Below are 57,671 nucleotides of genomic sequence, written 5' to 3' on the forward strand. Positions count from 1 at the left end.
CAAGGTTCGCATGAAGATCACGCATAAAAATACGAGTACCACTTGCCCACCTTAAGGTCAGAAATCCGGCTTTGCTCGCGGCATCTCGTGGTAACCAAAGATAAATACCACTGACAAGTAGAACCACACTCAAACTCGCAGCAATTTCGATCAAGTAATCTCCCCAATCTCCTATTAATAAGGTGCCATGAATATCATTGGCAAGCTGATACCAGCTATCACTTCGATCTATACTTCCTAAAAGTTGCCCATTGAATGGATCAACCGTAATAAATCGTGTCTCTCCTGAATCAAATTTAATAGAGAAACGGTTAGCGAGATCAGGCGTTGGGGCGGGAATAAATTGCGTGACGACGGCCTCTGGATAGGCCGAAACCACCTTGTCTAACTGGGCCGATACCTTCAATCTTGTCTCTTGCGGTGTCACTTCAAGTTGTGTTTGATAACGATTAAATTCTATTTCATCATCAAAAAGCATGACTAAGCCAGTCAGGCTCAAAATCAACATAAATGGGATCACAAAAAGGCCAGCGTAAAAATGCCAACGCCAAGTTAAAAAGTAACGGGATTTTGAATCATTTTTCGCACGTGATGCATCCATGGGCGCAGCCGAAGCTTTATCGCTTTGCATTGTTTTTCCTTTCTTCCAAGCAAAGAAACCCGTCCACATCAATGGCGAGTTCATTCCTTGCTTACTTTGACTTTACTTCATACCAATTCAAACATAAGGCTTGATTGGTTCATTATTTTTATAGTGTTCAACAAATTTTCTAAGAAAGTATCGTCGGAGGGGCGCGAGGAACTTGCCATTGATAACGAACACTTAGAGCCAAAAAAGTGTATCGACTTTCAATAGCGAAACTCAATCGTTGGAGTAAAGGTGTGGTTGAAAGATCAATTTGATGGAAAGGGGAAAAATGACTAAATGGGCATGGTTTGCCGTTGTGAGTGTCCGCGGTTCCCTCTTCAATTTGTACTAACTCAAAACCATTGAGTGTACACAATGTTGCCCACACGCCAGCACTATTACCGTGAGCATTGATAACAGGCATCAGCGCAACTAAAACCCAACTCAGGGCAGTCGCTAGCAACATTGATCGATTAAAGATGGATAAGCGTTTCATTGGTTCACTCTATAGTTTCAGGGCAAGAGTATACAATCAAACAAAACTTATCAAAAAATCATAACACTATTTTAACCCAGTTCACGAAGTTGTATCTTTGTGAACCACATACAAAAACACTCTGCTGTAGAAGCAGAGTGCTTTAAATCGGCAAAGGCTTAGGATATCGAGAGGTGAGTAAAGCGGTACATTGCTTACTTGCTTGCTTGCTTACTCAATTACCCCTAGCTCAATTTAACCAAACAATCGGCTCCAAATGCTTGGGTTTCGCTTATCATGGTATTCAATTCTTAACTCATCAATCTGGCGTAGCGTTTTTTTAGCTTCTTCAAACTGACCTTGCTCGACTTGTAACTCCACATCACTCACCACGGAAGACAATTTATTGAAGCCACTCATATAGAGCGCCTCTTTCTCTTTTGGATAACTGCCATTTTGGGAGATTTGAACCAACTCATCTAACCTTGCAAGGGGCGCTTTCATCTCTTCAATGCTTTCCGCTTCTGCTGCTTGATTAAACGCTAGACGCATCTTTTTCATTGTAGCGGTTAGATCGATACTTTCTGCCGCAACATTTCCCGCAAACAATAAGCAAGCCAATAGCAAAGACAATTGCTTCATTTTTATCTCCGATTCATTAATAGACAATTTCAAATTCATTTCTGTGCCGCGAGTGTATAGCAATTTGAGCCTAAATAGACACTCTTTATCCGTGACAATTTATGTCGACCTCTCAAAATAAAAAAGAGGCCAACCTATTCGTTGACCTCTTTCCACTGTGGTTCTGTTGGCTTTCAATCTCTAATCAAAACTCGCCAAAGAGGCGTACTCTTCAATCTGGCTGCGACCACGTAATGCTAAAAATGAAAGGAATTGCTGAGGCGTATGAGTGATCACTTTTTGGCTATCCACACCGACTCGATCCAAAAGCTCGCTGGCTAAATCTAACCGCCCCACGTCTTGACAGAAATGCGCATCACTTCCGCTGGTAATATAAGCACCGACATCTTTCGCCACTGTCGCAATGTCAAAGCAGCGATCCACACTGCCAACACGGCTATTACCTTTCAGCGTGGTGTTATTGATTTCTATCGCCACATTGTACTCTTTGGCACATTGGATGACGGCTTCAAAGTCAAAATCAAAATTAGGGTTTCCTAAGTGGCCTAAAGCATCGACTCTGCCGCCCTTGATGACATTGAGCAAGGCTTCGGTATGCGTCGCTTTATCTGCTGGTCGGAATACTGGTTCATGAAAACTGGCTATCGCCCAATCTAAATTCGAATCAACTGAGGGATGAACATCGATCTCGCCCTGAGTGTTCATAATGTTCGACTCTACACCACGAATAATAGCAACGTCTTCAATAAAGCGTGGCAACACTCTCTGATTGCTGAAAAACCAATAGTGTGGCGCTCCAGGCATCGATTCTGAATGGTCGGTGGTGCAAAACATCTTAAGTCCATGTTCACTTGCCGACTTAGCATTTCCAATCAGTGTGCTGTATGCGTGACCGCTTGCATAGGTATGAGTGTGTGTGTCAACTTGTAAGATCATTGCCCTGCCGTTCTAAGTAAGTAGAAGTGATAGTTAAAACTAGTTTAACAGCGAAGCCATAAATTGACAGTATTCAAACTTAGCTTTCACCTTTTTGTCACAAGTTCAGAATAGTTTTTCAGGCTGTAAAAACGTCAGCGCCTCACAATAATCCATTTTCAAGACTCTAAATTGGAAGCTTTTTTTGCATCATTCGTATATTGGTCAATAATTAAAATTGTCATTAGATACGGATTTCTTATGAAAAAACATCGCTACCCTTTGAGCATCCATATTACTAGTCTGTTTTTGGTGCTGACGACAATTGTAGGCATAGTCTTAATATCAATGAGTTACCGACACTCTCAAGAGCTTTTGTCAGGTACCGCTCATGATGTTAGCCAAGAGCATAGTCAAAAACTACGTTCGATATTCAAACAGAATATCGCACCAGTGCTCACCACTATGAATTTTATGGCACTGACTTCGTTTATAAGCCATCAAGATGATACTGAAGAACAAAAACCGTGGTTGGAGTCGATTGATCTAGTATTCAAACAAAATAAAGGGCTAGTGGCTCTGTTTTATACCCATGAGAATGGCGATTTCACCCTCTTTCGCCCTTTGCCTACCCATAAAATTCGTACCCAATTCAACGCGCCTGCAAAAGCAACCATGTTAATTAATAACGCCTCACTTTCAGGTAAAAATGAATTTATTTATCTAGACGGGAACCATAATCAGATTGGTTACAGCAACACCGAAGACAATACCTTTGACCCTCGGATAAGACCTTGGTTTACCAATGCTCATATCGATGGAGAAATCAGACTCTCACAGCCCTACTCTTTTTATTTCTTAAAAACGAATGGCATCACACTTTCTAGACGCTCATCAAATGGTGTAAATGTCGTTGGTGCTGATTTCACTTTAGACTCTATCTCCGAACAGATAAGTGATTTGGCCTATTCTGATAATTCCAAATTGGCACTATTTGATGATCAATTTAACCTACTTGCTAGCCATCAACTGAATATTGATCACGAAACGGGTATGACCAATCAGCAGCAAAGCTTAAGTCGTAGTGTTTTCTCGTCAATATTAGGAGAGCCTACAGAGGCATCTATCATTAAAACCGTCACTTACAATGTTAATAAATGGTCTTTAACCGTCACCCCGGTAAAACTAACCGATCATGTCACTTTACTGCTTGCCGAAGCGACACCGCAAGACGATCTCTTAGCTGATCTACTCTCAATGCGAGACAAACAGGTCACCGTTGCCATTTCAATGCTCATCGTCTGTTTCTGCATTGTCTGGTTAGTTGCCAACCGTCTGGCGCGTCCATTGCAGAACTTGGTATTACTCACCGATAACATTGCCCGTTTTAATTTTAAGAAAACCCGTTACCCGAAAAGTATGATCAAAGAGGTCGCCAACCTCACTCAATCAATCGAACTCATGGAGCATACCCTGCATGATCTCCTGAACTTGTTACGTGATACTGCCAGTAACCAAGATTTTGGTCTGCTCGCAAAAACCATCGCTCACCAAAGTTACTTAGTCACCAAAGCAGAAACGATCGTTCTATTTATTCAATCGGATGAAGAGGATCAATTTTTAACCGCTGCGAACCATGCCATTATTCCTTTTAAAGCGGATATCAACGAATTTATTAAGGAGACACCATGGCTACATGCAAAACTCAAAGAGGGGGAAATCATCCATATCAATCGTGAGGACAACGCTCTGAAACAACACCAAGACACCATATTCAATAGTGACCTTTATCTTTTCCCATTATTGAATCGTGAAAAGCAACTTGTTGGCATTCTTGTTCTTGGTTACGAACGTTCAATCACCACTAGCCAGGCAGATAAACACGCGTTTCTACGCGAGTTGCTGAGTTTTGCTGAAATAGCCAAAGACAATATCGACCAAATGCAGCAGCAAAAGGACATGCTAAATGCGTTTATCGAACTCATTGCCTCTGCGATTGATACTAAGTCCCCTTATACTGGCGGGCACTGCCAAAGAGTGCCTGAGCTGACTAAATGGTTGACGGAAGCTGCGGAAAAAGATAACCAATATTTCCCTCATTTTTCGATGGATGCCAAAGAGTGGGAAGAGCTGAACCTTGCCGCATGGCTACATGACTGCGGCAAAGTCACGACCCCAGAATACATTGTTGATAAAGCGACAAAACTTGAGACCATTTACGACCGAATACATGAAGTGCGCATGCGTTTCGAGCTGATCAAAATGCAGGCTGAAATTGAGTATTGGCAAGGCATAAGTCGCGGTGAGAATGCTGACCAACTCAAGTTAAAATTGCATCAGAAGCATAGAGAACTTGATGATGAATTCCTCTTTGTTGCCGAGTGCAATGTAGGCGGTGAGTTTATGGAAGACAGCAGTATTGAGCGTCTGCATAAGATAGCTCAACGCCAATGGAAGCGAACGCTTGACGATCAAGTCGGTATTTCGTGGATCGAAAGAGAGCGATGTGGAAATAGCGCGCCTCTTCCAACCATGGAGAACTTACTCGACGATAAGGTTACCCACAAAATCCCATGGCAAGAAGGCAATCGCCCACAAGACATTTGGCAAGAAGACTTCGTTCTTGAGCCGCCAGAGCTACGTTATGATCGTGGTGAACTGCATAATTTAACCATTCGTCGCGGCACTCTGACAGATGAAGAACGCTTCATGATCAATGACCATATTGTGCAAACACTCTCGATGCTTAAGCGATTGCCATACCCTGATAATCTAAAAAATATTCCTGATATCGCCAGCGGACACCACGAAAGAATGGATGGTAAAGGCTATCCGAGAGGCTTAAACGAAGAGCAACTTCCGCTCCAAGCACGAGTGATGGCAATCGCCGATGTGTTTGAAGCCTTAACGTCTAGTGACCGACCTTATAAGAAATCAAAAACACTGTCGGATTCCTTATCCATCATGACGGAGATGGCAACCTCCGGGCATATCGACCCTAAATTGTATGTCATCTTTCTAGAGCAAGAAATTGATCAGCAATATGCCGACGACTTCCTTGACCCGAAACAGCACTCTAAGGTAGACAGAGAACACCATTTAAAATTGGTCAAAGAGTACATTCGCTCACAGTTTTAAAAGCGGTGAGCCACCTTCTGGTGACAAGCTCACAACCTTAGCTGCCTTATAACGAATGTAATGAGCCTGCACTCTAGGCATAAATGTATTGATAATACTTGCGGTGATAATGAGTCCAATACCTTGCAATTGGTCAGTGCTAAATGTGTGTTCCAAAAATTGCCACTGCCAAACAGAAGTGAAAAGTAAATTAGTGAAGATCAATGGTGCCAATTGCGAGCCGGAGTCCACCAGCTTGTAAGCTTTTGCTCTAAACACTTGGGTATTAATCACGAGCAGAGCCAAACTAACAATCACCAGCCAATGAAATACATGAGTATCGGCACTCGTCAATGACAGAACATCCTGAGCTAACACCCCTTGCCCTTGCATCATCATTGCTGGAATCAAACAAAGGCTCGCAATCAAGAATGTCCAAGCGTTTAACTCGATTGGTGTCATGTTACCTTTTGTCGCTCGATACAGACTTAGCTGTGAACCAGAGTTAAACACACCAGCCATAAGCCCAAGCAAAAGCTCTGGTTTAAAGTGAATACCCGACACATCTCCTGCCAACAGCAACACGCCACTAAATGTGATCGTTAAGCCAAAAACAGTTACGATCGAAACTTTCACACTAAATATTAACTTTTCTAACAAAGGAATAAACAAGGGACCCGTGCTAAATAACACCACACTCTCAACGAGTGACAGAGACTGTAATGAGATAAGAAAACAGATCTGACACGCTGCAATACACAGCGCTCGAATCACGATAGGAAAGTGCATCGATTTGGGAGGAAGCCACTGTTTAGAGCCTGATCGTTGATGCTCTTTTGAGTGTTGAGCTAGTGCATTCACACCCAAAAGATTCGTCACTATGACAAATATAAACAGCAAGATACATGGAATGGAAAAACGTAAAAAACTGAGCACTGCTGGGCTAATTTGTTCAGATAAGTGCTTAGCTAATAACCCTGTAATAGATAAGCTAAATGTGGACAACAACATGAATATTACGGGCTTAAATTGATTCGGCATACAACTCTCCTCTACCTGCCGCTAGTTTAGCGATCTGACAAGCAAAGAAATAACGAGTATTATTAACCAATCTTGTAAGAAAAACTTACCAATACCTTAGCCGATTGTATGGTTTTTAATTAATAACTCAGGCGATATTTATTATGCGCAAACTTGTCCCACTTAAATCCATTTACGCGTTTGTCGCGGTAGCAGAAACCGGAAGCATGACAGACGCTGCGCGAATGCTAAATGTCAGCCACTCTGCAATCAGCCAATCGGTGAAATCTCTTGAGTCATTAATCAACACTCCCCTGTTTCACCGTGTTGGTCGCAGAGTCGAACTCAATTCAGCGGGTAAGAAATATTATAAACAAGTGGCTCCGGCGCTGGAGTTAATTGTCGAGGCCACCGAGTCAATGATTAGCCAACCTCAAGATAACCGAATCACTCTAAATATGGTGAATTCGCTTGCTTTGCATTGGTGGATCCCAAGAGTGCAAAGCTTGCAAGATTTTGCGCCACAACTGGATGTTCGGATCTCCAATCGCGTTGGCAGTTTCAACCTCAACCAAGAAGGCGTTGATGTGGCTCTGATCCACGGAAAAACAGATGAATGGCAAGACTATTACTGTGAAAAACTCTCAGATGATGAACTGGTTATGGTCTGTAGCCCTGAGCTGATCAAGTCCATCCCTGACGCAACCCCTGCTCAACTAATGGCCAAATATCCTGCAATTCTTGTTGCCAATGAAAGACGAAAAGAGGATTGGCACATATGGTGCGATGCAACAGATAATAAACTGCCGACCTACCGTAATAACTTAACGTTTAATGCCTCTGTTCAAGCCGTACACGCCACTATTCGTAAACTTGGAGTGCTTGTGACGCATCGTCTATTTGTCCGAGATGACATTAAACACGGCTTACTGACTGAAATAGAAAAACCGGTTCCAAATCCAAAGCAAGACTTCTATTTCACTTGCTCGCCAGAAAAACTGAAGCATGAGAGTGTATTAACTCTTAGAACTTGGCTACGTGAGGAGTTCACCCGCTAATGGTTCAGCGGACCTATTTTAGGCAATGACCAGCAGCGGTAATTCATTTATCAAAATGTGGCTCACAGATTGCTCGTTCATACAAATAAATGATTGAAGCGAGCACCGCGACGACTTATAACTAAAGCTAACGTTTGAAATGTAAAAATAGGACAGTGCAATGATAGTCACCACCACTCAAAGTGTTGAAGGAAAACGAATCGTTGATTACAAAGGCGTAATTGCTGGCGAAGCGATTTTGGGCGCGAACCTCTTTAAGGATATGTTTGCTGGTATTCGAGATTTAGTCGGCGGTCGTTCAGGCACTTACGAACGTGAGCTTGAAAAAGCGCGTACCATCGCATTTCAAGAATTAGAGCAGAAAGCCCGTGATTTAGGCGCAAATGCCGTCGTCGGTGTTGATATTGATTATGAAGTGTTAGGGCAAAACAATGGCATGTTGATGGTATCAGCAAGTGGTACTGCGGTTGTCGTCGCTTAACGCCTAATCACTAGTTACTTAATAACTAATACTTAATAGTGAGTACTTAATAATTAGTGCTTAATGCCTAGTTGGCTCATATCGAAAAGAAGTTGTGGATTTAACTCTCGCTGTGTTTCGGAGGTTTAATTCCCCTAACTGTAATGAAATAGAAAGCTCAACCTTGAGTTAAGCTTTCTATTTTTTAATGCATCATTACGAAAAAATCACAACATCTCTTTCGCTACTAAATGCAGAAGAAACGTTTCCCGCTCAATACTCATGCCCTTCTTCGAGCTCTCAGCCATGGTCTTCTCATTGTGGGCAATCGCGTCATGGATGTTGATCCACACCGGCTTCATTCCATTCTTGATTTCGTAATCTTCAAATGAGGTCTCCCCCAATTCTCGATCAATTTTACAGGTATAGCAGTAAGAGATCATATGCATGATGTCCGCATCATCTTTATACCAAGGGCGGAACTCTTCAAAAATGCCAAATGGCTTAATGCTGTGAATATTCTGTGCGCCTGTCTCTTCTTCTAACTCACGAACCATTCCTGCAATAACATCTTCACCTTCATCTAAACCGCCACCAGGAATGGTGTAATCATGATAACGAGCGGTATAAAGCATTAGGATATTTTCACCATCAATAACAATGGCACGCGCAGCATTGCGCTGATAGATGACTTTCCCATCCAGATGATCGATATCAGGATGCGTTGTCGTTTTTAAGTGTCTCATAATGATCTTGGAACTAAGGAATTTGGCGCGAATATACCACACCTTGATGTAAATACTAAAAAGCCCCGCAACGGCGAGGCTTCTGAATCTTAATTGTTAACCATCACGACGGCTAATGAGAAATTAACCATCAGCAGTGATCGCATTAATCAGTTCTTGTTGAACAGATTCCGCTTTATCAGCGTCTATCTGACACGTGCCTGCTGCGATATGACCACCACCGCCATACTTAAGCATTAGCTCACCCACATTGGTTTTTGATCCACGATCAAAAATAGACTTACCGGTTGCAAACACAATATTTTGCTTCTGGAAGCCCCACATTTTATGAATCGAAATATTACATTGTGGAAATAACGCGTAAATAATGAATCGGTTACCCGCGTAAATGGTCTCTTCATTGGTTAAATCAAGCACCACAAGATTTTGGTGTACGGTTGCACAGCGTTGAATTTGTTCTTTGAACATCGTCTCATGCTCACGGTACAAATCGATTCGTTCCTGTACATCAGGCAGAGCCAAGATCTCAGTTATCGTATGATTTTTACAGTAGTCGATAAGGTCCATCATCAGTGCATAGTTGGAGATTCGGAACTCACGAAAACGACCTAGCCCTGTTCGAGCATCCATCAAGAAATTCAGTAGGTTCCAATCTTGAGAGTCCAACACTTCATCACGATTAAACTGCGCCGAATCGCCTTTATCTACCGCTTCCATCATTTCTAGCCAATCAGCTGGGAACGTCTCTAGACCGCCATAATAGTCCCATACAACACGAGCGGCTGAAGGCGCATCAGGATCGATAATGTGATTAGGCTTTTCACCTGTATTACGGATGGTTTCTGATAAATGGTGATCGAATGTGAGGTGAGAGTCTTTCACATAAGGAAGGTTAGTCACGATGTCATTGCTAGTGATCGCTACTTTGCCATCTTGCATATCTTTAGGGTGCACAAATTTAATATCATCAATGAGGTCTTGCTGTTTTAGCAATACAGCACACACCAGCCCATCAAAATCACTTCGAGTTACTAATCTAAATTTTTGTTCTGACATCTGTCTTCCTTTTGCTACTGCGTGCTATCTACAATATCGAGATTTTATATTGGTACAAAATACCAATTATCTCGCTCAAGTGCATAGTCTTAAAGAATAATTTTGAGCTCGGTTGCTTATTTAGTGATAATTATAGTTCGGTTTTAATAATAGAAGCCCTATTTAAACTTTTGAACCAGCCTCACACTTAAACGTAACCTAAACTCACACTGATAACTTGTACGTTTACAGCCCCCAATCAACCCTCTATTTATCCACGATATTGAACCCGCCTGATATTGAAACCTATCTTCTTTTTTACATTTATCTGAAGTTACATGCAGCTAACTTGATATACTCATTTTTCCACCTAATTCCAAGCTAGCTTTTATGAAAATTGATGATCTAAAATTGTTTATTCGCATCGTTGAACTCGGGAGCTTTACCGCTGCCGCCAATGCACTTGAACTCCCTAGAGCGAATGTTAGCCGCAGGATCAGTGAATTAGAATCCACGCTTAACGTACAACTTTTCTTTCGTACCACACGCAAAATTTCCCTCACACAACATGGCGAGGCATACTACTCCGAACTGTTGAAAGCACTTGAAGCACTTGAAAAAGCCAACCAAATTGCCATTGATTCCACTGTATCTCCAAAGGGTGTCATCAAAATTGGTTTATTGCCTGAATCCGATGAAACCCTTCAGCCGTTGCTGCTCTCATTCCAAGATAAATATCAAGATATTGAGTTGGATATCAGAAGTATCAACAATGGCTTCATTGATCTTCAGCAGCAAGGTTTGGATGTCGCCATACACGGCGGTAAAATTCACGATGCCAATATTGTTGCTCGTAAAGTTCTGGAATTAGAACGACATCTTGTAGCGAGCCCTGAATATCTTACTAAATATGGCTCACCCACTGATCTTCCTGATGTAATGAACCACCAAACGATCTGCTTTCGTTGGCCTGGTGGTGAGCTTGATAATCGATGGCAGATCGCTGAGCATGAACTGGTCGTTAAATCAAAACTCAGCAGCAACAACATTGGTTTTGTTAAACGCTCCGTTATTTTAGGACGTGGCATTGGTTTTCTTCCAACAATTCTAATATCTAAAGAACTTGAAGATGGCTCACTGATGAAGATTTTACCGGGTTATAAATCAGAGACTGAAGACGTTTGGTTACTTTACCCTCAGCGAAAAACCATCAGTCACGCCACTCATCTATTGATCGATTTTCTTCTAGATGAAATGCCAAAACTTGTTTGATTGTCATGTTTATCGTGACAAAGTGTTTCGACAACGCCTGATTATTTGAACACTGTTCGATTGTAGAATACTCGCATATCAAAGGAGTATTCTATGAAAGACACATTCAAATTATCTTTACTTGCTAGCTGCATTTTTCTACTAGTCGGCTGTAACCAGACAGACACCAACAGCGCAGAAGATGACCAAACTGCATCTTCACCATTCACATTTGAATCAAGACCTGTAAAGCACACTCGTCCTATTCAGGTGATTGAATTAAGCCCGAATCAGTCTATCAATGCTAAGCATTTCACCGGCGAATTACAATCGGTAGAAACGGCAGAGATAGCCTTCCGAGTCCCTGGAACCATTGATGCGATCCTTGTAAAAACGGGGGAACTAGTGAAGAAAGGACAAGTTATTGCAGAGCTTGATCCTCACGATTACCAAGTGGCTCTCCAAGAGCTAGAGGCCCGACTGCTTGAAGCTCAATCAGCACATAAACTTGCACAATCAGAATTAAAACGTATAACCCAAGCGACGAAAGACAACGCAATCGCCGATGTTAATTTAGATAGAGCAATTAGTGGCTATGAGCGCAGTGCCGCTATGGTAAAAGTGGTTGAGAAAAACATTCAACGCTCACAAGACTCACTACGTTATACAAAGCTAGTCGCTCCTTTTGATGGCGTTATTGGCGCGACTAAAATCGACCAATATGAGCAAGTATTGCCCGGAATCCCTGTGGTGACCCTGCATAAACCCGATCAATTGGAAGTCACAATTGATGTCCCTGAAAATCTCATCCATGAGTTTAAGATTGGACAAAAAGCACAAGTAAAATGGTATGGCTCTCATGAAGCCATCTCGGCAGAAGCATCAGAAATCAGCTCAGTTCCTCACCTCATAAAACAGACCTATAGCGTAACGTTTTATCTCAATGGCTTCGATGAACAGTTGCTGCCGGGGAAAACCGTCACAGTAACGACCCACTCTTCAGATAAAAAACAAGAATATTGTGTTCCATATTCTTCTCTTGTCGGGATAAAAGAGACACAACATATTCTAAAAGTGAACACTCAACAGATCACAACGATTCCCGTTGAGCTCATTTCAGTGGATGCAGAACAAGCCTGCGTTTCTGGAGATTTGAATACCGGTGATCAGATTGTTATCAGTGGAGCCGCATATCTAACAAAAGGTGACATCGTCACTTCAATTCAAGTAAAAGCGTTATAGGGCCCAAAAATGAATCTAGCTGAATTTGCCATACGCCAACGTACCTTCATTATCTTTTTTACGATAATTAGTATCATTGCGGGCTTAGTCTCTTACTTTGATCTAGGCAAACTAGAAGACCCGAGTTTCACCGTAAAAACGGCAGTTGTCGTTACGTTATACCCCGGAGCTTCAGCTGAAGAAGTGGAAAAACAAGTGACAGATACCGTCGAAACAAAGTTGCAAGAGATGGCTTCACTTAACCGCTTACGCTCACTCTCAAAACCCGGCGTATCCATGGTATTCGTTGATCTTAAAGAGTCGTTGAATTCAAAAGCATTGCCGCAAGAGTGGGATCTAGTACGCCGAAAAGTGGATGATATGAAGCTACTGCTCCCAAGCACGGCTCAAATCAGTATCGTTCAAGATGAATTCTCTGAGGTCTATGGCATGCTATTTTCAGTCCATAGCCAAGATGCCCAACCTGTTGAATTAAAGCAATATGCAGAAGAGTTACAAAGAAGAATAAAAACCGTTGATGGTATTAAGAAAATCGAGCTACACGGAGTGCAACATCGCACTGTTTATATTGATATGCCAGATGAAAGGCTCGCTCAATATGGCCTTTCTGTAGCCCAAGTTTGGAATCAACTCACCACTCAAAATACGACTTTTGAAGCAGGAAAATTCGTTGCCGGTCAAGAGCGCATTCGAGTAGAGCAGAGCAGTGATCTTCAATCTTTGGATGACATTAAAAATTTAGTCATTAAAGGTGGCATCAGTAAGTTTGGAACCAGTTTGATTCGATTAGGGGATATTGCCGATGTGACGATGGGCTACCAACAGCCTTCAATGTCAGAAAATCGCTATAACGGCATTCCAGCAGTCACACTTGCTGTTAGCCCAGTCAGTGGTATTAATGTTGTTTCCTTAGGGGATGACATTCGTCGAGTTATTGACGAGTTTGAAGCTTCGCTACCTTTAGGCGTCAAGGTATCCACTGTTGCTTATCAACCTGAAGAAGTTCAAAAATCGATTGATAATTTCGTTAGTAACCTTTTAGAAAGTGTGGCTATCGTATTCGTCGTGCTTCTTGTGTTTATGGGCTTTAAAAGTGCCAGCATTGTTGGCAGCAGCCTTCTCATTACGATTCTTCTTACGCTAATTTACATGAATATTGCAGACATTGATTTGCACCGTGTGTCTCTAGGCACCTTTATTCTCGCATTAGGAATGCTAGTCGATAACGCCATTGTTATTACCGATATGATGATCGTAAAACTCAATAAAGGCGTTGAACGAACACAAGCCGCAATCGAATCCGTAAAAGAGACGGGGTTACCTTTATTTGGAGCGACGGTCATTGCCATTATGGGGGCAAGTCCGGTTATCTTCTCAAAAACAGATGCGGCTGAATTTGCCAGCTCTGTATTTTTAATTATCGCGGCCTCCCTGCTTTTATCTTGGTTAGTTGCCGTAACGTTAACCGCATTGATGTGCTGGTTATTCATTAAACCAAACAAAACAAAAGCCGAAGAAAAAATTTCATTATACAAGAAAGCAGTTTGTTGGACGGTGGACAATCCAATCAAAGCGCTTTTGTGTTTGATCCCATTAATTTTGGCGACCTCGTTTGCCGTACCTAAAGTCGCGATTAACTTTATCCCACAAGCGGATAGACCTATTTTCTTCCTAGATTACTGGCTACCAAATGGGGCGGCCATCGAGCAAACCTCGCAAGATATGAAGAAAATTGAGGCTTGGCTACTCAAACAGCCTGAAGTGAAGAATATTTCATCTTACGTTGGAAACAGTGCACCTCGATTTTCTGTCACTGTTGAACCTGAACCGATTGATCCTGCATATGGTCAGATTCTGATTAACGCTATCGATTACCCTTCAATAACGACACTTATCGCCCGAGGCGACGAATGGTTAGCAAAAGAGTTTCCAAATGCAGAGCCTCGTTTCAGAGCTTTGAAACTCGCAACATCGGATAAATACAGCGTCGAAGCTCGTTTTTCAGGGCCAGATGAAGCAGTACTTCATGATTTAGCAAACCAAGCAAAAGCCATATTCAAAGATCACCCTGATGCAAAATACGTACGTGATGATTGGCGTCAACAAAGCAAAGCTCTGGTACCGATGATCAATCAAGAGAAAGCAAGACAAGCAGGAATTAACCGCGCAGACATCGCTTTTGCAATGAAGAGAGCATCAGAAGGTATGCCATTAGGTCAAATGAACCTGAATGATGAGCTGATTCCAATTCAATTACGTGGCACCGAACGCTCAATGGCTTCATTAGAGACGCTTTCAGTTCGCTCTTTGCTTGGCGCACATAGCGTACCTTTAGGACAAGTTGTAGATGGGTTTGATCTCAAATCTGAAGAGAGCATGATCTGGCGACGCGATCGAGTCAAAACCATCACAGCGCAAGCAGGCGTAGGCCGATATACCACTCCAGCAGCAGTAAGAAACGCAACCCTACAAGACATTGAAGCCATTCAATTACCTGCAGGTTATTCCTTGGAATGGGGAGGTGAATACTATGACGAACATAAAGCCGTGTCAGATATATTCAAACAACTTCCAAAAGCCATGCTACTGATGCTTATTATTTTAGTTGGCATGTTCAACGGCTTTAAACAGCCAGTCATCATTTTCACTATCCTGCCGTTAGCCGCTACTGGCGCAACATTCAGCTTGCTGGCTTTCGATAAACCATTTGGGTTCATGGCACTGATAGGTGCGATCACCTTAACTGGGATGATCATTAAAAATGGCATTGTACTTATGGATCAAATTGAGCTTGAACGCAAAAATGGTCGCGAGCTATCGGATGCGATAAAAGAAGCAACCGTTAACCGCACGATGGCGATTTCTATGGGGGCCCTAACAACAGCATTAGGAATGATTCCACTTCTAACCGATCTCCTATTTGACCAAATGGCCGCCACTATTATTGGCGGGTTAGCTGCCGCAACCGTTTTATCTCTATTCGTCATGCCAGCACTCTATCGTTTGTTCTATCGCGAGAAAGGCATTAGCAAGTGCGAAAATCATTCACTAGCAGAACAAGGTGTCTAAAATGAACGTTTTCAATCTATCTACGTCATTCACTCCAATTGTATTAGCTACCACGATGCTGCTAGGAGGCTGTGCTATTGGCCCAGATTACAATGAACCACAAACCGCCATGGCCGATGTTTATTTGAATGCTGTCGATCACGACACAGAAATCAGCATGACTCAAACGCCTTACTGGTGGCTTCAACTGAATGATGAAACACTCAATCAATTAGTCCATGATGCTCAGAAGCAAAATATACCGCTAAAACTCGCTTCTGAACGAATAAAGATGGCACAATCTTATCAAGATATGGTTGAGTCATTCAAAGTGCCAACGGTTAATCTTGGGGCTGGTTATTTCAACTATCAGATCAGCCAGAATGACCCACTCCTTGGCACTGCAGTGTCTCCCATCGGAGTACCCGTTGGCGCACAACCCATGTTAGGTCAAAGCGTCACTATCGCCGACAAGCAACAAAGCGGTGGATTCTTAGGCGCAACAATAGCGTGGGAAGTTGATCTTTTTGGACGTATCGACAAACAAACAAACGCTGCACAAATTCGCAAAACTCAAGCTGAGATCTATCAAAGCGGTTTGAATACTCTGATCACTGCAGATGTCATTCATAACTACCTTCAATATCGAGGCGCTCAAGAGAGAACTCAGTTAGCCCTCGACAACATTGCAGATCAAAGAGAGACATTAAATTTAGTCGAAAAGATGGTCAGCAGCGGTTATGGTTCAGAATTAGATCTTGCCCAAGCAGAAGCAATGCTTGCGGCCACCGAATCTGTCATCCCACAACTGGACATTGCAAAGCAGGTCCATAAACACCGACTCGCCATTTTACTTGGCGAACCACTCACCAAGGTGGATATACGCTTATCAGGTGAAGGCGGTTTGCCAAAGGTTGAAGGCATCATTCCTGTCGGATTACCTTCTGATTTGCTCACTCGTCGCCCTGATATTCGTATCGCAGAGCGTGAAATGGCGGCCATTAACCAAGAATTAGGGGTAAGCATTGCCAACCGCTACCCTAAGTTTTTCTTGACGGGCTCGCCGGGTCTCGTTGCAGGTGACTTTAGTGATCTATTTAGCAGTGATTCCTTCTCTTGGGTAGGGAGTGCAGGCATCAGTTGGAATGTGTTTGACGGGGGGCGTGAAGAAGCGATGGTCGACATCAATGAATCTCGCTTTAAATCCGCAGCTTTGCGCTACCAGCATACTGTTGATGGTGCTTTTGCCGAAGTTGACTCAATGCTATTCACTTATGGTCGCAGCCAAGAGAACCAACGGCGTATTGATGAAGCGAACCGCTCTACTGACAATGCAGTCATGAAAGCAAAATCACTCTATCGAGCGGGGCTCATCAATCATTTAGCTGTACTGGATGCTCAAAGGCAACAGAAGCTGATGCAAGATCGTCAAATAGCAGCCAAGCTCCAAACGGCACAAGTCACTGTTGGATTATATAAAGCACTAGGTGGAGATTGGGACTTGACCTCTCGCTCTGAAGAAATCTCTCAGTAAACGTTCAATAGAAAGCTTAAAGGTTAATTGAAAGATATTTGGTTGGCCTTTAAGCTTCCCTCTCAATCGAACAGTGTTCATTATTGCATTTCCCTGACATGAAATATGGGTTTGAATGTCACATTGTGAGGGTATACATCGAACTAAACCTTAACTTCAAATAAGTCAGCATTGTATGAAAACATCAACTCACCACAACTCAAAAAGCACGGTATCCATCGAAAGACCAGAATTCACACTGTCTAATTCCACGGCAACCGTTCTGTTCAAAAAATGTCAGACCGCTCTCATCGTGCTTGCTATTAGCATTGTCGTCAATTTAGCATTACGGGTTGATTTCGTACTATTAAATATCACGCTGGCTGAGTTTTCAGTTACTGAAGCTCTTCAGCAGATTTTACTTCTAGTTAGCTTGCTAAGCTTTGCACATTTAGCACAGAAACAACCAAGCCTTAAACATGCAGCACTGCTAATTAGCGCCTTCTTTTCCGTGTTATTTATAAGGGAATTGGATTTCTTATTTGACTATATTACGCATGGTTTTTGGGCGGTTCCTGCAATAATCATCGCGAGCAGCGTGCTTCTATATGCAATTAATAATGGAAAGCGCACACTTGATCAGCTTGCTGCTATCTTATCCTCTCCTCACATGAATCTATTGATTACAGGCGTCATGCTGCTCATTGTTTTCTCACGTTTATATGGAATGGGAGGTTTCTGGAAAAATATTATGGCTGAGAATTATATTCGAGACGTGAAAATTATTGCCGAAGAAGGCACAGAGCTTTTATGTTATTCACTCATAGCCTTCGCTTCTCTTAAAACGGTGTCAGGATTCACGAAGAAACACGCTAGCGCCACCAGCGAAACGTGAGTTCTTGCTCTGGGTCTAAATAGCGATTAAGTAAGGTAAGATTGGTATCTAGCAACGCTAAATACGATCTTACCTGTTCTACACTCGAATCAACGACCGTATTCTGCACACTTGACTCTAAAACCCCTAACAGCTCACTCACCAATTGTACATTGACCGATGACTCTTCCGTCTGAATCGCTAATAACTGCTTAATTTCGACCAAGGCATTAGCGGCAATGCGGTAGGGTTCTTTTCGAACTTGTTTCAAGTCTCTCAAAAAAACACCACTGACTACCCCCTCTAAATACACCCGATAAGTCGTCAACTCATCCATGAGCAAAAACAATTGGCTTCGAATATTACGGTGCGGATAAGGGATCGCAAGATGATCGTCAAGCTCATATGAAATATCTAATTCAGCCCCAAATTCAGAACAGTGTCGCTTTAGGACTCTGAGTAAGCCTTGCTCATCCATCAATTGTTGAATTTCGAAAATCCGCTTTAAGTGGTAGTCATTGGAAACAAACGTTACTTTTATGCACTCATCAGAGGATAGAATGTTCTCATCAACCATCTTCTTTGCCACATTTTGAATATTTTCGATGGTATTCACTGACTCTTTTTCAAGCAAAATATCTAGCCCTGATAAATCTATGCTCCCATTACTTTGCAGCGCAGCAAAATACTCATGCATGGCTTCCGCCTCAGAACGCGTCTGCCCAGAAGTGATTCCCCCACAGAAAGCAACCACAATGTTTTGGCGGCTGGATGTCTCCAAATGTTCCACCAAACCTTCAACTCGGCTTTTACCTTCAGCAGTCAATGTATTTTTATTTAGCCGCTTTCCTAGCACAATCACTACGCGTTTATTGTTCATTTATTGCTCAAGTCTCGTTTTTGAAATGGGATATAGTGAATTCTGTATACAATCATATCGGTTACCCGTAGCTTTACTAAACCTCACTGGCTACATGCGTCGCATTTATGCTCACAAATGCAAAGAAGCGTATGAGACAGTGTGAGCTATATTTATAGCATCCATTTTAAAATTGGAATGACATTCAATACACTGAAATGATCTACACGACAAGAGCTTGTTTTATCAAGCCAAAGCCTCACAGGAAGTTTCTATGCTGTCTATCTTTGACATATATAAAATTGGAGTGGGCCCTTCTAGCTCACATACGAATGGACCTATGATTGCCGGGTACAATTTTACCCAGATAATCGCCCCCTACCTAGAGAATGTCACACGGGTACAGATTGATCTCTACGGATCTTTATCTTTGACTGGTAAAGGCCACCACACTGACCGCGCTACGATTTTAGGCTTGCTTGGCAATAAACCTGACACGATTAAAATCTCCAGCGCTAATGCTGCGATGAAAAAAGCAGTGGATGATAAGCGTTTAAGCCTATCTGGTAGCCACGAGATTAGCTTCGATACTGAAACGGATATGCTTTTCCACACCTCCAATTTACCCCTGCATGAAAATGGCATGACGATCTCCGCGTTTGATGCAACGGGAACACAGCTCGTCATTGAAACCTACTACTCTATTGGCGGAGGCTTTATTGCTACGGCGGCACAATTAGAGAATGGTATTGCCGAGAGCGATACTCAGGTCGAGTTTCCTTTTAAATCGGCAGAAGAGTTACTCAACCTTGCCGACAAAAATGGCCTCAGTTTGGGTGGGCTTGTCCTCAGAAATGAGCAAGCATTCCAATCGATGGAAACCATTGATAGCCGAGCGGACCAAATCTGGAAAGTGATGTCGCTGTGCATGCAAAGAGGTTTTGAAACCGAAGGGATTTTAGAAGGGGGACTTGAAGTGACTCGCCGCGCCCCTGCTTTGCTCAAAAAGCTCGAAGCCAATGCATCCATTGAAAACGATCCTATGGAGATCATGGATTGGATTAACCTATTTGCTTTTGCGGTGAGTGAAGAAAATGCCGCAGGAGGCCAAGTGGTGACTTCTCCTACAAACGGAGCGGCAGGCGTGATTCCAGGAGTGCTGATGTATTACCACCGCTTCATTAAAGAGCTCGACACTAAGCAGTTAAAAGACTTTTTAGCTGTCTCTGGCGCCATTGGCATTTTATATAAAACAAACGCATCCATTTCAGGTGCCGAAGTAGGTTGCCAAGGAGAAGTTGGCGTCTCCTCCTCCATGGCGGCGGCAGGCTTAACCGCCCTTCGAGGTGGAAGTAACGAGCAGATCTGCATGGCAGCAGAAATTGCGATGGAGCACTCTTTAGGTATGACTTGTGATCCGATTGGCGGCTTAGTTCAAGTCCCTTGTATTGAGCGAAATGCGATGGGCTCCATGAAAGCAATTAATGCTTCAAGAATGGCGCTCAAACGAACCAGCAAATGCCTCATTTCTTTAGATAAGGTTATCGATACCATGTATCAAACCGGCAAAGATATGAACCGCAAATATCGCGAAACCTCTCTTGGCGGGCTTGCGCTGATACACATGGCACCACCTTGCGAATAATCTAAAACTAACGATTAGCAACTTACCTCTCGATAAAAAGTGATCGCATGTAGTGCGATCACTTTTAGTTTGTTCTTTACCTAACATATCGCCCACTAAGCTCATTACCACATAAGAAGCAGAAGCATTTACTGGTTGCCCCACTCATGTCGGTAAGATAAATAGATGACCTGCCACCTTTCATTTCGTAGTTCTAGAAAACACTCGTTAAATTATTATTCATTTTATGCTACGCACCTGTTAAAAACCAAAATAAAGCACTGATATAAATAGGCATATTTGGACGAAATACATGCACAATCAGAACCATAACACCCTACAAATGAGTGAATTTTTCTAATGCAATATTTAATCATTACGCAATCAACTGCATATCGATAGATTTATAAACTGCACATCTACCAGCTCTAAAATCCCCTCTAACATGGCGAATCCATGTAGTTAACTTGTTAACAGAAGGACTGCAGAGACTGACAACCCTCACTATTTACACCTAATGAACCATAGCCAGTAAAAAACACTGCATACTATTTAACCACGCAATCATTTGCATTGGCTACATTTTATACCCATTAGAATTACCATCCCGATACATTAGAAAATGTATTGCTTTAAGATTTATTTTTGCGATAAATGTTTCAATTTATGTCCATCTAAAAATGATAGTATAATCGCGTTTTTAAACTACACCTCACCCACAACTATGAGATTAATATAATGTGGAATAAACTGAATAAATCGATGATGTTCTGCCAAATGATGTTTGGCTTGTCATTTTACGGCGTAATGGTAATTCTGACTCGTTTCTTCTTAGAAGATCTGGGTTATAGCGAAGCTGACACTATGATGGTTGTTGGTGCTTTCTCTTCAATTGGTCCACTGTTTGCTATTGCAGGTGGTTTCATTGCAGACAAATTTTTAGGTGCATACCGTTCACTCACTATTGCATACGGCACTTTTGCAACGGGTTACGCACTTCTTGTACTTGGCGCATCTGCAACTAACGTTCCGATGGCACTGGTTGGTATCGCGTTAGCAAGTTACGCTCGTGGTCTAATGTCTCCTTCTTACCCAAGTTTATATAAACGTACTTTTGCTACTGAAGAAGATTTTGAGAACGGCTACCCTGTAAACTACTCAGTGAACAACGTTGGCGCACTATTAGGTCAATACCTATTCCCAATGTTCGTACTAGCAATCGGCTTCAATGGTAGTTTCGGTCTATCTGCTGCTCTTGCTGCACTGGCTTTCGTTACACTGATCATTTTCCACAAACCACTTCTATCTGTTGGTGCAGAAATTGACCAGAAGCCAGTAAGTGCTAAAAACTGGGCTGCGTTCTTCGCGCTTTCTCTAGGTATGGTTGGCTTAGTATTCTTCATGTTCTCAAACATGGATATCGGCCAAAACATCGTTTACGCAATTGGTGCTGCAGCAATCTTATACTTCATCTCTTTGATGATTAAGTCTAAGAAATCTGACGCTCTAAAAATGGGTACGATCCTTATCATGACACTGCTGACGACTTGTTTCTTCGTTTACTACGGTCAAATGATGACTTCAATGACTATGGTTACGATCAACACAATGCGTGGCGATCTATTCGGTCTTATCCCAATTGCTCCTGAAGCATCTATGGCGATGAACCCACTATGGTGTATCGTTGCTGGTCCTGTTATTGCGATGACGTTCTCTTCTCTTGAAAAACGTGGCATTAACTTCTCTACTGCAACTAAAGTTGGTTTCTCATTCGTTTGTACAGCAATCGCATTTGGTATCCTTACTCTAGCAGTGATGAACATTGGCGAAGACGTTATCATCCGTCCGGAAATCTTCCTCGCTATCCACTTCTTCCAAGCATTTGCTGAAGTAATCGTAGGTAGCCTAGTAGTGGCATTCATCCTTTCAGTAGCGCCTAAGCACATTGAGAACTTCTCTGTAAGTCTATTCTCTGTTGCTATCGCTCTAAGTGGTATTGTTGGTGCAGTATTCTCTACTTCTATCGCGCTAGAGAAAGGCCAAGAGATCACTCAAGAAATCGTTAAAACAGTTTACGGTGACTACTTCCAACTTCTGACTATCCTAGCGGTAGTTATGGTTGTGATTGCACTTGGTGCATCTGTTGTTGTTCGTAAGATGCTTGAAGCGGCAAAAGCGGAAGATGAAGCTGAACTAGTTGAAGCAAAAACTGAAGCTTAAACCTCACTCTAAGTTTTCGCTTAGAACAAGGTTCAATACAATAGTTTTTAAACATCGATAAAACAAAGCCCTTACTGAGTTAATCAATAAGGGCTTTTTATTATCTCTAGCACCGACGGCCAATAAAAAAGCTCCCATTATGGAAGCCTCAATGAAACCGTTTGATACAAGTCAGGAAGTTTTACCCTTCACTAGCTTCAAGCTCTACGATGGATTCAATGCTGATTGCATCGTGTCGCCAATGCTCAATACTGCAATCGATCAATTCACCGTTCTGGTTATAATTAACCTTTTCAACCACCATTGTAGGTGTTCCTGAAGTCGCACGTAACGTTTGAGCAGACTCCCCCAACAAAGACGATGTACTCACGCGGAGTTTCGTTTTTTGGTATACCACACCAAAATGCTCCCGATAAATATCCGTTAATGATGACGACAGATCAAAATCTAAAAGATTAGGAAATAACTCAGGGCGAATAAAGTGCGTCACATACACAACAGGCCTATCTTCTAAGTATCTGACTCTATCAACTCGATAAATATCTGAGAATGGTGCAAGGTTGAGTAGTGCTGTCGCTCTTTTCGCTGCAAGTATACTTTTGGCTGCTAACAGTTCGGTTTTCGGTTTTCGCCCTTGAGCTTGAGCTATACTGGTGAAGTTTGATGTTTGAACTGGGTCGTAACGAAGCGGCGCAGGCGAGATAAACCAACCACGGCGATCTTCTCGAAAAATTTTGCCTTCTGATTCCAGTAAAGAAAGGGCTTCACGTAGAGTGACACGAGTGGTATCAAAAGATTCCGCAAGCTTACGCTCTGATGGCAATTTTTGACGAGCCGCCAGCATTCCAGAGTCGATCTGTTCTGCTATTGCCTCTTTAATTTTCACATATTGCACGACAATTCCTTTCGCTTAACTCATTAAGCCATGGCAAGTAACTTAGCAATAATTGCCAAGTTACTCTCATGCAATATTTATACGATTTCCCAAGAGTGGGTCATCTTAACGCCCTCACCTAACATCAGGCAGACAGAGCAGTACTTCTCAAGCGAGTTTGCAGCGACTTTAGCGACAATATCACCGTCAAGATCTTCACCTGACACTTCAAAGTGAATGTTAACCGCTGTAAAAATACGTGGGGCAGTATCACGACGTTCTGTAGTCAGTTTTGCATTACAAGCCGACACTTTTTGCTTTGCTTCTTTTAAGCCATCGACTACATCAACCGAGCTACAGCCACCAGCCGCCATCAGTACCATTTCCATTGGACTTGGTGCTGTTTCTCCACCATTACCATCCATTGCCACGGCATGGCCAGATTGCGATTGACCAAGGAATTTAAAGTCTTCAACCCACTTAACTTCAGCTTGCATTTTACTACCTATGATTTAATCAATTTCGATGCTCACAAGGTACTACTGTGGCTATTTTTGCGCAATAAAAATTGATCGAAGAGACCTCTGTAACACACGTATTATAGCTTTCAATACCTTCAGCTCCCCGCCCCGAAGTCACTTTCCTTAAGGTGCTTCGGAAATTATTATCTCTATTTTTGAAATTTTTTTTGGGGCAATCCTGTCTTTATATCAACATTAAACAACATATCCACACGACAACACGTTCATTAACTATGTTGATCCCACATAAAGAGGTGTTTATGAAAAAGTTATCTAAGATATTGGTTTCTATAGCGGTTGCACTGCCGCTGTTTTCACTATTTATTAGCCAATCCGGTTCTGCTGATACCATGGACAAAATCGCAAAAAATGGCCAATTTGAAGTCATCACTTTAGCGGGTGGTTGTTTCTGGTGTACTGAGTCAGATTTAGAAAAACTTGATGGCGTGGTTGATGTTGTTTCTGGTTACTCTGGAGGCTCTCTAGAAAACCCAACGTATAAGCAAGTATCGTCAGGAAAGTCAGGTCACATTGAAGTCATCGAAGTGACATATGACCCTAAATCAGTCGGTTATGAGCAAGTATTGGATTATTTTTTCCGCCATATTGACCCAACGGATGCTAAGGGATCATTCGTAGATCGTGGGGCACATTATCGTCCAGCTATTTTCTATACTAACCAACAGCAGTTCAATACCGCCAAAAGATTTATTGCCGAAATCGATGAAGCTAAGATATACGACAAACCACTCGCCACTGAGCTGATTAAATTCGAAAAATTTTGGCCTGCAGAAGAGTACCACCAAGATTACTATAAGAAGAGTAAAGTTCGTTATAACTACTACCGTTACGCATCTGGCCGAGATCAATATCTAGATGGTGTATTCGGTGATGATAGAAAAGAGAACCCAAAAACGCTCAGACAGCTGATTGATAGTAAAAATATCGCCTCAAGCGTAAAGGCATATACAAAGCCATCAGATGCAGAGATCAAAGAAAAACTTACGAACCTTCAATACGATGTGACACAGAATGATGCAACTGAACGCTCATTCAGCAATGAGTATTGGAACAACAAAGCTCAAGGTATTTATGTAGATATTGTCACAGGCGAACCTCTATTCTCATCAACAGACAAATACAAATCAGGTACAGGATGGCCGAGTTTTACTAAACCGATTAACGAAGCTTACATTGTCACTAAACCTGACCATAAACTGTTTTCTACCCGAACAGAAGTGCGCAGCCGTTTTGCTGACTCTCATTTAGGGCATGTGTTTAAAGATGGCCCAGCGCCAACGGGCTTACGTTACTGTATGAACTCTGCAGCAATGCGATTTATCCCAAAAGAGCAGCTAGTTGAAGAAGGGTATGCCGAATATGTCAGTTTGTTTGACAGCTAATAGATAGCACTAATTAATAGCAAGGCAGTCTACAGGATCCATCCATTCTGCTAGCAAGTACAAGCCACCTCCTCTTATTGGTCGTGGCTTTTTTCTTTCAACTTTTGTCCTGAATATGATGACATTAATGCTGAAATAGGCACTCCGATAAGGTGTACCTCTCATTTAGCCCACTAACCTACTGCATGATGGATGTTCATTTACGACATAAGCACCTATAATTCAGCTAATTAAAATTAACTATATTGACCTAAGTCGTCGTAATGAATGAACTTTTAGCACAGATACAGACTCAGCTCTCCGCTTATCATCAAGATTGGAGTAACAGTGTTTTACTCATCACTGCCGCCAGTTTTTTCCTCTGGATCACTTGGCGTATTTTGTACAGTCGGTTAGCAACCCTTGTAGAGAAAACCGCCTTTCATTGGGACGACCTTTTACTGCATGCTCTCAAGACACCCATCAGCACTTTGATTTGGTGCTGGCCAGCCACCGTTTCTACAGGGTTAATTCTTGCACAGCAGTTCGGTAATAAGATCAATTGGTTAAGCAATCTTAAGCTTATTTTGCTCATTGTTGTTTTTGTATGGGTCACGCTGCGTCTTATCAGTAATGTAGAAGAGTATATTTTGTCACAAAAGAAGCGTGACGAAACGACGGTTCAAGCCATTGCTAAAGTAGCGCGTCTATTCTTTATTACCATTGGTCTACTGACGGTAATGCAAACCTTTGGCTTAAGTTTATCTGGCCTGCTTACTTTTGGTGGCGTCGGTGGCTTGATTGTCGGTTTGGCTGCCAAAGATTTACTGTCTAACTTCTTCGGCGGAATGATGATTTATTTCGATCGCCCGTTTAAAGTTGGCGATTGGATCCGCTCCCCCGATCGTACGATTGAAGGCACCGTAGAGAGAATTGGTTGGAGAATGACCATTATCCGCACCTTCGATAAAAGGCCGCTTTATGTACCAAACTCTGTCTTCAGTAATATTGTTGTGGAAAACCCTTCTCGGATGCTCAATCGACGCATTAAAGAGACTATCGGCATTCGATATGATGATGCCAGTAAACTTGAAGTTATTATTACTGATATTCAGACCATGCTAGAGAGCCATCCTGATATTGATACCAAGCAGACATTGTTTGTCAATTTCAATGCCTTTGGCCCATCATCATTAGACTTTATTATCTATACATTTACTAAAACAGTGAACTGGGTACGTTACCAACAAGTCAAACAAGATGTGTTACTGAAAGTTCTGAATATAATCCACCAGCATGGCGGTGATGTCGCGTTCCCAACACAAACGCTTAAGATGGAAGGTACCTGTCAAGATAGCCGCCTACCGAGAGTAGAAGCCGACTTATAAAAAAAATGCCCAGTTAATCCTGGGCATTTTTCTAGCCGCCTATAACAGAAAGTCTTCCTATTTTACGCTTGACGCCTTGCAGTCACAGCATCCGCTAATTGGCGCAGAACGGTTTCGGTGTCTTCCCAACCGATACAAGCATCAGTGATAGATTGACCGTATGTCGCAACATTGCCATCAACAAGATCTTGGCGACCTTCGACTAAATGAGATTCAATCATTACACCAAAAATAGATTGTTCACCCGCTGCAAGTTGAGCACTGATATCATCTGAAACAACCATTTGGCGTTTAAATTGCTTAGAACTATTCGCATGACTGAAATCAATCATGATTTTTTTCGATAAGCCTGATGCTTCTAGCTCTTCTTTAATCGCACCAACATGTTCAGCGCTGTAGTTTGGCTCTTTACCACCACGCAAAATTATATGACAGTCAGGGTTACCACTTGTTTCAATAATCGCAGAATGTCCATACTTAGTTACAGACAAGAAATGGTGCGGCGCGCTTGCTGAGCGAATCGCATCCGTTGCAATTTTGATATTGCCATCGGTGCCATTTTTGAAACCAACTGGGCATGAAAGACCTGAAGATAACTCACGGTGAACTTGAGATTCAGTTGTACGCGCTCCAATTGCGCCCCAACTAATTAAATCAGCAACATACTGAGGCGTGATCATATCTAAAAATTCACTCGCCGTTGGCATTCCCATATCGGTAAGATCAAGAAGTAACTTACGACCGATACGCAAACCGTCATTCAACTTGTAAGTATCGTTCAGGTACGGGTCATTAATAAGACCTTTCCAACCAACCGTAGTACGTGGTTTTTCAAAGTAAACTCGCATGACAATTTCTAGACGATCACCAAGCTCATCACGCAGAACTTTTAAACGTTTGCCGTATTCAACGGCTGCTTCTGGATCATGAATTGAACATGGCCCAACAATAACAAGTAGGCGATCATCCTTATCTTCCAAAATATTGTGGATCGCTTTACGACTTTGAAATGTGGTAGAAGAAGCAATTTCAGTCGCTGGAAACTTCTCTAAAACCGCAACTGGCGGTAATAATTCTTTTACTTTATTAATTCTTACATCATCAGTTTGATACATTGCTTACATCTTCCTTATTCTTATCCCTGTGCTGTGCTTATCCGTTGCTGATTACTATTTATACAGCACACTAATTTCTGCTTCCTTGTAACTTATCGACTAAAAAGTAGAACTTCAATCACTATTTAAGATAAAAGGCAATTAATTTGCACATTTACACTTTACAGCTGGTGTAATAAAAAATTTACAACAATGCTGTCCTATACTTTCTAGACGTGAATAAACTCTCAAAACTCACTTTATGTTTCTCAATTGTAAGACTATTCTTTAATCAGTTGTAAAAAATCTGTCTGGGACCAATTTCATCAATGATAATTACTTAAGGAAAGATACACATGGCAAGTAACATGAGTCTCAGCAGTGGTGCTTGAACTCATAGAATGGAGTTAATGCTATCAGCCCATCATTAGCTTCATGACCTACTAAAGATATTAAATAAAAAGGAATGACTATGAAAAAGCTCGCTTTACTTGTTTCGGCCGCACTACTATCTGGTGGCATGGCTTCGAACGCAATCGCTCAGCAAACCTACGTTGGCTCTAAAGTTGGTACCACTTGGATCGATGATGGCTGTGACCAAAGCTCTCCTTGTGATGACGATACTTACGGTGTTGGTTTGTACCTCGGATACGATTTCTCTGATTATGTTGCTCTAGAGCTTGGTTATGACTATTTAGGTGAATTCAAAACCAACATCAACAAAGGAGGAGCTAATTACTTCTCCGAACAAAAACTTACGGCACTTTCACTTGCTCCTAAGTTCTCATTACCACTCAATGAAAAGTTTGATCTGTTCGCCAAAATCGGTGGCGCTTACATGGATTTTGGTGACGATAATGACACCGTTTTAACCGGAGGTGTGGGAGCTGAATATAGCTACACGGATAACTTTGCTGTTCGCATTGAATATCAACGCTTCCAAAATATGACCGACTATTATGTGAAAGATCTGGATGCAAATTTCTTAAGTCTCGGTCTTACCTATCGATTTGGTCAATCTGCTCCAGCAGTATATCAAGAACCAGTAGTTGCAGAGCCTAAAGCTGTTGAACCTGAGCCAGTGAAAGAGATGGAACCCGCACCGCAGCCCGTTACGACCACTCAGATGATCAGCGAGAGCTTTAACGCTGAATTATTTTCTAACAATAGCTCGACGCTCACTCCAGCAGCCGCAGATTCATTTAAACCTCTTCTGAATTTGCTTCTCACCTACCCGCAAGCGAAAGCGGAGATCGTAGGATATACTGACTCTTCAGGTGCAGCCTCTTACAACCAGAAACTGTCAGAAAAACGTGCTGAATCTGTTGCTGACTACTTAATTTCTGAAGGTGTTGACCCTCAACAAGTAACCGCGAGCGGTAAAGGCGAAAATAATCCTATTGCTTCAAATGCAACGGCTGAAGGACGTAGTGAAAACCGTCGTGTTGAAGTGACAATCCCAAGCTTTGAGCATACGGAAACTAAGTAATATTTCGACTTAAAGGCCGTCGAATAATCGCCTATATCGAGGTTCATTAAGAGTAAATCAGAAATATAAGAAAGAGCATGCTAACTGGCATGCTCTTTGTATTGGCAGTAAATAAATTCGGCGAAGTTATAGAGCCGTCGCTGTTTAGAAAGTCATCGCTTTATAAGAACCATTGTTTTATAAGAACCATAAATCCAGAAAACTATAAGTTTAGAGCATCATCGTTTTGGAAAATCATCGCTTTGGATAATCAAAGCTTCGGGGTATAACTACCAAGGATTGAGTCAACCTCCCCACGGTTCTGCATATCCATAAGTACACGATCAAACTCTGCAACAAAATCATCTTTAAATGGATACGATTCAAGTTGCTGATTCGTATATCCGATATACCCACGCTCAGAGCTCACCTCTACCGCCAGAGTAAAAGCGTCTTTTGATATTTTTACTCCCTCCTCTCTGAGTTTTGCGAATTCCCACTGAATAGACAATCTGTCATTAATGTAACAATCTATTCTTTTCGCACGTAACTTAAGTATATTTTCGCGATTATTGCTCGCGGTTTCAACTCGCAGTTTGCCTCTCTCTTTTGCTTGCCAAAATGCCGCACCACCAATCGAAAAGGCTTCATTTATACCAATAGTTAAACCATAAAAATCATCAGGCCAATTTGGACGTGAGCGATCTTTTATGACATCAGAATGGCAGTACACCACCACATCTTCGTCCAAAATAGGCATAGAGTAAGGAGAAATATAAGGTCGGCGATTGGCATAATAATATGGAGGGAATATAGCAAAACCACGTCCAGCTTCAATCAGACGCAAACCACGCTTAAACGGGACTGGTTTAATGGTCACGTGATAATGTTCCATTCGTTTAAATACAATATTTAGAACATCAACATACACCCCCCTTGCCATTCCTTCTTCAACATAGCTATATGGAGGGTAAGCATTATCAGCGTATATTGTCACTTCAATTAAGTGAGCATAGCTACGCTGTGAAAAAGTTAAAAGGAAAACAACAGACAAAACAGCCAGAAATCTACGCATTTATGTACTCTTATTGTTAGTACCCTTTTAACTATAGCTCCCTATTTCAAACACTCAGGCTCAAACACCAGTTTATTCCTATCCAAGATGTTCCATGTCGCAAATCGACATCATTACGACAAATAGTGGTCTAGAAGCAAGGCGACAAACAACAGCATCAAGTGGTAAATAGAAAATTTGAATGTGTCGATGGCAGACTTATCATTCGCTCTAAATTTCAACTGCCATGCATGGTAGATAAATGCGCCACTCAAGAGAGACGAACTCGCAAAGTAAATCAAGCCACTCATCCCAACAAGCACAGGAAGAACACATACTAGCGCCAGCAAAATGGTATACAACAATATTGATGTTTTGGTGTATTCAACCCCATGAGTCACAGGAAGCATAGGTATATCAGCTTTGGCGTAATCCTCTTTTCTGTGAATCGCCAACGCCCAAAAGTGCGGAGGTGTCCAAATGAATATAATCATGACCAACAACCAAGCGTGAGAGTGCAGTTCATTCGTAACCGCAGTCCAACCTAGCAAGGGAGGCATTGCTCCGGCGATCCCCGCAATAACAATATTTTGTGGTGTGGCTCGCTTTAGATACATGGTGTACACCACTGCATATCCAAGCAAACTTGCAAAGGTGAGCCAAGCCGTCAGTACATTCACGCCAGCAAATAGGATCGCAAAGCCAAGGCAGCCAATTCCCAATGCAAAAAAGAACACCTTCCCGACTCCGAGCTCCCCTGATGGTAATGGGCGCTTATGTGTCCGCGCCATAATGGCATCAATACGGCGATCAATCAGGTGATTAAAAGCCGCCGCAGAGCCCGCCATTAGCCCGATCCCTAACAACCCTAGAATCGTCTCTTTAAGCGGCAAACTCCCCGGAACAGCAAGGCACATCCCCACCAGTGCAGTTAACAACATAAGAGCGACGACTTTCGGTTTGGTTAGGGTCAAGTAGAGCTTCCAATTCGATTTTTCGGCCATATTACCTGTGGCTAACATCACTGATTTATTCATTTGAAATACTCCCTGACAAATCCACCACCGAATGCGGCTTCCAAAGCAAATAGTTGATACTTACGACACCGACTAATAACAATGCAGCCACGATGTTATGTGCGACAGCAATGGGTAAAGGTAAATGAAGCACGACATTACTTATCCCTAATGCGAGTTGTAATGCCAAAACCAAACCGAGCCGGCGGCCTGCTAAGTTCAAAACAGAATCAGACTGACTGGCCAGTTTAAAAGCCAAAGTAAACACAACGAGTGCAGTGATCATCGCGCCGATACGGTGAGTAACATGAATCGTCATCCTTGCTGAATAGTCGAGAACACCATATTCGTAGCTTTCAAAACCAGGTTGATAGAGCTGGAATGCGCGCTCAAAATTCAATAATTCTGGCCAATTTCCTTCACAAATAGGCAGAGAGGTACACATAAGAGCGGCGTAATTAGATGAGGTCCAGCCTCCAAGCATGATTTGAAGAATAACCACAATAAGCGCGACGATTGCGATTGGGCGCAGTGCTGGATTCACATTATAGTGATCGATCAAGCGCTCTCTTTTTCGCAGTCGACAATAAAGAAGAGTAAGAAGACTGAAAAGAGCGAAGCCCCCTAACAGATGCCCCATCACCACAATTGGCATGAGTTTCATCGTCACCGTCCACATTCCCAGCAGCGCCTGAAATATGACAACACCACACAGCATCATTGGCAAACTAGGTGGAATCTCTTTGCTACGAATAGATAGAAATGCGATGGCAAAAATAACCAGCCCTAATGTGCCAGCGAAATAGCGATGGATCATTTCAAGCCAAGCTTTGTGAGAGTCGACAACTTCATTAGGGTACAAATTTTTAGCATCAAGCAGCTGAGATTCACTTGATGGTGCACCTATTTGTCCATAACAACCGGGCCAATCAGGGCAACCTAATCCGGCATCCGATAACCGCGTATATGCCCCCAACATGATCACAACCGCAGTCAGTATCAGGCTAAATTTCACTAACACAATCAACTTCATGTTCTTACTCCTTGAACACTCACCATTGAATCTTGCTACGTCTCAACTTTAGGTTGTCACTACCCAACTCGAGAAAGCTTCAATAGTTTCCTTAAATCCGCAAGCAGTCCTTTACTTTGAGAAGCAAGCGCCTCTTCAGACTCCGCTTTCGGGTATCGCATCACCAACTGACCAAGTGGATCAACAATCATATAATCAAAGGCTTTCGCTGTAGCGTCTAGTGCTTGTCCCACTTTAACCACTTGGAAATCCGATAGTGCAGAAACTCGATCGAAGTCCTCATCAGAGCGCACATAAAACACAGGAACTACTCGCTCTTTATACTTTCCAAGAGCGGTATGGCTTTGAGTCAGAAGATGGATTTGACGTTGGCAAAATAGATCACAACGTGCAGGCACGACATATCCCAAATGCCAAGCTTGGGACTCAAACGGATTATCGATTCCCAGAGAAACCAAAGAGGTAGCAGGCTCAATCAACACCCCTTGATTTGTCACTCCTGACTGATACCAATGATTATCCAGCACCGTTTTTGCCATTATGGCGGGTAAGGTAAATACAAACACTAACCCAATCAGCATTAATCGACCTCTTAGCTTCGTACTCATTTACCCCTCCTTGGATTAAGCATTTTTATCCATAACCAAATACATAAACTTAAAAACACAGCCGCCATAACAAACCACTGAACCGCATAACCAAAATGTTTCTGCGATGTCATGGGGAGCGGTTTCCATGGTTGAGGATAAGCCCACGATTTCGCATCTAACGGTTGAATTGGTTGGATAATCAATTTAATTAGGTCTAATTCAGTATATGCACTCAATTGTGAAAAACTCCAATTTTGAATGCGATAAGGAAATGTATCTTCAAGATAAAGCTGATCACTTAATGGATTGATTGATGGGGAATACAGCCTCCCCTCAAGCGTTTTTATCGTATCTGGCAACACCCGAACCGAAGGAAGTTTATCTCGCGATGATGTGCCGGCGATAAAACCTAATTCAATAGCAATCCACTTTCCATTTAACGAGGCATCCTTTGATTGGATCTGAGCAAGTTGATACCCCAAGTACCCCACTCTGTTTTGATACGTTTGATTATCAAGTAGGAAAACTTGATCACTATTGGGGATCACCGTTACCACCACTTTTGTACCAACTATATTTTTCGCATCTGAACGCTTATGTATGTCTAAATCGTTTCTTGCAGCTAATTCATTTGCTGTACTTAACTCATTTCTTGTACCTAAATCTCGTCTTGTAGCTAAAAAAGTGGTGCCATCATCCGAAACGAGAATAGATTCCAAAGGCACGTAATCTCGGTTAGCGCGATCAGCAATTGCTCTTTCAAGCTGTTGTTTTTCTTCCCCACGAGATTGCTGCCATAAACCCAATTTGACCAATACAGTAAATACGACCACAGTTATTAGCAGTGCCAACCAAAAATAATAAGATTCAGCTAGACGTTTATTAGGAGAAGCTATGTTGCTCCCACTGCTGTTTAAAATTGCTTTAGTGCTACTGTTATTCTTCATCATATTTAATCTTATGCGTGCCCTACTTCATATTTCAAAAACACCACTTGAATCGAGCTCTCAAAAGAAACCAGTTAGCCATTTTTTAGGCCGTCGAGTTTTCTTTTCCGCCTTGGTGGTCGTGCTCCTTTTAATTGCATTGCTGTCCGGGTGGATCGAGCCCAACCCCCGCCCTTATTAGGTTACAAGACATAAACAAAAACAAACAAACCTAACCAAACCACATCAACAAAGTGCCAGTACCAACTTCCGGCTTGAAAGGCGAAATGATCGTGAGGGGTAAAGTGATCAAAGGCGACCCTCGCCAGCAATACGATCAAGAAAGTCGTTCCCAGAAAAACATGGAGACCATGAAAACCCGTGAGCATAAAAAAGGTATTACCATAAATTCCAGACTGAAGCGTTAAGCCCATCTCTTGGTAAGCATGTACGTATTCAACCACTTGAAAATAGAGGAAAAAAGCAGCTAGCACGATCGTCAGCTCTAACCATACAATCAGAGCCATACGCTTATTCTTCTCTAAACTGATATGCGCCAAGTGCAAGGTAACCGAAGAGAGTAATAGCAATATGGTGTTTTTAAGTGGAATCCCTTGCCAAGACATCGCCTCCGTTTGTTCACCACTTGGCGTTTGAGTCAAAGGCCAAATAGCTTCAAATGAAGGCCACAATACTTCATGAGTCATCGCGTTATTATCAGCGCCACCGAGCCAAGGTATGGATAGCATCCGAGCGTAAAAAAGAGCGCCAAAGAATGCACCAAAGAACATGACTTCAGAAAAAATAAACCAACTCATCCCCTGCCGAAATGAGCGAGATATTTGCTCAGAATAGAGACCTGATAATGATTCGGAAATGACATTACTGAACCACCCAGCGAGCATATAGAGCAACACCCCAAAGCCAATGAACAGCACTATTTTTCCGCCAATACCACTTGAATCAGTATCAAGGCTTTGCACCGTTAGACCAGCCCCGACAGCGACCAAGAACAGAGCAATCGCACCAACAATCGGCCAGTGACTCTGGGCAGGAACGTAATAAGTTTGATGTTTTGAACTCATGGTGAGACTCCTTGAGCAGCGAGGCTGCCGATATTACTCAGCTCTATTTGGGCTGGTAATGAAAGCTTTGCCAACTCGCTGGCGTTACGCGTATCTGTGCGCTCTTTAATTGCATCGACATTTACATCGTCATTGCTACTTTCTAAATCTGAACTTTCTTTCGTGGTGATGTTGAAAAGGGTGTATGACAAGGTCAATGTGTGGATTGAATCGGGAATATCCGGTTCAATGTAAAATATCAATGGCATCTCAGCTTGCGCATTCGCTTCTAACGGTTGTTGATTAAAGCAAAAACACTCTATTTTATTAAAATAACTGGCCCCAAGGCCCGGAGATACCGACGGTACAGCCTGTCCAACTAAAGGAGAATGTGATTGATTTGATGCCAAATATGCAGTTTGAATGACTTGCCCCGGGTGAACATCAATCACTCGACTTTGCGGAACAAACGTCCATGGCATGTCTGGTGAGATATGCGCCATCAGTTCGACTCGTATGGTTCGAGAAACGTCAGGTTGCATCCCTTGAGGTTGAATAGCTGAAACGGTATTGGTCTTTCCGTTGATACCTAAAACGTCACACATCACGTCGTACAAAGGGACAAGTGCGAAACCAAAGCCAAACATTCCAATCACGCTTGCACACAGAATCACAACCAACTTTCGGTTAGACTGCTTAAGGTTTGAAATGTCACTCTTCTTCTCCATCACATCACCTTAATCATCAATTTTCGGAGGTGTGGTAAAGGTATGATGAGGCGCGGGACTTGGCACCGTCCACTCTAACCCTTCAGCCCTATCCCAAGGTTTTGCGCTCGCTTTTTCACCGCCCCGAGTGCATTTGATCACCAACCACAAGAAAATCAATTGTGATAAACCAAATACAAAACCACCGATTGAGACGACCTGATTAATATCGGCAAATTGAATCGCATAGTCAGGGATCCGTCTTGGCATGCCAGCTAAACCAAGGAAATGCATTGGGAAAAATAGAACGTTAACCGAAATGACCGAACACCAGAAATGCCACAAACTTAATCTTTGGTCATACATATTTCCTGTCCACTTCGGTAGCCAATAATAAGCTGCCGCCATAATGGAGAATACCGCCCCCGTCACCAGCACATAATGGAAATGAGCCACCACAAAATAGGTGTCATGATATTGGAAATCCGCAGGCACAATGGCCAGCATCAGTCCTGAAAATCCACCAATGGTAAAGAGCACAATAAACGCAATAGCAAACAACATCGGAGTTTCAAACGTCAGAGCACCTCGCCACATTGTCGCCACCCAATTGAACACTTTCACTCCGGTGGGCACCGCAATTAACATGGTGCAATACATAAAAAAGAGTTCGGCAAAAACGGGCATTCCAGTGGTAAACATGTGGTGTGCCCAAACTAAGAAAGAGAGCAGTGCAATACTGCAAGTGGCATACACCATCGAGTGATACCCAAACAAACGCTTACCGCTAAAGGCTGGTACTATCGCTGAAATAATCCCAAAAGATGGCAAAATCATGATGTAAACTTCGGGGTGACCAAAGAACCAGAATATATGCTGAAACATCACCGGATCCCCACCACCAGCAGCATCAAAGAAGCTGGTTCCAAAATATTTATCGGTGAGAACCATGGTGACCGCCCCGGCTAAAACAGGCATCACCGCAATCAAAAGAAACGCAGTAATCAGCCAAGTCCAAACGAACATTGGCATTTTCATCAGTGTCATCCCCGGCGCTCGCATATTGAATATGGTGACGATGACATTAATTGCCCCCATGATTGAGCTTATTCCCATGATATGAACGGAAAATACAAATAAAGCGGTACTGTCAGGGCCGTAAGTTGTCGATAGTGGCGCATAAAATGTCCAACCGAAATTAGGTCCACCACCTTCTGTAAATAGGGAAGCAATCAAGATCAAAAAGGCAAAAGGTAAGATCCAAAAACTCAAATTATTCATCCTTGGTAGCGCCATATCAGGCGCACCAATCATCATCGGAATCATCCAGTTCGCTAACCCAGTAAAGGCTGGCATTACGGCACCGAACACCATGATAAGCCCGTGAACTGTAGTCATTTGATTGAAAAAATCCGGCTCAATCAGCTGCAAACCCGGTTGGAATAGCTCCGCTCGGATCACCATCGCCATGGCTCCACCTGTCAAAAACATAATGAAGCTGAACCATAAATAGAGAGTGCCGATGTCTTTATGATTAGTAGAGAAAACCCATCGCGCTATACCACTTGGAGCGTGATGCTCGGAATGATCATCACTTATGTTTCCACTCGCAGAATGGTTCAACTCATCATCAACAGCGGCAGATTGTTTCTGTTTCGACTCTATTGACGTTTTCATAAATCACCCTTCGCTGTCTGCTGTTTAAACGAATTCACATCCGAAGCTTGAACCAAATCACCGGTATCATTTCCCCATGCATTACGTTGGTAAGTCACGACGGCTGCGATCTCTTCTTCCGTTAACTGATTTACAAACGCCTGCATAGCGGTACCACTTCGACCGTTCACAATCACATCGATATGGGCAGATCGATCTCCCGTTGCAACAGCGCTGCCTTTAATCGCTGGAAAAGCGCCAGGAATACCCGCGCCCGAAACTTGGTGGCAGACAGAACATCGGGCCAAGTAGACCGCTTCGCCTGTCGCCATTAACTGCTCCATTGAAAGGGATTGGTCTAAAGCACTTAAGGCCGCCTGTTTTGCCTTAACTAATGCCTCTTTTTTCTCTGCCAACCATGCTTCATAGTTATCCTCTTCCATTGCATGCACCACAATCGGCATAAACCCATGAGCTCGTCCACACAGTTCGGCACACTGGCCTCGGTACACGCCTGGCTTATCTATTTTTGTCCATGCTTCGTTGATAAAGCCCGGGATCGTATCCTTTTTGACTGCAAAGTCAGGGACCCACCATGAGTGAATAACATCATCAGAAGTCAGTAAAAATCGGATTTTACGGTTAATAGGCACAACAAGTGGGTTATCGACTTCGAGTAAGTAGTGCGCTCCTTTCTCCTCTACGCCTTCAATCTGCTTTGAACTGGTCGCCAACAAACTAAAAAATTCGACATCTTGTCCAAAATAGCTGTAATGCCACTTCCACTGTGATCCCGTGATCTTAATCGTCAAATCTGACTGCGACGTATCTTCCATCGCGATCAATGTTTTGGTTGCAGGGATCGCCATTGCGATAAGAATGATGATGGGAATAACGGTCCAGAGAATTTCGACCTTAGTGCTTTCATGAAAATGCGCAGCAACCGCACCTTTTGACTTTCGGTGATGAAATATTGAATAGAACATCACACCAAAAACAATCAAAGCGATCGCACAACAGATATAAAAAATCAGCATATGTAAGTCATAGACTTTGCCACTAATGTCAGTGACCCCTTTCGTCATATTCAATGAAGAATCACCTGAAAATGCGAGCGCGGAGTGAGACCCAATAAAGATAAGGACTAGTCGCTTTGCTATCATCAATAGTTCTTTCAAAGGCCCCTCCTGGGTCATCTCTCGCCATAGTTGGTCGATGCCGATCATCCGTGCAATCTGTTTCCTAGTAACATGACTAAAAATCAATTTGTTATATTTATGTTAATAAAGGCTAGTTAGAGATCTATAATTGTTCAAGGGACAGAATATAAAACTCATCCAGTAAATGAGAATCGATAACAAATCTAGGTTTAGCGATTGCGCTCAACTAATTGATAATGAATATCGTTTACATTAAGCTTATTAATGATGATTAAGAACAAGTACAGGGTTCAGACTATGATGCAAGCAATCACTCACTGGTTAGAAAGAGATCCAGATCCTAAAACTCGCGAAGAACTTCAATACCTCATCGATACGCACGAACACGACAAACTAGAGAATCGCTTCCATTCTAGACTTCAGTTTGGAACCGCTGGATTAAGGGGAATGGTCGGGGCAGGCCCCAACAGGATGAATCGCTTAGTGATCCAAGAAACGGCGACAGGTCTTGGCCATTATCTTATTGATCACACCAATGACACTTGCAAGCGCGGGGTTGTCATTGGCTATGATGGGCGAACCGATTCCAAGCAGTTTGCTCACGATACCGCCAGCGTATTAACCTCTCTCGGAATTAAGGTCTACCTAACCAGTAAAGTGGCCGCAACACCGATTGTCGCTTATGGCATTGAACACTTTAATGCCGCCGCGGCTGTGGTCGTTACAGCAAGCCACAATCCTCCTGAATACAACGGGTTTAAAGTTTACTGGGAAAACGGGGCTCAAATCATTCCTCCTCATGATTCAGGGATCGCCGCAGAGATCGACATTGCTGCGACAAAACCTATTCCGCAAATGTCACTAAGTGACGCCCATGCAAAAGGCTTACTCGTTTGGCTAGAGGATGATTACTACCAAAGCTATCGCGAAACCATGAATTCTAACGAGCTGCTCTCTAATCATACTGACCCGCTCTCGATTTCTGTTGCGTATACGGCAATGCATGGCGTAGGCGCTGAAATGGCGGAAACTCTGCTGCATGATGCCGGGTTTAAAAAGGTCCTCAGCGTGTCAGAACAACGGGAACCCGATGGCACATTCCCAACCGTGAACTTCCCTAACCCTGAAGAAGCAGGAGCCATGGACATGGTAATTGCCCTAGCGGATTCAGTGGGTGCTGAACTCGCCTGTGCGAATGATCCTGACGCCGATCGTTTTGCCCTCGCGGTTCGAACGCCTGAGGGAGATTATAAAATGTTAACAGGCGATCAGGTTGGGATTCTATTTGGTGAGTATCTGCTCCGCCATACTGACGCCACCAAGCAACTGGTAGGGAATACCATTGTATCGTCAAGACTGCTGCAAAAAATAGCTCAGGACAAAGGCGCTGAATATTTCCAAACTCTAACGGGTTTCAAATGGCTCACGAATGTCGCCATGCAAAGACAGAGTGAAGAGAAACAGTTCCTTTTTGCTTATGAGGAGGCGCTAGGCTACACAGTTGGCAGCAAGGTATGGGACAAAGATGGTCTTTCTGCCTTGGTCGCTTTCGCGCAACTTGCAGCTGAGCTATACAGCCAAGGGAAAACGATATGGGATCAACTTGAAAGTATCTATCGTCAACATGGTGTCTATGTGAATGCTCAGCGCAGCATTGCTCTTGCGCCAAACTCTCCATCAATGGGAGATAAATTACGCGAGACTCCACCAAAAGAGATCGCGGGCTTTAAAGTACTGATCACTGAAGATCTTAAAGCATCATTGAGATTTACAGCAGATGGAAAGACAGAAGAGATCAACCTACCCGCGAGTGATGTACTCATTTACCACTTAGACAATGACGCGCGGATCATTGTGCGCCCATCAGGAACAGAGCCAAAATTGAAGTGCTATTACGAAGTCATCGAGCAGTTTAAAGAAGGCGATGACTATCAGTTTGTACAAGAGAAAGCCAATAATGCAATGGCGCAGTTGATCGCCCTACACCAATCAAGCCTTAGCATTTAAATAGGTACAAAAAAGCCAGCAATCCAATGCTGGCTTTCACATTTCTTTTCCAATGATCACTCAAAGCTTGAAAATAATGTCGAATCTAACGACTTACAGCGATGTCACGAATGAGCTCAATAACCAGATGCCGAGGAAGACAAAAATCGCGCCCATGAATTTGTTCTGATAAGTGCGAAATTGAACATTATTCACCAACGTCTTACCCAGAGTCCCCACTAACGCGACAATAATAAAGTTGAACAACAACCCCAGAACGTTTAGCAGTAAACCTAATGCCAGCATTTGCTCACCAGAAGAAGCGGCAATGTTCGTTGATACAAACTGAGGCAAGAACATAACAAAGAACAGTAATGCTTTTGGGTTTAGCAAGTTACTGACAAGAGCACGCTGATAGTAAGTCGTCGCCATTTTTGATGTTTGATCCAGTTCAGGAGCAACATCAGCTTGAGCACGAACATTATCCCACCCCATTTTCAGCAAGTACGCACCGCCAAGAAGGGTTAAACCTTTCAATGCGATTGGGCTCATTGCGATAAGAGCTGAAACCCCTAACGATGCGAGTAAGGTTAAAATAATCCCCGATGTCGCATTTCCCAAACTTGCAAAAACGCCCACTTTACGGCCGTAACTGATACTTGAGCTTGCAATCAAAAGCATGTCTGGCCCAGGCAGCAGTAGCAACGCAACGACAGCGGTTAAATAAACCGGAAGAATTGAAATATCTATCATTATTATATTTTGCCTTATAAATTCAGCGGCGAATTTTATACCAACATAAGGACCATTACCATGACTGATAGACTGCAAATTAAGCAAACGGCGATAGATTAAAATACAAGCACATCAGGCAGCGATATTTTTAACAGTTCAAGAACATAGCATGCGCAATTTTGTACAAAATTCTTCCTGTTAATTGCGTTACACTGATAAAACTCATTCAAGTCTCAAATGGAACTCATGTGGCTCAGGCGAAAACCAAAAAAGAGATTGCTCACTACCAAGTAGCGGAAGAGCTCGGTGGGCTGGAAATTTTGGATGCTCAATACGAGAAACAAAACTTCTCTCGTCACAGCCATGAGGGTTACACGGTAGGTGTCATTGAGAGAGGAGCTCAGAGTTTTTATCGAACTGGAGGCAATCATATTGCACCACAAGATAGCATTATCTTAATTAATGCAGATGAGGTGCATAGTGGCCACTCAGCAACAGAAGGTGGATGGGCATATAAAGCCATGTATCCTCTTCCTCAACAGTTAGAAGAGATTAGCCGAGAGCTGAATCAAGCCCATGCTGGTGCTCCATATTTTCCCGAACCTGTCGTCTATGATCCAGAACTAGCCAACCAATTTAGACTCGTATTCAACACTCTCGAACACTCAGATAATCGCTTATTAAGAGAAACCTTGATTTATGCCTCTCTCGTCAAATTGATGGGAAAGCATGGCACGTCTAGGCACTCAATAAACCATGAAGGTAAAGCGCAAAAGCCACTTTTGCTGATCAAAGAGTTTCTCGATGATTTTCCACAAGCGGATGTATCTCTTAGTGATCTCTCACAATTAAGTGGCCTTAGCCCATACCACTTAGTCCGATCATTCCAAAAAACGTTTGGTTTGCCTCCCCATGCATATCAAATTCAGTCTCGATTACGCATGGCTAGAAAGCTAATGAGGCAAGGGCACTCGTTATCTGATACGGCGCAAGAGACAGGGTTTCACGATCAAAGCCATTTGCATCGACACTTTAAAAAAGCCATGGGAATAACCCCGGGGCAATATCTAAAGCTCTATTGAGCAATTTTATACAATCACCATCATTTCAACAGTGGCTAAATAAATAGACCGAATACTCATTGAAGAAAAATGATGCATACAAAGACAATGACCGACACCATGACAGATTCTAACACTCGACTTTTTTTACAGGGCATGGTTGCCATGATCCCATTAAGCATTGCCGTCTTACCGTGGGGGTTACTAGCAGGATCATTTGCGATTGATATTGGATTACACCCTTTAGAAGGGCAAGCGCTGTCAGCCATTCTATTTGCTGGTTCGGCACAATTGGTCGCAATGGGAATGATTAAGGCGGGAGCAGGGTTAACGACGATGCTGTTGACCACCTTCTTCATTACTTCACGCCACTTTCTTTATAGCGTGTCGATGCGAAGTAAAATCAGTCCTCTTCCCTTACGGTGGCGGTTATCACTAGGTTTTCTATTAACCGACGAGCTATTTGCTGTATGCGGGCACCAGACAGATAAACAGTTTAACCGTTGGTATGCCCTTGGCGCAGGGTTGAGTTTCTATCTGTTTTGGAACCTTGCCACCTTTGCTGGTATTGTCGCAGGAAGCTACATTCCTGCACTGAATGAACTCGGGTTAGAGTTTGCGGTTGCCGCAACGTTCATCGCAATCGTGATCCCGACCATCAAGAACATCCCCATATTAGTCTCTGTACTAGGTGCACTCGTGCTATCCGTTGGCCTCACTTATTGGGAAATTGAAGGCAGTCTCATGTTCGCAAGTGTGGGTGGCATGCTGCTCGGTTATCTAACGGAAAAATATTGGGGGGAACAGTCATGGTAATCCTCTCTATTTTCGCAATGACCGCTTTAGTCTTTCTTAGCCGGTATCTATTTTTAGAGCCCAAATTACCATTAAGACTCAACGCGCAAGCGCAAAAGTTGCTCAGTTATTCAAGCCCTGCGGTTCTGACTGCGATTTGGGGGCCAATTGTATTTATGCCCGACAGCACCTTGTCCCTTTCCGTTCAGAACCCTTATTTATGGGGCGCTGTGATTGCGGTTTTTATTGCATGGAAGACGAAAAATGTTCTCCTCACAACAATAGTGAGCATGCTGCTGTTCTTAGTGCTTAACGTATTCGTACTAAACTAGTCTTCGTTTAGCACTGGTTCCGTTATCTATTACAAGTAGACTTAAATGAAATGGCAACTAAGCAACTAAAAGCTTTACTTTGCTTGCCATTCAATTTCTATCAGCGTTTTGTCTCCACTCTTTAAACGCCCAAGAAAAACGTCTCCAGCATGAACTTCTCCAACGCCTTTGGGGGTACCGCTCATGATGATGTCGCCATCGTAAAGTGTCGTGTAGGTTTCAAGCTCAGCTAAAATAGCGAGTGGTGGATAGAGCATCTGTTCGACTTGCCCGCACTGTACGCGAACACAATTAATATAGAGTTCGATCTGCAATGTTTTCACATCAATGTAATCAAGGCTAATAAAACGACTCATCACCGCCGAGCCATCAAATGCTTTGGCCCTTTCCCAAGGTAAACCTTTGTTTTTGAGATAAGACTGCAAATTACGCTTGGTCAGATCAAGACCAATTCCTACCGCTGATAATCGTCCCTGTTCAACAAGAAAGCAGATTTCAGCCTCGTAATGTAATGGCTCTTGATGGAACGAAGAGAGCGTCGACGTTACGCAGTTATTAGGCTTATTGAACACGACCATCTGTTCTGGTATCGGATTATTTAACTCTTTTATGTGATCGACATAGTTTCGCCCAATGCACACTATTTTAGTGGGTATAATTTCCCTTTCTCCGACTCGAACCGCGTTCATGTCCCTTTCCTTGGTTTAAATATGAGCGCAGAGTCTAACCTATCATTCCAGGTGGAGATAAGAATCACGCTGACTTTTCTATCAAAAATCAGATCTCTAGCTCAACTATTCTGAACTAAACCGCCCTTAAATTCCTAACTTTGAATGTGCAGAGCCCTGCTCGAATGAGAGCACACTACGCAAATATGCCGAGGCAATAACATCGATATGAAAGAAAAACGCTAGAATACAGGTCAATATAGATGGAAGTGAATTTAATGGCGTTGAAAAAATGAAAATAGATAAAAGCAAACACGATTCAGAACCAGATAAGAAACCCAAGAAAATCAAAAAATGGGCAAAAGAGCTGATCTCTATTCTGTTGATTGTCAGCCTATTTTCGTTCGCATTAGATTACTACTACAGTGCCAACATGCCATCAGGATCGGCTCCGCACATTGTTGGAACAGGGCTAAATGGTGAAATCTTAGATGTTAACGAACTCAGTAAAAATCAACCCGTTGTGGTTTATTTTTGGGCGACTTGGTGTGGCGCATGCAGCCTTGTGAGCCCAACGATCGAACGTTTTTCGCAAGATAACCCTGTCGTCAGCGTTGCTCTCTCGTCTGGAGATGACGCTCAGATCCGCCAATACATGCAAGAAAATGAGTATCAATTCTCTGTTTTAAATGATGTCACTGGCACACAGAGTCAGAATTGGGGAGTACGAGTCACTCCCACAGTTGTGATTATTCGAGATGGCGAAATTAAAAATATTACCACCGGTGTTTTGTCACCGATGGGACTGTGGTTTCGAGTTTTTATGAGCTAAAGCCAATCCCGGCTCAAGTTCACGAGAAGCATATTTACCAGAAGCATGTTCACCAAAAAACAAATACACCAAAAGCAAGCTATCCAGAATATAGATAGTTAGTTACGATAACAACCGCACCACTAGCCCACCCGGTTCGCGCATCGCATCAGTATTATGACTCAACACGACACCGTGTGATGGTGAAAGGTATCGCATCGATTCTTGCCCAAACGCATCATACTGAATAGCCAATAGTTGATCTGGTTTTACCTCATCCAGAAGAGCAACCTGCGGAATAATAAACCCTCCGCTTTCCGCTCTGACTGTCACAATTTTACTCCCTTCCACGCATTCTCTGCTTGGTGGTTTCACCGTGCCGGTAATCATTTGATAGTGACTCAAAACATTGATTACGCCATCGACCGCACGCTGAATCATATCAAGTTGGGTCACTTTCCCCATCCCCACTTCAACCGTGATACTTGGGATCCCATTACGGTTCCACACGGTTTCCAAGATGCCCGGGTCTCCAGGATCATCTAATATGCAGTCAGGATCCATCAATCTCGCCATTTCCACCGCCGTAGGCAATCGAAAATCAGCGAACGCATACAATGGGTAAATTGCTCCACTGGTTTGAGTATGGAGATCAATCGCGAACGTAGCATTGGGTTTCAATAGCTTTTCCCATAAATTAGCCAAGAAACGTTCTGCTGTTGAACCGTCGTGGTTACCCGGAAAAAAACGATTCAAGTTAACGGAAGAAGCATCTGGTGCCGAAGTAATAAAATCTCGACTATGATTCAGCATTCCCGTTAAATTGACCGTAGGGACAATCGTCACACACCCAAAAACAGATTTTCCAACCAATTTTCGTGCCACTTGCTGAGCGGCCAAAACGCCATTGAGTTCATCGCCATGGATACCAGCAGTGATCATTAATAGAGGTCCAGACTGCGTCCCTTTAAACACTCTCACAGGAAGCAACTGTTGCTGAGCAATGCCACAAGTTGAAGCCTGAAACCAAAGTTGGTGTTCACCACAAGGTAAATCACCAACATCTAATGATTGGACGACTCGATGACCTTGTATCACGTCATCAAGAAATTGAGTTGTCATTTATTCATTTCTCCCACAGATTGCTGGTTTCTATACTTACTGAGATCATGTTGTCCAAAGTTTGTCACCATATATTTAACACCAGAGTAATCACAGCAATCATCAATCGCTACATATTTTTCACTTTCCTCGTGTTTATTGGGGGATATCTCTTTCCTTCAGATTTTTTTAACAACATCATCAAAAGGATATGATTGGCTTAGCCCGCGATAAAACGTATGATTTACTAACATCTTTTAACAAATTCACTTTTAAATGACCCAATCAAATCATCACCCAATCCAAGGGGCAAGTTGGATGCTCACAGCAGGCTTAGCTTTCGCCATTGTGAACAGCCTTGCACAAGTCGCCAGTATTAAGTTTGGTCTCCCTTCCACAACTGTCGCACTTGTACAATATGCGATAGCTTTAATCGTGATCTTGCCTTACTTAAGAACATTAGGAATTCGTCAATCTCTCAGAACCAACCGCCTTGGTATGCACCTTTTACGTGTTTTCCTTTCCGTTATTGGGATTCAACTGTGGTTGTGGGCGCTCGCGTACCCTGTACCCATTTGGCAAGGTATCGCATTGCTAATGACATCCCCTTTGTTTGCAACGATCGGCTCTGGTCTATTTCTAAAAGAGAAAGTAGGAACGGCACGCTGGGGAGCCACGCTGACTGGCTTTATCGGTGCTATGATTATTTTGGAACCATGGGGGGATACCTTTAACTGGGCGACATTACTCCCTGTTGGCGCGGCTTTTTTCTGGGCATGCTATTCATTAATGGTGAAGCGATTATCTTCCGATGACTCACCGTCAACCATGGTGGTCTATCTTCTTGTTTTAATCACACCATTCAATATTCTGCTCGCTCTTCCTGATTTTAATATGCCAACAGGTGGGACAATCTGGCTTGTATTACTTGCTGCTGGTACGATGACAGCTTTGGCTCAATGGGCAATTGTTAAGGCTTATGCAGTTGCTGATGCTTCGTTTGTACAACCTTTTGACCATGCAAAGCTTCCTCTTAATGTATTAGCTGGCTGGATGGTATTTGGCTGGGTTCCACCTGGAAGACTGTGGCTTGGAGCGTTCATCATTATCGCGTCTGTTGCTTTTATCACTCATTGGGAAACAAAAAAGCCATCTAAACAAAAAATAAAAATTTAATTTGAAATAAAAAGCTCGTTCATTAGTTCTTATTATTAAACGGAATCATGAAAGGAAGTGCCGATGTCAAACCCAATAAAAATCACGCTATACCGCTGGGGTGGAAGCTGGGGGCCATTTAAAGTCAATATCCCTTGTGGCGAATGCACTTTGACCAAAGATATTTTGAAAGATACCTTTGAGAATGAATTAGCGGATGTTCCAGTAGAGTTGGAAGTGAAAGATTGGCTTTCTTACTGGTGGGAGCCCTTAAAACTGGGCGCTTGGCATGCTCCAATTCTTGTCGTTGAAGGTAAAGTTGTCAGTCAAGGGGAAGCTCTGAATCGAGGTGTTTTGGTTCAGTCGGTAATCAAAGAATGGACCACACGAGACTCGCTTAAAGGGAACATTGTCTATGGCAAAGCGACATGTCCATACTGTGTTAAAGCGAAACAGATGTTGGACGATGCAGGCATCCAGTATCAATACCATGATGTTGTCAAAGAGAGCGCCGCACTTTACCGCATGATTCCAGAAGTAAAAGCCATCATTGGCGAAAAAACACCGGTAACGGTTCCACAAATCTGGATGAATGGTAAATATATCGGTGGCGCAGACAACCTTGAAGCTTGGATTGGTGAGAATGGTCTCGATTCCATACCAGATAACGTCGTCGATTTGGCAAAGCAATCGGCAAGCTAATCATCGGAAAATTAGTCTCGACAGACATCAATTACAAACTGTTAATTTTCTTTCATTACTTAAAATGAAAAAACCCCAGACATGACTGCCTGGGGCTTCAAATATATGCTAAAGCTTAATTACTTAGACATCTTCTTCATCATTTTTTTGATGAAAGATGTTTTCTTTGCTTTAGTCTTGCCATAAAGCGCTTGGTGCATCATGTCTTGAGCGATCATTTGACCAAGATAAGCACCGCCTAATTCGTTACCCATGTTATCTCTCCACATCAATATAGTTTTGTAATTAACTTTCTTTATGTGGCAATTTTACATTAAACAGAACCAAAAACAAGACTTGCATCACATTTTATTGTAATTAACTTTCATGATGAGTGTTTAATAAAAATCAGTCGTATTTGACTCATCTATTTTCTTTTACTGTTCGAGGTTAATTCTCTTATGAGCTGCGCTTAGGTTGCTTATAGGTTTTACCTGCGGCTTGATACGTGTCTTTTTGCTTCAATTCAAACATTGATTCAAAAAACCAAGCCGCAAATTTGACAACGTCGTCTCCCGCATTCATTACGTGTTCAACAAACTCTTCTTCTTCACCTGCATCATTTTCTTGTAACGTTACGTGATAAACTCGCTTCTCACCTTCAACGTCGGCTAACGCAAATTGACCCACTAACGATTTTGCAGCTTCAGCAATTTCTTCATCTTCACAAGCAATTAATACCTCAAGCGCCTTTGGTAAATCGTCTTGCGCACATACGTTTTTAACTAAAACTTCAAATTCATTCTGTTGCATTTCACTTTCCTGATTATAGGATTCTCAATTGAGCGCATTGTATCAGTGAGCTTCTAACACGTCACCGCTTAAAAACATTGGTTAAATGCCTTTCGCTATTGCTTTCTATTACTCTCATCAACTTAGATGATAAAAAGCATAGTGTTCATTACACGACATAAAACAAAGAGTGTAAGCCAAACCTCTGTCCCCCTAACCTAGTGGAGGAAACCACAATAAAAGTTAGTCCAAAAGTTTGAAATTTGCGCAAACATCGTCAATAGTAATATACATGCATATAAGAATAATAATTATCAGTTGGCTCAGGTAAAGGTAAGTGATCATTATGAAAAGATCATTAGCTAATCACACTATCGATATAGAACAGATCACCTCAACATTGATGCTAGATAATGTTGAGCTTTTAGAGCAGGTCTCACTGCAACTGCACCAAAATTTCAATTCATATTGTTCATGTATTGTGGAAATCAACAAAAGCGAGAATATTGCCCATACCCTTGCTTACGCCTGTGGTGGCGAAGTCATCAATAACTTCAACTACTCCTTAGAAAATACGCCTTGCGAAACCGTGCGACAGGCAACAAATGACCACTGCCTGTATACTGAAAAAGTGTATGACCTATTCCCAGAAGATGCCTTTCTACGAGAGTGCGGTATCGAGTCATATTTGGGTGTACCTTTAAAAGCACATAATGGTGAGATCATGGGGATTTTACTTTCAACCTTTGAGGAACCATTAGATGACACCGCTCAACTTCTTTATTGTCATCACGTTTACGCCAATATTATTGTTCATACTCTCAGGGAACGCTGGCTTTCAGAACGCTCAAACCAATTATTCAATCAACTCAGCCACGAAGTCTCTCATGACAACCTAACTGGTCTCTTAAACCGAAGTTGCTTAGCAGATAAACTTGAGTTGATGACTCAACAACTAGACCAACCCTTTTCATTAGCCTTTGTCGATATAGATAATTTCAAAGCAATCAATGATTTGTACGGGAACTATATCGGAGACCAAATCATAAAATTCACCGCGAAGAATTTATTACGTTCCGTGCCTGACCCCAACCTAGTATTTCGTATTGCTGGTGACGAATTTGCTTTCATCACCTTTTCAGATTCACCTATCGAAATGAGTGAAGAATTGATTAGCTCTATCAGCCAAGGCTATACAGACTCTGCTCACCAAATCAACTTTAGTGTGAGTATCGGTATTGCCAGAACATCAAATAACCAAGTAAGTGCCGATCAACTCATACTAAATTCAAGTCTCGCGCTCAAAGATTGCAAGCAATATCGAGATACACATATCCAGTGCTACGACACCCACCTGAGCGCTCAGTATCACCGTAAAACACAGATCATCGAAGCGATGAGAAACGAACTAGAAAAGCCAATTGAGGAAAACAGCGAGATCTACGTAGTGGTCCAGCCAATTGTTAACAACAACCGGACAGAATGGAATTACTTCGAAGTGTTATGTCGTTGGGATAGTGCCGAATACGGTTCCATCTCGCCGGTAGAATTTATTGAAGCGGCGGAACAGTCAGGACTCATTGTGCCATTGGGCCAAAGGATCATTGAGTTAGCTTGTCAGGCGAAGCAAATTTTAGAGCAAGGCCTAGGATACAAAGTAAAGTTCGGGATCAATTGCTCTGCAAACGAGCTTTCTGATTCCAGCCAGTATCTCTCAAATTTACTTCACACCATCCGCAAATACCACTTCACACCGCCAGAATTCACTATCGAGCTCACTGAAACCGTCTTACTCACGCAAAGCGGGGGAATTGAACCGATTCTCAATGATATTCGTCACTCTGGGTTTACGGTTGCACTCGATGATTTTGGTACAGGCTATTCCAGTCTCAATTACATTCATAGCTACCCTATCGACTGCATTAAGATTGATGCAAGTTTCATCCGTAATATGATGACCAATAAATCCTCTGAACATGTCGTGTCACTCATCATTCAACTTGCTCGGCACCTAGACGTTGATCTTGTCGCTGAAGGGGTTGAGCATTTAGAAGCACTGAATAAACTCTATTCGATGGGGTGCCACCAAATTCAAGGGTACTATTTCTCCCGCCCAGAGCGTCCACTGACGATTATTGAGCAGTGGAAAAACTTAAATCAGATACGTCGAGCATAAAAAAGCCGCTAGTGTGCAATCTCTTTGATTACATACTAACGGCTTCAATTTTATACATACTCATGCTGACTTAAAACAACCGATTCACTCCGCTTTAAATCAAAAGCATTAAGATCCGTTTTCCTGTTGTGATAAGTGATTCGCTAGCGTTGATGATCTTATCTGCTCTGCTTCTTGAGCTGCCAGTAAATTATCAAGCTCATCCGTTGTCGCTTTAAATTCGGCTATATCTTTCTTTGCCACAGAACTTGCCATTGGAATGTTCGCTTTCATTGCATCGACAGCTCGACCGCGCTCAATCAATTCATAATGCAAATGCGCACCCGTTACTCGTCCGGTTTTTCCAGAAAGGCCTATTTTTTGACCACGAGACACTTTCTGCCCTTTACGCACTAAAATTTTGCTTAAGTGCAAGTATCTCGTTTTGTATGTGCTGCCATGTTTAACAACAATATAGTTACCAGCATAAGGGTGCTTGCGAGTCATGATAACTTGACCATCACCAGTAGAATATATTGGTGTCCCAACAGGTGTAGCAAAGTCCGTTCCGTTGTGAGGGCTAACTCGACCAGTAACAGGATGCAGGCGTTTGGGATTGAAGTTTGAACTTAAACGCCACTTTCGACTTGTCGGATAGCGCTGAAATGCTCTTTGTAAACTATCACCATTTTTATCGTAATATTGACCATCTTTGTGTAAATAAGCACTCAAGACTCGGCCACGATTAAAGATTTTGATCGCTTGGATCTCACGATTGCCACTTGCGATATCTCCAACAAATTGACGACGCTGCACAACTTCAAATTTATCACCAGCGCGTAAGTCTCGTGAAAAATTGATCTTATCTTTTAAAAGCCCGACAACATGATCTATCTCTATACTGCTCAGCCCCAGTTGATTCGCTGAAGCTGAAAAGCTCCCGTTAACCTCTCCGACTAGCGGTATCACTTTCCACTCTCCAGGAATGGATATGTCTTGATATTCAAAACTACCATCGTCTAACCTCTGGTAAGCCACTTTCTCTGCGATATTAAAAACCAACTCCATTTTGTCTAGTGCGCCCGTTGATTCATCTCGCCAAAAACGCAGTTGGTTCCCTGGCTTAAGGGTATCTAATGCCAAGAAGTTGAGATCTGTCTCCATCACTTTCATCATCTCTTGATAAGTAAAATCAAGCTGAGTGAAGATGCTACTGAGATTATCGCCAGGTTGAATTTCATATTCGAAATCAGGCGGAAGTGCTGCGGTGTTAGTTTCGGTAAAAAAAGAGCTAACTAATGAAGATTCAGGTAAGTTCAGCTCGATCGTCCGTTGCAGTTGATGATCAGGGAAAGAGGCGGAAAGCCCAAGAACAGCACCTAAAGGGAGACAAAAAACCAACGATTTTTTGTAAAGTGACCATTCAGAGAATCGGGAAGTAAGTATTTTTAAAGGCACAATCTAACCAATATCTTAAACTAATAAAGGAAAGAGAATATGCTTTTCTGAGCCAGAAATCATCATGGCATTGTCATCTTTACACTTAAAAAGGGCAACAATGTGCCCTTTAAAAGCTTAAAAACCCAGTACGACAAGAACTTAGAAAAAGAAATTATCTACACTTGTGTTGTTGATACAAGGCAATTATCTTCACCATATTCGTTAGGAATATAGCTATCCGCTTGCCCATCATTTACCCACTGATTTTCATTTACCAAATAACGAAACTCAAATTGGCTATCTTTCGGCAGTCGAGTTTTAAATTTGAACGTTTTTGTTTTTACTACTTTTTTCATTGGTGTCGCTTCCCAATCAAGGAAATCGGCAACAATCGCTACGGACTGAGCATCAGCGGCAGCAAGTTCAAAAGTCACTTCAACTTCATCTTTAGTCTTGAAAAAACGTTTGTTAATCATAGCAAGCTCCATTTGTTTAAAATTTATCAACGTTTATGTTTTAGTTCACAATTCTATACTTCTAATGACGATGATATGTAATTTGGCTCACATTAACAATATTGAGTTGCATATTATTCGAACACAAACCGATCATTCGCTCGCGATAATCTTCAGTTGCCCCGAAATTACGACTCGCTGTTTTTTCTCCACGGTTGGAGTATCTGCCATCGCGCTATCATCAGTTCTATCGAGATACTGAAGCTCAATAGAACCCTCTTCGATAGCCGTTAAACTCGTGATAGAAATACGATCCCCTACATAAAGGCTATCGGCTAAAACAACGCGGCTCCTTTGCGTATCAAACTTAAATAACGCCAGATAATAGAATACGCCAGAGCCTTGATTGGACACGCTCATAGGGGCTAAATAGGCGGCATAGTCTACTTGAGGAACGGGTAACACTTTACCAATATCAACTCGAACGGTTCCTCTTTCCAGACCCGAATCATAGTGGCCGTAGGCAATATATTGTTCGCTGTCCAGCTCATCAATAAACGAAAACGCACTCGTTTCTGGGACCTCTATCGTCCAAGGGTTGACTGACTTAAGATCAAAAACAGCCTTAACAACAGGATCGAAACTCACTGCACTCGAAGGATATTTCGCCAAGATCTCTTCATCGCTTAAACTAAAGCGATAGACACCACCAATGACCACGATGATCAACAAGAGGATGGGAATAAGTAAAATAAGAGGTATGGGTAAAATACGTTTCTTCATTTTGGATCCTAAATGACGGGTAATAATATGCGCTAAACTATGAATAATACCTTGAGATTCATTAAGTAACCTTACATTTATATTTGTCCGTTAGAAAGGGGATGTTTATGAGCCAAAAAATACGAACCGCAAAGTGCGAATGCGGGAATGTTACCCTCATTTGCACAGGAGAGCCCATTCGTACTTCTATTTGCCATTGTTTTGAATGTCAAAAGCGAACAGGCAGCGTATTTGGTGTGCAAGCGCGTTTTCCCGCTGAGCAAGTTTCAATTCTTGGTGAAACTTCACAATACACGCGAATAGCCAATAGTAACCATAAAGTGACTTATCAATTTTGTCCTCATTGCGGCACGACAATGCAACTCACCTTGAGCGCGTTACCGGAATCAAGTGTCATTCCATTAGGTCTATTTAAAGAACAAGATTTCCCTGAACCCAGCTTCTCAGTATATGAAGAGAGAAAACATGGCTGGGTAAAATTTGACTGCCAAATGGAACATCTTGAGTAATATGCATCTTTTTGAAACGCTCAAGAATAAACCAATCGTTTTCTTCGCTTACTTTTGAGTAAGATCAAATGGAATAGCACAATTTATTTGTGTCTCTTTACTTAGCCTCGTTATAATCCAGCCCTTGGTATACAGAGGGCAACATCGTGATTTCAAAACTTCCTCGCTGGATTGAATATGGTGCATTCTTACTTGCGGCTCTTGCAGGTACCGTCAATGCAATTGGCTTAATGGGATTCCAGCATCAATCCATCTCCCACCTTTCAGGTACTGTGACACTTTTGGGCTCAAGCCTTTACAACGCTAACGACCTAACTCTACATCTACTGTTTATCGTACTGAGCTTTATGCTTGGTGCTGCCATTAGTGGTTTCTACATTGAAAGTACCGCTTTAAAACGTGGGCGTCGTTATGGCATTGCTCTATGTACCGAAGGAGCACTACTATTTACCGCTCTGTATGTATTGGTCAATGGCTCATTAACAGGGCACTATTTTGCTTCAGCCGCTTGCGGACTACAAAATGCGATGATCACAACCTATAGTGGCGCGATTATTAGAACTACTCATATGACCGGTCTCATCACTGACCTTGGGATAATGATCGGAGAGAGATTAAAAGGTCGTCCTTTTGATCGCAGAAAGGCAACACTATTTCTTTTCATTATTGCTGGCTTTGTTTCAGGAGGAACCTTAGGAGCAGCATTATTCAAACATTTTGATTTATATGCACTTGCTTTTCCGGCTACTTTTGCATTCATCATTGCATTTTGCTATTCCATCTTCCTGTATGTTAACAAGCTCACATCAAAACCATCGAAAAACAACACCACAAATACACTTGTAACACAAACAGAACAAATCGCTCAAAATACGAACTCTATCAATCTTTAATCTTGAATATTTAGCCAATATTCCTGCATAGTATTGCAATGCTATGCAAAGCTAGGTAATCTCTCTTCCATTGAGTAAATACGGATGTTTAGTGAATATTTATGCCAAGGATTCGGCATTTGTTGACTAGTAGTAATTGAGATTATGATGATAAACGATACGCAAAATACGGAAGCACCAGTAAAAAAGAGTAATTTTTGGATGTTCTTCATCCCTTCACTAATTGGTTTGTTCCTTTTCATGGCGCCAATTAGTTATGATGGGGATCTCACCATTCCTGTTGCAGTATTAGCCAAATCAATCCAAGCCCTATTTGGTGACGCCTTAGTACCGATGATAACGATGATCATCGTTTTCATGTCTATTGCCTCTGTACTGACCAAACTGATTAAACCATCATTTATTGTTAATCATAGCTTTTTAAACGGTCTATTTAACCCTTCTCTATTATGGCTAGCAGTTAGAGTGATCGGTGGTGTTGCGGTTCTAATGACTTTTTTCCAGTTTGGTCCTGAAGCGATCTGGGAAGAGAACACTGGCGGGTTGGTTCTTGAAGGGTTGCTACCTACTCTATTTTCAGTCTTCATTTTTGCTGGTTTGCTCCTTCCACTTTTACTTAACTTTGGTCTACTAGAGCTGTTCGGTACTCTACTAAGCAAAATCATGCGTCCTGTGTTTAACCTTCCAGGTCGAAGTGCAATCGACTGTATGGCTTCTTGGTTAGGTGATGGCAGCGTTGGTATTCTTCTAACTAGCAAACAGTACGAAAACAAATTCTATACTCAACGTGAAGCGGCGGTTGTCGGTACCACATTCTCAGCGGTTTCTATTACTTTTAGCTTAGTTGTTATCGCTCAAGTAAACTTAGAGCACCTTTTCTTACCATTCTATGCGGCAATCTGCTTAGCGGGTTTCGTGGCTGCAATCATTATTCCTCGACTGCCTCCATTATCAATGAAAAAGAACACTTTCATTGATGGCTCTGTACCAGATAAAGACGCAGACGCTATTCCTGCGGGCCACACCTCTTTCTCTTGGGGATTAGAGCAAGCATTGAATAAAGCAAGTAAAGTCACTTCAGTTAAATCTGTATTCGGTGAAGGCATACGCAATGCTGCTGATATGGTATTCGGCGTACTGCCTGTGGTGATGGGTTTAGGTACGATTGCATTGGTTATCGCTGAGTACACTTCTATTTTCTCTGTACTTGGACAACCATTTATTCCCTTCTTAGAGCTGTTAGGCATTCCAGAAGCGGTTGCGGCATCTGAAACCATCGTCGTTGGTTTTGCTGATATGTTTATTCCCGCGATTCTTGCGGCGTCGATCGACAACGAAATGACTCGATTTGTCATTGCTGCAATGTCAGTAACTCAACTTATTTATATGTCTGAAGTTGGTGCCCTGCTATTAGGTAGCCGTATCCCAGTCAATATCTTTGAACTGTTCATTATCTTTATCCTGCGTACGTTAATAACTCTTCCTGTTATCGCTGGTGTAGCCCATTTCATCTTTTAAATGAAATATGACAAGAAAGATAGTTAGTTAGTTAGTTAGTTAGAGCCTCGCTTAATGCGGGGCTTTTTATTATAAAAAACAAATTTATGGCCGAAAAAAACCAAATCACACCTCTAATGGCTAGTATCCGTAAAATATTATATAAAGACTAGTTCTCGCGAGCTATATACATATCTAAAATTTCAATTAAGTAACTGCATATACGCATAAATATCTCAGTTAACTAGGTATTTATCGTAACAATTACATCTTATTCGAACGAAATTCACATATTAATAGTACTCCATTCAGAGGCGTAGCTCACACATGCTGTTATTTCGTGGAATTGATAGCGATATCCAATCAAGTTTCATTCATACTTGCCGATACAATTACATAATAAGAAGAATAACGGATTACTTACTGGCTTATTTAAAGAGGGATTTTTATGAAGTTTAGTCACAAAGTTGTAGCGGCCTCATCGGCATTATTACTCGTTACCGTCTCCTTGCTGTCAATAAAACAGTTATATACCGTTCGCGCGGAAGTTGAGTCAAGTGTTAGCTCCAGCCTCAATGAACTGGTGGCAGGGGTCAAAAATACGGTTGTATCAGAGATGGAAGCAAAAAAATCTCTAGCCCAGAGCACAACCGAAATTCTAGAGATCTCTCCAAACAATCACGACTATGTTCAGGCGATTCTTGAAACACCAAAGTTAAAAAACAGCTTTTTAGCCATCGGCTATGGCTATGAAAAGAATGGCTTTGTAATAGAGAACGACGATAACTGGGACGCTGGCTCTGATTACGATCCTCGCCAGAGACCGTGGTATAAAGACGCCAAATCAAAAGGGCACCTTGTTGTCACTGCACCTTATGTTGATGCATCAAGTAAAAACGTGATCATTTCAGTCGGGACCCCTGTTAAGCAAAATGGCCAACTTGTTGCTGGCATGTTCTATGATCTAGAATTAACAAACCTTGCAACTCTGGTCAATCAAGTCAATTTATTCGACGCTGGGTATCTATTCCTTGTAACAGACGATGGCACAACCATTGCTCACCCAGATGCTAAAAATAATGGTGAAAAACTATCAAGTTACCTTCCTCAGGCAACATTGACTGAGCAACCTCAAAACGTTGAGATTGATGGTAAAACCTTC

Annotated in this window: 53 protein-coding genes and 1 pseudogene (2 of these 54 cut by a window edge); 26 read left to right on the top strand and 28 right to left on the bottom strand. The window is 42.4% G+C overall.

Annotated elements, in window-relative coordinates:
* The 4 genes from F0249_RS00240 to F0249_RS00255 all read right to left on the bottom strand — a co-directional run.
* Positions 1-631: the 5' end (the start) of a PepSY domain-containing protein gene (locus F0249_RS00240; RefSeq protein WP_171755657.1), read on the bottom strand. It extends 818 nt beyond the left edge of the window; only the first 631 of its 1,449 coding nucleotides appear in the window; the start codon lies at positions 629-631; its stop codon lies off the left edge, out of view.
* 139 nt (positions 632-770) lie between these two features.
* Entirely contained in the window at positions 771-1,124 is a 354-nt protein-coding gene (locus F0249_RS00245) for a hypothetical protein (RefSeq protein ID WP_017052926.1), read from the bottom strand.
* Between the two features lie 234 nt (positions 1,125-1,358).
* Complete coding sequence (locus tag F0249_RS00250; RefSeq protein WP_017052927.1) at positions 1,359-1,745, bottom strand: cytochrome b562; 387 nt, start codon at positions 1,743-1,745, stop codon at positions 1,359-1,361.
* A gap of 180 nt (positions 1,746-1,925) precedes the next feature.
* Positions 1,926-2,681 (bottom strand): phosphatase, encoded by a 756-nt coding sequence (locus tag F0249_RS00255; RefSeq protein ID WP_171755477.1) that lies wholly within the window; start codon positions 2,679-2,681, stop codon positions 1,926-1,928.
* A 240-nt stretch (positions 2,682-2,921) separates the two neighbouring features.
* Here F0249_RS00255 and F0249_RS00260 point away from each other — a divergent pair, with 240 nt between their 5' ends.
* Positions 2,922-5,798 carry an HD domain-containing phosphohydrolase gene (locus F0249_RS00260; protein ID WP_171755478.1) on the top strand — a complete coding sequence of 959 codons (2,877 nt, stop codon included), beginning with the start codon at positions 2,922-2,924 and terminating at the stop codon, positions 5,796-5,798.
* Here F0249_RS00260 and F0249_RS00265 read toward each other — a convergent pair.
* Positions 5,787-6,818, bottom strand: a complete 1,032-nt coding sequence (locus tag F0249_RS00265; RefSeq protein ID WP_171755479.1) for a DMT family transporter — start codon at positions 6,816-6,818, stop codon at positions 5,787-5,789. The genes F0249_RS00260 and F0249_RS00265 overlap by 12 nt on opposite strands.
* A 143-nt stretch (positions 6,819-6,961) precedes the next feature.
* Between F0249_RS00265 and F0249_RS00270 the strand changes: the two genes are divergently transcribed.
* Positions 6,962-7,855, top strand: coding sequence for a LysR substrate-binding domain-containing protein (locus tag F0249_RS00270; RefSeq protein WP_017052931.1), 894 nt, complete (start codon positions 6,962-6,964; stop codon positions 7,853-7,855).
* A 160-nt stretch (positions 7,856-8,015) separates the two neighbouring features.
* Entirely contained in the window at positions 8,016-8,336 is a 321-nt protein-coding gene (locus F0249_RS00275) for a heavy metal-binding domain-containing protein (protein WP_017052932.1), read from the top strand.
* Positions 8,337-8,542: 206 nt separating this feature from the next.
* Here F0249_RS00275 and F0249_RS00280 read toward each other — a convergent pair whose 3' ends face one another.
* The gene (locus F0249_RS00280) at positions 8,543-9,061 is read right to left on the bottom strand and encodes an NUDIX hydrolase (protein WP_136995131.1); all 519 of its coding nucleotides are present in this window, start codon (positions 9,059-9,061) and stop codon (positions 8,543-8,545) included.
* 123 nt (positions 9,062-9,184) lie between these two features.
* The gene (locus tag F0249_RS00285; protein ID WP_171755480.1) at positions 9,185-10,117 is read right to left on the bottom strand and encodes an exopolyphosphatase; all 933 of its coding nucleotides are present in this window, start codon (positions 10,115-10,117) and stop codon (positions 9,185-9,187) included.
* A 369-nt stretch (positions 10,118-10,486) separates the two neighbouring features.
* Between F0249_RS00285 and F0249_RS00290 the strand changes: the two genes are divergently transcribed.
* The 5 genes from F0249_RS00290 (at position 10,487) to F0249_RS00310 (ending at position 18,045) form a co-directional block, all read left to right on the top strand.
* Positions 10,487-11,368 carry a LysR family transcriptional regulator gene (locus F0249_RS00290; protein WP_113798332.1) on the top strand — a complete coding sequence of 294 codons (882 nt, stop codon included), beginning with the start codon at positions 10,487-10,489 and terminating at the stop codon, positions 11,366-11,368.
* Between the two features lie 93 nt (positions 11,369-11,461).
* Positions 11,462-12,589, top strand: a complete 1,128-nt coding sequence (locus tag F0249_RS00295) for an efflux RND transporter periplasmic adaptor subunit (RefSeq protein WP_113798334.1) — start codon at positions 11,462-11,464, stop codon at positions 12,587-12,589.
* A 9-nt stretch (positions 12,590-12,598) separates the two neighbouring features.
* Entirely contained in the window at positions 12,599-15,658 is a 3,060-nt protein-coding gene (locus F0249_RS00300) for an efflux RND transporter permease subunit (protein ID WP_171755481.1), read from the top strand.
* 1 nt (position 15,659) lies between these two features.
* The gene (locus tag F0249_RS00305) at positions 15,660-17,171 is read left to right on the top strand and encodes an efflux transporter outer membrane subunit (RefSeq protein ID WP_171755482.1); all 1,512 of its coding nucleotides are present in this window, start codon (positions 15,660-15,662) and stop codon (positions 17,169-17,171) included.
* Positions 17,172-17,346: 175 nt separating this feature from the next.
* Positions 17,347-18,045: a hypothetical protein gene (locus F0249_RS00310; RefSeq protein WP_171755483.1), complete on the top strand. Its 699-nt coding sequence runs from the start codon at positions 17,347-17,349 to the stop codon at positions 18,043-18,045.
* Here F0249_RS00310 and F0249_RS00315 read toward each other — a convergent pair.
* A complete protein-coding gene (locus tag F0249_RS00315; protein WP_171755484.1) occupies positions 18,023-18,904 on the bottom strand; it encodes a YdcF family protein in 882 nt (293 codons plus the stop codon). The two genes, F0249_RS00310 and F0249_RS00315, sit on opposite strands and share 23 nt — an antisense overlap.
* 253 nt (positions 18,905-19,157) lie before the next feature.
* Between F0249_RS00315 and F0249_RS00320 the strand changes: the two genes are divergently transcribed.
* Both F0249_RS00320 and F0249_RS00325 read left to right on the top strand, forming a co-directional pair.
* Positions 19,158-20,528, top strand: a complete 1,371-nt coding sequence (locus tag F0249_RS00320; protein ID WP_171755485.1) for an L-serine ammonia-lyase — start codon at positions 19,158-19,160, stop codon at positions 20,526-20,528.
* Positions 20,529-21,245: 717 nt separating this feature from the next.
* On the top strand, positions 21,246-22,727 hold the full coding sequence (locus F0249_RS00325; protein ID WP_017052940.1) for a peptide MFS transporter: 1,482 nt from the start codon (positions 21,246-21,248) through the stop codon (positions 22,725-22,727).
* A 181-nt stretch (positions 22,728-22,908) separates the two neighbouring features.
* Here the strand turns inward: F0249_RS00325 and phnR are convergent, their stop codons facing one another.
* Positions 22,909-23,622, bottom strand: a complete 714-nt coding sequence (gene phnR, locus F0249_RS00330; protein ID WP_171755486.1) for a phosphonate utilization transcriptional regulator PhnR — start codon at positions 23,620-23,622, stop codon at positions 22,909-22,911.
* Between the two features lie 77 nt (positions 23,623-23,699).
* Entirely contained in the window at positions 23,700-24,098 is a 399-nt protein-coding gene (locus tag F0249_RS00335; RefSeq protein WP_113798355.1) for an OsmC family protein, read from the bottom strand.
* Between the two features lie 284 nt (positions 24,099-24,382).
* Here F0249_RS00335 and msrB point away from each other — a divergent pair, with 284 nt between their 5' ends.
* Together msrB and F0249_RS00345 are read left to right on the top strand one after the other, a co-directional pair.
* Positions 24,383-25,525, top strand: coding sequence for a peptide-methionine (R)-S-oxide reductase MsrB (msrB, locus tag F0249_RS00340; protein WP_171755487.1), 1,143 nt, complete (start codon positions 24,383-24,385; stop codon positions 25,523-25,525).
* 263 nt (positions 25,526-25,788) lie between these two features.
* Entirely contained in the window at positions 25,789-26,892 is a 1,104-nt protein-coding gene (locus F0249_RS00345; RefSeq protein ID WP_171755488.1) for a mechanosensitive ion channel family protein, read from the top strand.
* 62 nt (positions 26,893-26,954) lie between these two features.
* Here the strand turns inward: F0249_RS00345 and aroG are convergent, their stop codons facing one another.
* A complete protein-coding gene (gene aroG, locus F0249_RS00350; RefSeq protein WP_171755489.1) occupies positions 26,955-28,007 on the bottom strand; it encodes a 3-deoxy-7-phosphoheptulonate synthase AroG in 1,053 nt (350 codons plus the stop codon).
* 451 nt (positions 28,008-28,458) lie between these two features.
* Here aroG and F0249_RS00355 point away from each other — a divergent pair, with 451 nt between their 5' ends.
* Positions 28,459-29,475, top strand: coding sequence for an OmpA family protein (locus F0249_RS00355; RefSeq protein WP_171755490.1), 1,017 nt, complete (start codon positions 28,459-28,461; stop codon positions 29,473-29,475).
* Between the two features lie 250 nt (positions 29,476-29,725).
* On the opposite strand, the gene F0249_RS00360 is transcribed toward F0249_RS00355, so the two are convergent.
* From F0249_RS00360 to F0249_RS00380, 5 genes are all read right to left on the bottom strand, one after another.
* The gene (locus F0249_RS00360) at positions 29,726-30,529 is read right to left on the bottom strand and encodes an ABC transporter substrate-binding protein (RefSeq protein WP_253825256.1); all 804 of its coding nucleotides are present in this window, start codon (positions 30,527-30,529) and stop codon (positions 29,726-29,728) included.
* Positions 30,530-30,642: 113 nt separating this feature from the next.
* Positions 30,643-31,545, bottom strand: a complete 903-nt coding sequence (cyoE, locus tag F0249_RS00365) for a heme o synthase (RefSeq protein ID WP_017052949.1) — start codon at positions 31,543-31,545, stop codon at positions 30,643-30,645.
* Positions 31,538-32,557, bottom strand: coding sequence for a heme A synthase (locus tag F0249_RS00370; RefSeq protein WP_171755491.1), 1,020 nt, complete (start codon positions 32,555-32,557; stop codon positions 31,538-31,540). The genes cyoE and F0249_RS00370 overlap by 8 nt, the downstream gene beginning before the upstream one ends.
* A gap of 59 nt (positions 32,558-32,616) precedes the next feature.
* Positions 32,617-33,165, bottom strand: a complete 549-nt coding sequence (locus tag F0249_RS00375) for a hypothetical protein (RefSeq protein WP_171755492.1) — start codon at positions 33,163-33,165, stop codon at positions 32,617-32,619.
* Complete coding sequence (locus F0249_RS00380) at positions 33,162-34,097, bottom strand: SURF1 family protein (protein ID WP_113798371.1); 936 nt, start codon at positions 34,095-34,097, stop codon at positions 33,162-33,164. Before F0249_RS00380 ends, F0249_RS00375 begins: the two co-directional genes overlap by 4 nt.
* Between F0249_RS00380 and F0249_RS00385 the strand changes: the two genes are divergently transcribed.
* Positions 34,042-34,275, top strand: a complete 234-nt coding sequence (locus F0249_RS00385) for a DUF2909 domain-containing protein (protein WP_113798374.1) — start codon at positions 34,042-34,044, stop codon at positions 34,273-34,275. The genes F0249_RS00380 and F0249_RS00385 overlap by 56 nt on opposite strands.
* Before the next feature lies 1 nt (position 34,276).
* On the opposite strand, the gene F0249_RS00390 is transcribed toward F0249_RS00385, so the two are convergent.
* From F0249_RS00390 to coxB, 4 genes are read right to left on the bottom strand one after another with little or no spacing between them, the layout of a single operon-like run.
* Positions 34,277-35,158: a cytochrome c oxidase subunit 3 gene (locus F0249_RS00390; RefSeq protein ID WP_017052953.1), complete on the bottom strand. Its 882-nt coding sequence runs from the start codon at positions 35,156-35,158 to the stop codon at positions 34,277-34,279.
* Positions 35,155-35,865, bottom strand: a complete 711-nt coding sequence (locus F0249_RS00395) for a cytochrome c oxidase assembly protein (RefSeq protein WP_171755494.1) — start codon at positions 35,863-35,865, stop codon at positions 35,155-35,157. The genes F0249_RS00390 and F0249_RS00395 overlap by 4 nt, the downstream gene beginning before the upstream one ends.
* 9 nt (positions 35,866-35,874) lie before the next feature.
* A complete protein-coding gene (gene ctaD, locus F0249_RS00400; RefSeq protein ID WP_171755495.1) occupies positions 35,875-37,521 on the bottom strand; it encodes a cytochrome c oxidase subunit I in 1,647 nt (548 codons plus the stop codon).
* Positions 37,518-38,663, bottom strand: a complete 1,146-nt coding sequence (gene coxB, locus F0249_RS00405) for a cytochrome c oxidase subunit II (protein WP_113798754.1) — start codon at positions 38,661-38,663, stop codon at positions 37,518-37,520. The genes ctaD and coxB overlap by 4 nt, the downstream gene beginning before the upstream one ends.
* A 294-nt stretch (positions 38,664-38,957) precedes the next feature.
* Here coxB and F0249_RS00410 point away from each other — a divergent pair, with 294 nt between their 5' ends.
* The gene (locus tag F0249_RS00410) at positions 38,958-40,667 is read left to right on the top strand and encodes a phospho-sugar mutase (protein WP_171755496.1); all 1,710 of its coding nucleotides are present in this window, start codon (positions 38,958-38,960) and stop codon (positions 40,665-40,667) included.
* A gap of 93 nt (positions 40,668-40,760) precedes the next feature.
* Here F0249_RS00410 and F0249_RS00415 read toward each other — a convergent pair whose 3' ends face one another.
* Positions 40,761-41,399 carry a LysE family translocator gene (locus tag F0249_RS00415; protein ID WP_017052958.1) on the bottom strand — a complete coding sequence of 213 codons (639 nt, stop codon included), beginning with the start codon at positions 41,397-41,399 and terminating at the stop codon, positions 40,761-40,763.
* Between the two features lie 230 nt (positions 41,400-41,629).
* On the opposite strand from F0249_RS00415, the gene F0249_RS00420 reads away from it, so the two are divergent.
* The 3 genes from F0249_RS00420 (at position 41,630) to F0249_RS00430 (ending at position 43,569) form a co-directional block, all read left to right on the top strand.
* Complete coding sequence (locus tag F0249_RS00420; protein WP_171755497.1) at positions 41,630-42,463, top strand: AraC family ligand binding domain-containing protein; 834 nt, start codon at positions 41,630-41,632, stop codon at positions 42,461-42,463.
* Positions 42,464-42,550: 87 nt separating this feature from the next.
* Entirely contained in the window at positions 42,551-43,258 is a 708-nt protein-coding gene (locus F0249_RS00425; RefSeq protein ID WP_113798756.1) for an AzlC family ABC transporter permease, read from the top strand.
* Positions 43,252-43,569, top strand: a complete 318-nt coding sequence (locus tag F0249_RS00430) for an AzlD domain-containing protein (RefSeq protein WP_171755498.1) — start codon at positions 43,252-43,254, stop codon at positions 43,567-43,569. Before F0249_RS00425 ends, F0249_RS00430 begins: the two co-directional genes overlap by 7 nt.
* A 74-nt stretch (positions 43,570-43,643) precedes the next feature.
* On the opposite strand, the gene F0249_RS00435 is transcribed toward F0249_RS00430, so the two are convergent.
* Complete coding sequence (locus F0249_RS00435; protein ID WP_171755499.1) at positions 43,644-44,258, bottom strand: fumarylacetoacetate hydrolase family protein; 615 nt, start codon at positions 44,256-44,258, stop codon at positions 43,644-43,646.
* Between the two features lie 271 nt (positions 44,259-44,529).
* On the opposite strand from F0249_RS00435, the gene F0249_RS00440 reads away from it, so the two are divergent.
* Entirely contained in the window at positions 44,530-45,069 is a 540-nt protein-coding gene (locus F0249_RS00440; protein ID WP_171755500.1) for a protein disulfide oxidoreductase, read from the top strand.
* 102 nt (positions 45,070-45,171) lie between these two features.
* On the opposite strand, the gene F0249_RS00445 is transcribed toward F0249_RS00440, so the two are convergent.
* Entirely contained in the window at positions 45,172-46,170 is a 999-nt protein-coding gene (locus tag F0249_RS00445; RefSeq protein ID WP_113798394.1) for a succinylglutamate desuccinylase/aspartoacylase family protein, read from the bottom strand.
* Between the two features lie 255 nt (positions 46,171-46,425).
* Between F0249_RS00445 and F0249_RS00450 the strand changes: the two genes are divergently transcribed.
* Together F0249_RS00450 and F0249_RS00455 are read left to right on the top strand one after the other, a co-directional pair.
* Positions 46,426-47,325 carry a DMT family transporter gene (locus F0249_RS00450; protein ID WP_171755501.1) on the top strand — a complete coding sequence of 300 codons (900 nt, stop codon included), beginning with the start codon at positions 46,426-46,428 and terminating at the stop codon, positions 47,323-47,325.
* A 63-nt stretch (positions 47,326-47,388) separates the two neighbouring features.
* Positions 47,389-48,006, top strand: coding sequence for a glutaredoxin (locus F0249_RS00455; RefSeq protein WP_171755502.1), 618 nt, complete (start codon positions 47,389-47,391; stop codon positions 48,004-48,006).
* Between the two features lie 119 nt (positions 48,007-48,125).
* Here F0249_RS00455 and F0249_RS20310 read toward each other — a convergent pair whose 3' ends face one another.
* Positions 48,126-48,260 carry a hypothetical protein gene (locus tag F0249_RS20310; RefSeq protein ID WP_017052967.1) on the bottom strand — a complete coding sequence of 45 codons (135 nt, stop codon included), beginning with the start codon at positions 48,258-48,260 and terminating at the stop codon, positions 48,126-48,128.
* A gap of 184 nt (positions 48,261-48,444) precedes the next feature.
* Positions 48,445-48,798: a hypothetical protein gene (locus F0249_RS00460; protein ID WP_171755503.1), complete on the bottom strand. Its 354-nt coding sequence runs from the start codon at positions 48,796-48,798 to the stop codon at positions 48,445-48,447.
* A gap of 325 nt (positions 48,799-49,123) precedes the next feature.
* Between F0249_RS00460 and F0249_RS00465 the strand changes: the two genes are divergently transcribed.
* A complete protein-coding gene (locus F0249_RS00465) occupies positions 49,124-50,953 on the top strand; it encodes a bifunctional diguanylate cyclase/phosphodiesterase (RefSeq protein WP_171755504.1) in 1,830 nt (609 codons plus the stop codon).
* Positions 50,954-51,061: 108 nt separating this feature from the next.
* On the opposite strand, the gene F0249_RS00470 is transcribed toward F0249_RS00465, so the two are convergent.
* The 3 genes from F0249_RS00470 to F0249_RS00480 all read right to left on the bottom strand — a co-directional run bounded on the left by F0249_RS00470 (position 51,062) and on the right by F0249_RS00480 (position 53,610).
* A complete protein-coding gene (locus F0249_RS00470; protein WP_017052970.1) occupies positions 51,062-52,390 on the bottom strand; it encodes a peptidoglycan DD-metalloendopeptidase family protein in 1,329 nt (442 codons plus the stop codon).
* A 158-nt stretch (positions 52,391-52,548) separates the two neighbouring features.
* Complete coding sequence (locus F0249_RS00475) at positions 52,549-52,848, bottom strand: isoamylase early set domain-containing protein (RefSeq protein WP_017052971.1); 300 nt, start codon at positions 52,846-52,848, stop codon at positions 52,549-52,551.
* A 132-nt stretch (positions 52,849-52,980) separates the two neighbouring features.
* Complete coding sequence (locus F0249_RS00480; protein ID WP_017052972.1) at positions 52,981-53,610, bottom strand: hypothetical protein; 630 nt, start codon at positions 53,608-53,610, stop codon at positions 52,981-52,983.
* A gap of 101 nt (positions 53,611-53,711) precedes the next feature.
* On the opposite strand from F0249_RS00480, the gene F0249_RS00485 reads away from it, so the two are divergent.
* From F0249_RS00485 to F0249_RS00500, 4 genes and pseudogenes are all read left to right on the top strand, one after another.
* Positions 53,712-54,119 (top strand): GFA family protein, encoded by a 408-nt coding sequence (locus F0249_RS00485; protein WP_171755505.1) that lies wholly within the window; start codon positions 53,712-53,714, stop codon positions 54,117-54,119.
* A 146-nt stretch (positions 54,120-54,265) separates the two neighbouring features.
* A pseudogene (locus F0249_RS00490) lies at positions 54,266-54,907 on the top strand (YoaK family protein); the annotation flags it as partial.
* A gap of 252 nt (positions 54,908-55,159) precedes the next feature.
* On the top strand, positions 55,160-56,530 hold the full coding sequence (locus F0249_RS00495) for a YjiH family protein (protein ID WP_017052975.1): 1,371 nt from the start codon (positions 55,160-55,162) through the stop codon (positions 56,528-56,530).
* Positions 56,531-56,957: 427 nt separating this feature from the next.
* Positions 56,958-57,671: the 5' end (the start) of a methyl-accepting chemotaxis protein gene (locus tag F0249_RS00500; protein WP_171755506.1), read on the top strand. The gene runs 1,158 nt beyond the window's last position; 714 of the gene's 1,872 nt are visible here — the first part of the coding sequence; its start codon is at positions 56,958-56,960; the stop codon falls past the right edge of the window.

It is taken from the genome of Vibrio sp. 03-59-1 (assembly GCF_013114135.1).
Lineage (GTDB): Bacteria > Pseudomonadota > Gammaproteobacteria > Enterobacterales > Vibrionaceae > Vibrio > Vibrio cortegadensis.

Bases quoted from the DNA above. Each gene is read 5' to 3' on its own strand.
- F0249_RS00245 (WP_017052926.1), bottom strand. From the start codon at position 1,124: ATGAAACGCTTATCCATCTTTAATCGATCAATGTTGCTAGCGACTGCC.
- F0249_RS00250 (WP_017052927.1), bottom strand. From the start codon at position 1,745: ATGAAGCAATTGTCTTTGCTATTGGCTTGCTTATTGTTTGCGGGAAAT.
- F0249_RS00255 (WP_171755477.1), bottom strand. From the start codon at position 2,681: ATGATCTTACAAGTTGACACACACACTCATACCTATGCAAGCGGTCAC.
- F0249_RS00260 (WP_171755478.1), top strand. From the start codon at position 2,922: ATGAAAAAACATCGCTACCCTTTGAGCATCCATATTACTAGTCTGTTT.
- F0249_RS00265 (WP_171755479.1), bottom strand. From the start codon at position 6,818: ATGCCGAATCAATTTAAGCCCGTAATATTCATGTTGTTGTCCACATTT.
- F0249_RS00270 (WP_017052931.1), top strand. From the start codon at position 6,962: ATGCGCAAACTTGTCCCACTTAAATCCATTTACGCGTTTGTCGCGGTA.
- F0249_RS00275 (WP_017052932.1), top strand. From the start codon at position 8,016: ATGATAGTCACCACCACTCAAAGTGTTGAAGGAAAACGAATCGTTGAT.
- F0249_RS00280 (WP_136995131.1), bottom strand. From the start codon at position 9,061: ATGAGACACTTAAAAACGACAACGCATCCTGATATCGATCATCTGGAT.
- F0249_RS00285 (WP_171755480.1), bottom strand. From the start codon at position 10,117: ATGTCAGAACAAAAATTTAGATTAGTAACTCGAAGTGATTTTGATGGG.
- F0249_RS00290 (WP_113798332.1), top strand. From the start codon at position 10,487: ATGAAAATTGATGATCTAAAATTGTTTATTCGCATCGTTGAACTCGGG.
- F0249_RS00295 (WP_113798334.1), top strand. From the start codon at position 11,462: ATGAAAGACACATTCAAATTATCTTTACTTGCTAGCTGCATTTTTCTA.
- F0249_RS00300 (WP_171755481.1), top strand. From the start codon at position 12,599: ATGAATCTAGCTGAATTTGCCATACGCCAACGTACCTTCATTATCTTT.
- F0249_RS00305 (WP_171755482.1), top strand. From the start codon at position 15,660: ATGAACGTTTTCAATCTATCTACGTCATTCACTCCAATTGTATTAGCT.
- F0249_RS00310 (WP_171755483.1), top strand. From the start codon at position 17,347: ATGAAAACATCAACTCACCACAACTCAAAAAGCACGGTATCCATCGAA.
- F0249_RS00315 (WP_171755484.1), bottom strand. From the start codon at position 18,904: ATGAACAATAAACGCGTAGTGATTGTGCTAGGAAAGCGGCTAAATAAA.
- F0249_RS00320 (WP_171755485.1), top strand. From the start codon at position 19,158: ATGCTGTCTATCTTTGACATATATAAAATTGGAGTGGGCCCTTCTAGC.
- F0249_RS00325 (WP_017052940.1), top strand. From the start codon at position 21,246: ATGTGGAATAAACTGAATAAATCGATGATGTTCTGCCAAATGATGTTT.
- F0249_RS00335 (WP_113798355.1), bottom strand. From the start codon at position 24,098: ATGCAAGCTGAAGTTAAGTGGGTTGAAGACTTTAAATTCCTTGGTCAA.
- msrB (WP_171755487.1), top strand. From the start codon at position 24,383: ATGAAAAAGTTATCTAAGATATTGGTTTCTATAGCGGTTGCACTGCCG.
- F0249_RS00345 (WP_171755488.1), top strand. From the start codon at position 25,789: ATGAATGAACTTTTAGCACAGATACAGACTCAGCTCTCCGCTTATCAT.
- aroG (WP_171755489.1), bottom strand. From the start codon at position 28,007: ATGTATCAAACTGATGATGTAAGAATTAATAAAGTAAAAGAATTATTA.
- F0249_RS00355 (WP_171755490.1), top strand. From the start codon at position 28,459: ATGAAAAAGCTCGCTTTACTTGTTTCGGCCGCACTACTATCTGGTGGC.
- F0249_RS00360 (WP_253825256.1), bottom strand. From the start codon at position 30,529: ATGCGTAGATTTCTGGCTGTTTTGTCTGTTGTTTTCCTTTTAACTTTT.
- cyoE (WP_017052949.1), bottom strand. From the start codon at position 31,545: ATGAATAAATCAGTGATGTTAGCCACAGGTAATATGGCCGAAAAATCG.
- F0249_RS00370 (WP_171755491.1), bottom strand. From the start codon at position 32,557: ATGAAGTTGATTGTGTTAGTGAAATTTAGCCTGATACTGACTGCGGTT.
- F0249_RS00375 (WP_171755492.1), bottom strand. From the start codon at position 33,165: ATGAGTACGAAGCTAAGAGGTCGATTAATGCTGATTGGGTTAGTGTTT.
- F0249_RS00385 (WP_113798374.1), top strand. From the start codon at position 34,042: ATGTTGCTCCCACTGCTGTTTAAAATTGCTTTAGTGCTACTGTTATTC.
- F0249_RS00380 (WP_113798371.1), bottom strand. From the start codon at position 34,097: ATGATGAAGAATAACAGTAGCACTAAAGCAATTTTAAACAGCAGTGGG.
- F0249_RS00390 (WP_017052953.1), bottom strand. From the start codon at position 35,158: ATGAGTTCAAAACATCAAACTTATTACGTTCCTGCCCAGAGTCACTGG.
- F0249_RS00395 (WP_171755494.1), bottom strand. From the start codon at position 35,865: ATGGAGAAGAAGAGTGACATTTCAAACCTTAAGCAGTCTAACCGAAAG.
- ctaD (WP_171755495.1), bottom strand. From the start codon at position 37,521: ATGAAAACGTCAATAGAGTCGAAACAGAAACAATCTGCCGCTGTTGAT.
- coxB (WP_113798754.1), bottom strand. From the start codon at position 38,663: ATGATAGCAAAGCGACTAGTCCTTATCTTTATTGGGTCTCACTCCGCG.
- F0249_RS00410 (WP_171755496.1), top strand. From the start codon at position 38,958: ATGATGCAAGCAATCACTCACTGGTTAGAAAGAGATCCAGATCCTAAA.
- F0249_RS00415 (WP_017052958.1), bottom strand. From the start codon at position 41,399: ATGATAGATATTTCAATTCTTCCGGTTTATTTAACCGCTGTCGTTGCG.
- F0249_RS00425 (WP_113798756.1), top strand. From the start codon at position 42,551: ATGACCGACACCATGACAGATTCTAACACTCGACTTTTTTTACAGGGC.
- F0249_RS00430 (WP_171755498.1), top strand. From the start codon at position 43,252: ATGGTAATCCTCTCTATTTTCGCAATGACCGCTTTAGTCTTTCTTAGC.
- F0249_RS00435 (WP_171755499.1), bottom strand. From the start codon at position 44,258: ATGAACGCGGTTCGAGTCGGAGAAAGGGAAATTATACCCACTAAAATA.
- F0249_RS00440 (WP_171755500.1), top strand. From the start codon at position 44,530: ATGAAAATAGATAAAAGCAAACACGATTCAGAACCAGATAAGAAACCC.
- F0249_RS00445 (WP_113798394.1), bottom strand. From the start codon at position 46,170: ATGACAACTCAATTTCTTGATGACGTGATACAAGGTCATCGAGTCGTC.
- F0249_RS00450 (WP_171755501.1), top strand. From the start codon at position 46,426: ATGACCCAATCAAATCATCACCCAATCCAAGGGGCAAGTTGGATGCTC.
- F0249_RS00455 (WP_171755502.1), top strand. From the start codon at position 47,389: ATGTCAAACCCAATAAAAATCACGCTATACCGCTGGGGTGGAAGCTGG.
- F0249_RS20310 (WP_017052967.1), bottom strand. From the start codon at position 48,260: ATGGGTAACGAATTAGGCGGTGCTTATCTTGGTCAAATGATCGCTCAA.
- F0249_RS00460 (WP_171755503.1), bottom strand. From the start codon at position 48,798: ATGCAACAGAATGAATTTGAAGTTTTAGTTAAAAACGTATGTGCGCAA.
- F0249_RS00465 (WP_171755504.1), top strand. From the start codon at position 49,124: ATGAAAAGATCATTAGCTAATCACACTATCGATATAGAACAGATCACC.
- F0249_RS00475 (WP_017052971.1), bottom strand. From the start codon at position 52,848: ATGATTAACAAACGTTTTTTCAAGACTAAAGATGAAGTTGAAGTGACT.
- F0249_RS00480 (WP_017052972.1), bottom strand. From the start codon at position 53,610: ATGAAGAAACGTATTTTACCCATACCTCTTATTTTACTTATTCCCATC.
- F0249_RS00485 (WP_171755505.1), top strand. From the start codon at position 53,712: ATGTTTATGAGCCAAAAAATACGAACCGCAAAGTGCGAATGCGGGAAT.
- F0249_RS00495 (WP_017052975.1), top strand. From the start codon at position 55,160: ATGATAAACGATACGCAAAATACGGAAGCACCAGTAAAAAAGAGTAAT.